General features: G+C 44.3%; 42 protein-coding genes, 1 tRNA gene, 1 other RNA gene and 2 riboswitches. Of the genes, 13 read left to right on the forward strand and 31 right to left on the reverse strand.

Going from position 1 to position 43,749, the window contains the following annotated elements:
- Positions 1-209: 209 nt before the first annotated feature.
- The 14 genes from CA598_RS21105 to rpoE form a co-directional block, all read right to left on the reverse strand.
- The gene (locus CA598_RS21105) at positions 210-467 is read right to left on the reverse strand and encodes a pro-sigmaK processing inhibitor BofA family protein (RefSeq protein WP_371915754.1); all 258 of its coding nucleotides are present in this window, start codon (positions 465-467) and stop codon (positions 210-212) included.
- A 43-nt stretch (positions 468-510) separates the two neighbouring features.
- On the reverse strand, positions 511-762 hold the full coding sequence (locus tag CA598_RS21110; protein WP_094873241.1) for a DUF2508 family protein: 252 nt from the start codon (positions 760-762) through the stop codon (positions 511-513).
- A 136-nt stretch (positions 763-898) separates the two neighbouring features.
- On the reverse strand, positions 899-1,498 hold the full coding sequence (recR, locus tag CA598_RS21115) for a recombination mediator RecR (protein ID WP_042123249.1): 600 nt from the start codon (positions 1,496-1,498) through the stop codon (positions 899-901).
- Between the two features lie 39 nt (positions 1,499-1,537).
- Entirely contained in the window at positions 1,538-1,849 is a 312-nt protein-coding gene (locus CA598_RS21120; RefSeq protein WP_094873243.1) for a YbaB/EbfC family nucleoid-associated protein, read from the reverse strand.
- Between the two features lie 47 nt (positions 1,850-1,896).
- Positions 1,897-3,672, reverse strand: coding sequence for a DNA polymerase III subunit gamma/tau (gene dnaX / locus CA598_RS21125; RefSeq protein WP_094877823.1), 1,776 nt, complete (start codon positions 3,670-3,672; stop codon positions 1,897-1,899).
- Between the two features lie 137 nt (positions 3,673-3,809).
- Positions 3,810-4,078, reverse strand: an RNA gene (gene ffs / locus CA598_RS21130) — signal recognition particle sRNA large type.
- Between the two features lie 116 nt (positions 4,079-4,194).
- Positions 4,195-4,392, reverse strand: a complete 198-nt coding sequence (rpmE, locus tag CA598_RS21135) for a 50S ribosomal protein L31 (RefSeq protein ID WP_042123239.1) — start codon at positions 4,390-4,392, stop codon at positions 4,195-4,197.
- Positions 4,393-4,523: 131 nt separating this feature from the next.
- Positions 4,524-5,801 (reverse strand): radical SAM family protein, encoded by a 1,278-nt coding sequence (locus CA598_RS21140; protein WP_094873246.1) that lies wholly within the window; start codon positions 5,799-5,801, stop codon positions 4,524-4,526.
- Between the two features lie 25 nt (positions 5,802-5,826).
- The gene (gene rho / locus CA598_RS21145) at positions 5,827-7,179 is read right to left on the reverse strand and encodes a transcription termination factor Rho (RefSeq protein ID WP_042123234.1); all 1,353 of its coding nucleotides are present in this window, start codon (positions 7,177-7,179) and stop codon (positions 5,827-5,829) included.
- 163 nt (positions 7,180-7,342) lie between these two features.
- Entirely contained in the window at positions 7,343-8,596 is a 1,254-nt protein-coding gene (locus tag CA598_RS21150) for a UDP-N-acetylglucosamine 1-carboxyvinyltransferase (protein ID WP_094877824.1), read from the reverse strand.
- Between the two features lie 187 nt (positions 8,597-8,783).
- Positions 8,784-9,638, reverse strand: coding sequence for a class II fructose-1,6-bisphosphate aldolase (gene fba, locus CA598_RS21155; protein ID WP_036679934.1), 855 nt, complete (start codon positions 9,636-9,638; stop codon positions 8,784-8,786).
- Between the two features lie 208 nt (positions 9,639-9,846).
- Positions 9,847-10,233 carry a response regulator gene (locus tag CA598_RS21160; protein ID WP_042123230.1) on the reverse strand — a complete coding sequence of 129 codons (387 nt, stop codon included), beginning with the start codon at positions 10,231-10,233 and terminating at the stop codon, positions 9,847-9,849.
- Positions 10,234-10,593: 360 nt separating this feature from the next.
- A complete protein-coding gene (locus CA598_RS21165) occupies positions 10,594-12,201 on the reverse strand; it encodes a CTP synthase (protein ID WP_094877825.1) in 1,608 nt (535 codons plus the stop codon).
- A 326-nt stretch (positions 12,202-12,527) separates the two neighbouring features.
- Positions 12,528-13,076, reverse strand: a complete 549-nt coding sequence (gene rpoE, locus CA598_RS21170) for a DNA-directed RNA polymerase subunit delta (RefSeq protein ID WP_094873249.1) — start codon at positions 13,074-13,076, stop codon at positions 12,528-12,530.
- 458 nt (positions 13,077-13,534) lie between these two features.
- Here rpoE and CA598_RS21175 point away from each other — a divergent pair, with 458 nt between their 5' ends.
- Positions 13,535-14,704 (forward strand): S8 family peptidase, encoded by a 1,170-nt coding sequence (locus tag CA598_RS21175; RefSeq protein WP_094877826.1) that lies wholly within the window; start codon positions 13,535-13,537, stop codon positions 14,702-14,704.
- A 128-nt stretch (positions 14,705-14,832) separates the two neighbouring features.
- On the opposite strand, the gene argS is transcribed toward CA598_RS21175, so the two are convergent.
- From argS to CA598_RS21190, 3 genes are all read right to left on the reverse strand, one after another.
- Positions 14,833-16,518 (reverse strand): arginine--tRNA ligase, encoded by a 1,686-nt coding sequence (gene argS, locus CA598_RS21180; RefSeq protein WP_094877827.1) that lies wholly within the window; start codon positions 16,516-16,518, stop codon positions 14,833-14,835.
- Positions 16,515-16,958 (reverse strand): YwiB family protein, encoded by a 444-nt coding sequence (locus CA598_RS21185; RefSeq protein ID WP_094877828.1) that lies wholly within the window; start codon positions 16,956-16,958, stop codon positions 16,515-16,517. Before CA598_RS21185 ends, argS begins: the two co-directional genes overlap by 4 nt.
- Positions 16,959-17,283: 325 nt before the next feature.
- On the reverse strand, positions 17,284-18,468 hold the full coding sequence (locus CA598_RS21190) for a beta propeller repeat protein (protein ID WP_094877829.1): 1,185 nt from the start codon (positions 18,466-18,468) through the stop codon (positions 17,284-17,286).
- A gap of 224 nt (positions 18,469-18,692) precedes the next feature.
- On the opposite strand from CA598_RS21190, the gene CA598_RS21195 reads away from it, so the two are divergent.
- Positions 18,693-20,753, forward strand: coding sequence for a transglycosylase domain-containing protein (locus tag CA598_RS21195; RefSeq protein ID WP_094877830.1), 2,061 nt, complete (start codon positions 18,693-18,695; stop codon positions 20,751-20,753).
- 202 nt (positions 20,754-20,955) lie between these two features.
- Positions 20,956-21,429, forward strand: coding sequence for an AbrB/MazE/SpoVT family DNA-binding domain-containing protein (locus tag CA598_RS21200; RefSeq protein ID WP_094873257.1), 474 nt, complete (start codon positions 20,956-20,958; stop codon positions 21,427-21,429).
- A gap of 101 nt (positions 21,430-21,530) precedes the next feature.
- On the opposite strand, the gene CA598_RS21205 is transcribed toward CA598_RS21200, so the two are convergent.
- Positions 21,531-22,037, reverse strand: coding sequence for a YwhD family protein (locus tag CA598_RS21205; RefSeq protein ID WP_094873258.1), 507 nt, complete (start codon positions 22,035-22,037; stop codon positions 21,531-21,533).
- A 103-nt stretch (positions 22,038-22,140) separates the two neighbouring features.
- Between CA598_RS21205 and CA598_RS21210 the strand changes: the two genes are divergently transcribed.
- The 6 genes from CA598_RS21210 (at position 22,141) to CA598_RS21235 (ending at position 27,992) form a co-directional block, all read left to right on the forward strand.
- Positions 22,141-24,147, forward strand: a complete 2,007-nt coding sequence (locus CA598_RS21210; RefSeq protein ID WP_094873260.1) for a M1 family metallopeptidase — start codon at positions 22,141-22,143, stop codon at positions 24,145-24,147.
- An 11-nt stretch (positions 24,148-24,158) separates the two neighbouring features.
- Positions 24,159-24,989, forward strand: coding sequence for a hypothetical protein (locus CA598_RS21215; RefSeq protein ID WP_143812435.1), 831 nt, complete (start codon positions 24,159-24,161; stop codon positions 24,987-24,989).
- Between the two features lie 213 nt (positions 24,990-25,202).
- A riboswitch (cyclic di-AMP (ydaO/yuaA leader) is annotated at positions 25,203-25,340 on the forward strand.
- A gap of 53 nt (positions 25,341-25,393) precedes the next feature.
- Positions 25,394-25,822 carry a C40 family peptidase gene (locus tag CA598_RS21220; RefSeq protein WP_042131746.1) on the forward strand — a complete coding sequence of 143 codons (429 nt, stop codon included), beginning with the start codon at positions 25,394-25,396 and terminating at the stop codon, positions 25,820-25,822.
- A 359-nt stretch (positions 25,823-26,181) separates the two neighbouring features.
- A riboswitch (cyclic di-AMP (ydaO/yuaA leader) is annotated at positions 26,182-26,323 on the forward strand.
- A 5-nt stretch (positions 26,324-26,328) separates the two neighbouring features.
- The gene (locus CA598_RS21225; RefSeq protein ID WP_094873263.1) at positions 26,329-26,820 is read left to right on the forward strand and encodes a C40 family peptidase; all 492 of its coding nucleotides are present in this window, start codon (positions 26,329-26,331) and stop codon (positions 26,818-26,820) included.
- Positions 26,821-27,022: 202 nt separating this feature from the next.
- Positions 27,023-27,508 (forward strand): GNAT family N-acetyltransferase, encoded by a 486-nt coding sequence (locus CA598_RS21230; RefSeq protein WP_094873265.1) that lies wholly within the window; start codon positions 27,023-27,025, stop codon positions 27,506-27,508.
- A gap of 127 nt (positions 27,509-27,635) precedes the next feature.
- Entirely contained in the window at positions 27,636-27,992 is a 357-nt protein-coding gene (locus CA598_RS21235) for a c-type cytochrome (RefSeq protein WP_094873267.1), read from the forward strand.
- 82 nt (positions 27,993-28,074) lie between these two features.
- Here CA598_RS21235 and CA598_RS21240 read toward each other — a convergent pair whose 3' ends face one another.
- Both CA598_RS21240 and CA598_RS21245 read right to left on the reverse strand, forming a co-directional pair.
- A complete protein-coding gene (locus CA598_RS21240; protein ID WP_042123209.1) occupies positions 28,075-28,362 on the reverse strand; it encodes a 4a-hydroxytetrahydrobiopterin dehydratase in 288 nt (95 codons plus the stop codon).
- Between the two features lie 228 nt (positions 28,363-28,590).
- Positions 28,591-28,884: a hypothetical protein gene (locus CA598_RS21245; RefSeq protein ID WP_042131745.1), complete on the reverse strand. Its 294-nt coding sequence runs from the start codon at positions 28,882-28,884 to the stop codon at positions 28,591-28,593.
- A 206-nt stretch (positions 28,885-29,090) separates the two neighbouring features.
- Here CA598_RS21245 and motA point away from each other — a divergent pair, with 206 nt between their 5' ends.
- Together motA and motB are read left to right on the forward strand one after the other, a co-directional pair.
- On the forward strand, positions 29,091-29,894 hold the full coding sequence (gene motA, locus CA598_RS21250; RefSeq protein ID WP_094873268.1) for a flagellar motor stator protein MotA: 804 nt from the start codon (positions 29,091-29,093) through the stop codon (positions 29,892-29,894).
- Entirely contained in the window at positions 29,878-30,696 is an 819-nt protein-coding gene (motB, locus tag CA598_RS21255) for a flagellar motor protein MotB (protein ID WP_094873270.1), read from the forward strand. The genes motA and motB overlap by 17 nt, the downstream gene beginning before the upstream one ends.
- Before the next feature lie 101 nt (positions 30,697-30,797).
- Here the strand turns inward: motB and rluF are convergent, their stop codons facing one another.
- Positions 30,798-31,499: a 23S rRNA pseudouridine(2604) synthase RluF gene (rluF, locus tag CA598_RS21260; protein WP_094873285.1), complete on the reverse strand. Its 702-nt coding sequence runs from the start codon at positions 31,497-31,499 to the stop codon at positions 30,798-30,800.
- The gene (locus CA598_RS21265) at positions 31,486-33,816 is read right to left on the reverse strand and encodes a sensor histidine kinase (RefSeq protein ID WP_094877832.1); all 2,331 of its coding nucleotides are present in this window, start codon (positions 33,814-33,816) and stop codon (positions 31,486-31,488) included. The genes rluF and CA598_RS21265 overlap by 14 nt, the downstream gene beginning before the upstream one ends.
- A 348-nt stretch (positions 33,817-34,164) precedes the next feature.
- Between CA598_RS21265 and tadA the strand changes: the two genes are divergently transcribed.
- Both tadA and CA598_RS21275 read left to right on the forward strand, forming a co-directional pair.
- Complete coding sequence (gene tadA, locus CA598_RS21270) at positions 34,165-34,689, forward strand: tRNA adenosine(34) deaminase TadA (protein ID WP_094873273.1); 525 nt, start codon at positions 34,165-34,167, stop codon at positions 34,687-34,689.
- Between the two features lies 1 nt (position 34,690).
- The gene (locus CA598_RS21275; protein ID WP_094873274.1) at positions 34,691-35,260 is read left to right on the forward strand and encodes a GNAT family N-acetyltransferase; all 570 of its coding nucleotides are present in this window, start codon (positions 34,691-34,693) and stop codon (positions 35,258-35,260) included.
- A 110-nt stretch (positions 35,261-35,370) separates the two neighbouring features.
- On the opposite strand, the gene CA598_RS21280 is transcribed toward CA598_RS21275, so the two are convergent.
- The 9 genes from CA598_RS21280 to guaB all read right to left on the reverse strand — a co-directional run bounded on the left by CA598_RS21280 (position 35,371) and on the right by guaB (position 43,335).
- The gene (locus CA598_RS21280) at positions 35,371-36,462 is read right to left on the reverse strand and encodes a hypothetical protein (protein ID WP_094877833.1); all 1,092 of its coding nucleotides are present in this window, start codon (positions 36,460-36,462) and stop codon (positions 35,371-35,373) included.
- 102 nt (positions 36,463-36,564) lie between these two features.
- Positions 36,565-36,717 (reverse strand): small acid-soluble spore protein P, encoded by a 153-nt coding sequence (locus CA598_RS21285; protein WP_060623882.1) that lies wholly within the window; start codon positions 36,715-36,717, stop codon positions 36,565-36,567.
- A gap of 12 nt (positions 36,718-36,729) precedes the next feature.
- Positions 36,730-37,071 (reverse strand): hypothetical protein, encoded by a 342-nt coding sequence (locus CA598_RS21290; protein WP_094873278.1) that lies wholly within the window; start codon positions 37,069-37,071, stop codon positions 36,730-36,732.
- A gap of 174 nt (positions 37,072-37,245) precedes the next feature.
- Positions 37,246-37,334 (reverse strand) — tRNA-Ser (locus tag CA598_RS21295).
- A 67-nt stretch (positions 37,335-37,401) separates the two neighbouring features.
- Positions 37,402-38,688, reverse strand: coding sequence for a serine--tRNA ligase (gene serS / locus CA598_RS21300; protein ID WP_094877834.1), 1,287 nt, complete (start codon positions 38,686-38,688; stop codon positions 37,402-37,404).
- A gap of 73 nt (positions 38,689-38,761) precedes the next feature.
- Positions 38,762-39,358, reverse strand: coding sequence for a pyridoxal 5'-phosphate synthase glutaminase subunit PdxT (pdxT, locus tag CA598_RS21305; RefSeq protein WP_094877835.1), 597 nt, complete (start codon positions 39,356-39,358; stop codon positions 38,762-38,764).
- Between the two features lie 18 nt (positions 39,359-39,376).
- Positions 39,377-40,258 (reverse strand): pyridoxal 5'-phosphate synthase lyase subunit PdxS, encoded by an 882-nt coding sequence (pdxS, locus tag CA598_RS21310; RefSeq protein WP_042123186.1) that lies wholly within the window; start codon positions 40,256-40,258, stop codon positions 39,377-39,379.
- Positions 40,259-40,368: 110 nt separating this feature from the next.
- A complete protein-coding gene (locus CA598_RS21315; RefSeq protein WP_094873287.1) occupies positions 40,369-41,715 on the reverse strand; it encodes a D-alanyl-D-alanine carboxypeptidase family protein in 1,347 nt (448 codons plus the stop codon).
- A gap of 162 nt (positions 41,716-41,877) precedes the next feature.
- Positions 41,878-43,335, reverse strand: a complete 1,458-nt coding sequence (guaB, locus tag CA598_RS21320; RefSeq protein WP_094873282.1) for an IMP dehydrogenase — start codon at positions 43,333-43,335, stop codon at positions 41,878-41,880.
- Positions 43,336-43,749: the final 414 nt, after the last annotated feature.

Here is a 43,749-nt window from a genome sequence, read left to right on the forward strand (position 1 = left end):
CGTTGTTCAGTTTTCAAAGATCAATGTCTCATCTTTCGTCGTCGTTGCTTGTCAGCAGCGACCTTTATAATATATCACAGCACCTTTGTTTTCGTCAAGCGTTTTTTTAATTTCTTTTTTTCGCTTACCGTTTCAGCAAGTTGTTAATCAACATCTTGTCCAAAGGGGCGAGACTTAATGTATCATATTTTTCAAACTCACGTCAAGCATTAAAACAAAATAATTCTTAATCCTATTAACATTACAACGCCTGGAAGGCCAAGAACCGTTACTGCGCCTATGGTTGCAGGATTCAGGGGAATATGAACTTGTGTGATTAAACCCGAGAAATTCACTACATATATCGCGAGCGCAGCCAGTACCAAATGAGCTCCGAACAGACTAAGCCATCCAAAGCCAAGCTTTTTCCGGAATACAATTACACTTAACAACACAACTGATATGACCAGTACTCCTATAGCTAACATTCTTAGCATGTTGATCCCTCCTATATTTTCATTTGGCTAGCGGCTACATCTGACTGCTATTTAATCCAATGCTCTTTGCATGTTTGAGATGTATCTGATACTTGCGCTCTGCTGCCTCTAAAATATAAATAGCATAATCAATTTGATCTTGACCCAGCGCTTCATCAAACATTAGGTACGCTCTCTCCCACTCGGATTGTGCCTTACGAACTTCCAGCAACGTTTCCCAGCCCTCCGTATCTTTTCTACCCTGTTCTTCATCTGCTCCCCGCCACAATGAGCTCCACCATCCCATATCCCATTCCTCCTCAGAATAATTTCGATGCAAAATCACATCTCTTTATTCTCATTCATATCGGGATAGGGACAAACTTAGAACAAAAAAAGGAGGCCCAGGGGGCCTCCTTTTAAAAAACACGACTTTAGAGCTACTAGAATAGCTCACGACGACCTTCCAACGCTTTGGACAAGGTAACCTCGTCGGCATACTCAAGATCGCCACCAACAGGCAAGCCATGGGCTATTCTGGTGATTTTAATCTCAAAAGGACGAACTAGACGAGAAATATACATCGCCGTTGCCTCACCCTCAATGTTGGGGTTGGTCGCCATGATAAGCTCACTCACTCTTTCATCACTCAAACGAGTCAATAATTCCTTCAAGCGAATATCATCAGGGCCTATACCTTCCATAGGTGAAATCGCACCCTGAAGAACGTGATAATACCCATTAAACTCTTTGGTTCGTTCTATTGCCACCAAATCCTTGGAGTCTTGGATCACACAGATTACTGAAGGGTCTCTAGTTTTGTCCTGACATATCTTACACGGATCCGTATCCGTAATATTACAGCAGACGGAGCAATAATGAAGATTACGTTTGACACTTACTAGCGCTTTAGCAAAATCAATGACATCGTCCTCTTTCATGTTAAGCACATGAAAAGCTAACCGGGCGGCTGTCTTCGGCCCAATCCCGGGTAAGCGCGTAAAAGCATCGATCAGCTTGGCTAGCGGTTCGGGATAATACAAATTAATAATTCTCCTTTAGACGAAAGTGGAGTGAGTGAATTAGAACAAGCCTGGGATCTTCATTCCACCAGTAAATTTACCCATATCATTGTTCGCAAGCTCTTCAGCTTGAGTCAAAGCATCATTAACCGCAGTGATTACTAAATCCTGTAGCATTTCAACATCTTCCGGATCAACAGCTTCTGGCTTGATTTGAATAGAAAGCAATTTTTTGTGGCCATTAACTTGAACTGTAACTACACCGCCACCTGATGTGCCTTCAATAACCTTGCCACCCAATTCTTCTTGAGCTTTAAGCATTTGCTCCTGCATTTTCTTCACTTGCTTCATCATTTGGTTCATATTATTCATACATCATCTCTCCTTTGGAATGCGCTATTTGCGCTAGTATGCTTACATTACTCTTTTATGACAACAAGGTCTTCTCCAAAAAGCTGGATAGCCTCATCAATCCAAGGTTCAGATTTGGCATCTGCAGTATCATGTTCATGCTCTAACCGCAACTCTTCTTTGCTAGGCTGTCCCACCTGCTTCTGAGCGGCTTCGTTCCAATCACGCTGCATAATAGTTACCAGTCTATAAGGTTTACCAAGACGCGCTGCTAGCACATTCTCAATGACCTGTCTATTTGCCGGTTTCTCCGTTGTATCACGATGAATCGTGTTCTTGAATGCAACAAGCACAGCATCGTCCATTACGGATACAGGTTCTCCGTCTACAAACCACGCATGAACCGTTACCTTCTCCTCTTTTACCCCTTGCAAGACAAGACTCCACTGTTTGTAGATAGCTGCAAAATCAGGACTATCCTTACCAGCAATAAACTTATCAACATTTGGAGGCATTTTGGAGGCAGCAGAGATTCTAGGCGCAGAACTTGGAGTCGGATTCGATTTCGCAGACGAAGCACCCTCTCGCCCACCTCCGGAAATACCACCGGACTGCAATGCTTGTTCCAGCTTTTTCTCCAGCGCAGTAATCTGTCTCTTGAGCAGATCCAGTTCACCAGAGTGAACCGCAGGAGCATTCACCCCTGATCCAGCCTGTAATGCGCCTAACGGAGCAGCTGATGCGGTCTCACTTCCCTCTTGCTGCAAGCTACAAAGCTTCATCAGCGCGACTTCAAACAACGTCTGCGGATGAGTAGCATACTTCATTTCACCTAGGTACTTATTAAGTGTATCTACGATCTGAAACAGACGCTCCCGGGAAAATGCGGTGGCCATATCCTTAAATTCGGTAGGATTAAGCACTCGCTCCGTCAGTTGATCGGCCCCGGGTACCATCTTAATCATCAATAAATCACGAAAATAATACATAAGATTCTCTAGACATTTATCAGCACTTTTACCTTCATGCATAAGCTGTTCAACAAGCTCCAGCAGAAGACCCATATCACCTTCCAATATGGCAGTGGCAAGACGTGCAAATTGCTCAGAGGGTATCCCTCCGGTCATCCCTAGCACTTGTTCGTACGTAACTTTGCCATCTGTAAAAGATGAAATCTGATCCAGCAAGCTTACTGCATCGCGCATACCCCCATCAGAAAGGCGGGCAATATACTGCAATGCGTTAACATCGGCTGTAATCCCTTCCTTCTCACAGATAGCACTTAGATGTGCCGTCTGTTCTTCCAAAGCTACTCTACGGAAGTCAAACCGCTGACAACGAGAGATGATCGTCGCTGGCAATTTATGAGGTTCCGTAGTTGCAAGGATGAACATTGCATGTGACGGTGGTTCTTCCAATGTCTTTAATAGCGCATTAAATGCTTCTGTTGTCAGCATATGCACTTCATCAATAATATACACTTTACGGCGCACCTCGGTAGGTGCATATTTCACCTTGTCCCGGAGGTCGCGAATCTCTTCTACGCCCCGGTTGGATGCCGCGTCTATTTCCTGCACATCCATCACATTACCCGCAGTGATTCGCAAGCAGGAAGGACACTCGTTGCAAGGCTCCGGACCTGGCCCACGTTCACAATTGACCGCTTTCGCTAAGACTTTAGCAGCACTTGTCTTACCAGTTCCCCGCGGACCACTGAACAGATAGGCATGCGAAACCCGCTGTTCACGAATTGCGTTCTGCAGCGTTTGGATAATGTGCTGTTGTCCAACCATGTCTTGAAACGACTGCGGCCGCCAAGCACGGTACAGCGCGATATGTTCCACTATGCATTACCCTCTCTTAGGCTGCCTCTTTCCCGGCATTTGTCGCAAATTTATTATACTATATTCATCGGCTATTGACCAAAAACAAAAAGCATCTTTGCTTGTGGCAAAGATGCTGTTATAAACAGAATTATAAACCGTGCACCTGTTATTGATGACTACGATCCAAGCGGCAACCCTACATGACTGCTCGGGTTAGGCCACCCTCCGGCACAAGAGTAAACTTACTTATGGCTGCTTCCTTCCGGACCTGACCAGGTTCATAAGCACTCATTGCGGAGGACCCAACCGTCAACACAGCCCGTAGGAACCAAGGCCTCACATCGATAGCACCTCTAACAGGAATTCAACCTCGCTACAGCGGATTGCGAGTTACAGGGCACCGCTACCTCCCCGTCTAGCACGGCGAAGATAAGTATAGCTCACGCTCGGATAAAAATCAACTCCAAGACATAAAATGAGCCCCCAGCGAGAAAGCTGGGAGCTCGATCTAACCATTAAGCCGCTAAGCGGCTATTCCAATTAGATACCGTATTTCTTCTTAAATTTATCAACGCGACCGCCGGCATCCAGGAACTTCTGCTTGCCAGTGAAGAAAGGATGGCAGCTGGAGCAAATTTCAACACGAAGCTCTTGTTTAACAGAGCCAGCTTCGAAAGAGTTGCCACATGCGCAGGTTACCTTAGTTAAGTTATACTTTGGTTGAATTGCTGCTTGCATTTTGAATTTCACCTCTCATGCCCTAAGCCTCATGCGGACCCAGAGTTATATGATTACACTGTGGTATTTTAGCACGAAAAATTCAATTGATCAATATGTTTCATTGGTAATTCATTGGTATATTTGCTCTATTAAATGTTGAGTTGCCGTTGCTTTAGCCGAGCCATATTTGCTGGCGGTACATGGGTGTAAGAACCAATAACAACATCCGGCAATTCGTCACGGAAAATTTCCAGCATTGTCTTCATACCGAGAATTTCACCCTTAGCAGGAGGAATTAACTCCAGATAACTCTCTGGATCAATGTTCAGGTTACGCATCTGAATAAGCTTCAGATCCGTACGTCTTACAAACTCCACCATCGCCTCAATCTCTTCTTCACGGTCAGTTACTCCAGGGAAAATCAGATAGTTGATCGATGTGTAAACGCCCTGCGAGGCAGCATATTTCAAAGACTTCTCTACATTAGCCAATGTGTAGCCACGTGGTTTGTAATAAGCATTATAATGATCATCTAGAGCACTGATCGTGCTGACACGCATCAAATCCAGCCCAGCATCGACGATTCCACGAATATGATCGCTTAAGCCAGCATTGGTGTTGATATTAATATAGCCCATGTCAGTAATCGAGCGCACTTCACGGATTGCTTCTATAATAAGTTTTGCCTGCGTAGAAGGTTCACCTTCGCAACCTTGTCCAAAACTGATAATCGACTCAGGCGTCTTCAAGTGCTCCAACATAACTTGTGAAATTTCATTGACCGTTGGTCGGAAATTCATCCGAGTCTGCGGAGACACAAAACCACTATCATCAGGTTGCTCAGAAATACAGCCAAAACAACCAGCATTACATGAATAAGAGACAGGCACACCGCCCTCCCAGCGCCCTAAGAAGGTGTTGGAGGAAGTCAAGCATTCATAACCAAGCGCACAGTTAGAAAGATGTTCATAGAGGCGGTTATCAGGATATTTGGCAGTCAACTCGCCAACGCTTACCTCGAGATCCTGTTTATCACAGTTCAGCGGGTTCCATTTCTCCGGATTATCGGTTGGATCCGCCGCAACATAGAACCCGCCATCCTTCCACACTACAGCCGAATACCCAAACAGAGGAAGCTTGTAAGACTTATCTGTCTTTACATACCCAGGAAGACACAAGCGAGTATAGCCCTGAGGCAGCAGCGCGCCTACAGCCTGTGAGCCATCCGGCAACGCCATCATTTCACCTGTCTCTGGATCCATACCCACCGCCCGCGTACTAGGCAAGCCCACAAGAGTGGCGCCTTCAGGCAGCGGAATCAACTCTTCCTCCAACATTTCAACGATCATATCCCCACTACGGGCTAGCCCGTACAGTTCTGGATGATCATATACGTTTCCTTGCCCGTCGGCATATACCAAATACATGTTAGTCTCCTCTTATTATCAATTCTCAAGTTGTAGGTACTGAAGAAGTCTTTGCCCGTGTTGTGCGACGAGCAGCCGTACCACTGTTGGAAGTTCCTCCGCTACTTGCAGTTCCATTTGGCGATTGTTTAGCTCCCGCAACGTCAAATGATGCTAAGAATTCAGCATTAGTCTTTGTATCACGCAGCTTTTTGATGAATCCCTCCACAAAATCGTAGGATTCATTCATATTTTTGCGAATCGCCCAGATCGTATCAAGCTCTTCTTTGCTCAAGAGCACTTCTTCACGACGTGTACCTGAACGACGAATATCAATAGCAGGGAATATACGGCGTTCCGCCAATTTGCGATCCAAATGAAGCTCCATATTACCAGTACCCTTAAACTCTTCATAAATAATATCATCCATACGTGATCCGGTATCAATTAAAGCAGTTGCTAAAATAGTCAGTGAACCGCCCTCTTCTACATTCCGTGCAGAACCAAAAAACCGTTTCGGCCGATGAAAGGCTGCCGGGTCAATCCCCCCGCTAAGTGTGCGTCCAGATGGTGGAACCACAAGATTATACGCACGTGCAAGACGGGTAATGCTATCTAAAAGAATAACTACATCCTTCTTGTGCTCAACTAAACGAAGAGCTCTTTGCAACACAAGTTCGGCCACTTTAATATGATTCTCTGGGAGCTCATCAAATGTCGATGCAACCACTTCGCCTTTTACTGAACGCTGCATATCGGTTACTTCTTCGGGACGCTCATCTATTAGCAATACAAAGAGTTCAATCTCAGGATTATTAGTGGAAATACTATTGGCAATTTCTTTCAAGAGGAGCGTTTTTCCTGCTTTAGGAGGTGCTACAATCAAACCCCGCTGCCCCAAACCTACAGGAGCGAGCAAATCCATTATTCGGGTAGACAAATGAGTAGGGGATGTTTCAAGCGGTAGCTTGTCTTGCGGATAAAGTGGTGTTAATGCTGGAAAATGTAGTCGCTCCGCTGCGCTAGCAGGGTTCTCACCATTAACGGCATTGACTTGAAGCAGGCCAAAATATCGTTCATTTTCTTTCGGCGTCCGGCATTTCCCAGATACAAGATCTCCGCTTCTGAGATCAAACTTCCGAATTTGTGAGGCTGAGATATAAATATCTTCAGCACTAGGCAAATAGTTAATCGGCCTTAGAAATCCATAGCCCTCGGGTAGAATTTCCAGTACGCCTTCCATAAACATAAGACCGCTTTGCTCTGCCTGTGCCCGAAGGATCGCAAAGATCAGTTCCCGTTTCTTCAGCTGTCCGTAATAAGGGATCTGGTATTTCTTGGCCAGCTTATACAACTCGGTCAGCTTCATTTCTTCCAAATCGGAAATTTGAAGATCCATGTAATAACCACCTATTCAATTTTTAAATGAGTTCGCCCTAGTCTATCTACTAGGCAAAATGATGAGTCTATTAAAATGCCCATTAGGATATTAATACCCAATTTGGAAGGATATATGCGGTAAGTAAGCAAATAACCCTCCTTCCAAACGGGATATCCTAATTTTATTCGTTCTCACGCCAAACATGAGCACCAAGTTGTCGAAGGTTGCTCACTAAATTATCATAACCACGGTCAATATATTCTACGCCGGTCACCTCGGTGATCCCATCCCCTACCGTCAATCCAGCAATGACAAGAGCAGCGCCTGCCCGTAAATCAGTCGCTTTCACCTTTGCAGCGTTAAGCTTACCACCCTCAATAATTGCAGAACGGCCTTCAACGCGAATTTTCGCGCCCATACGTACCAATTCTGGCACATGTTTAAAACGGTTGCTGTAGACGAAATCGCTAAGCACACTAACGCCTTCCGCCTGTGTCAACATACTTGTCATAGGAGATTGTAAATCTGTAGGAAAGCCAGGATAGGTCAACGCTTTGACATCTGCGTGCTCATATTTAGCTCTACCTATAACGCGAATACTTTCATCAAGCTCTTCAATATCAACGCCCATCTCTAAAAGCTTGGCCGTTAAAGCTTCCAAATGCTTAGGAATTACGTTATCTATCATCACATTACCACGCGTAGCCGCAGCGGCAATCATATAAGTTCCAGCTTGAATCCGATCGGGAATAATGGAGTGACGGCAACCGTGCATCTCTGATACCCCTTCGATTCTGATGGTTTCTGTACCAGCGCCTTTAATAACAGCGCCCATAGAATTCAATAGGGTTGCTACATCTATAATCTCAGGCTCTTTAGCCGCATTTTCAATAATTGTGGAGCCTTTGGCACGTGAAGCCGCCAGCATGATGTTAATAGTGGCACCTACGCTTGATACGTCTAAATAAATTTTCGCACCGCGTAGTTCTTTAGCATATAAGTGGATAGAACCATGTTCGTTGGTAACTGTCGCTCCCAGTGCCTCGAATCCTTTGATATGCTGATCGATTGGACGAGGTTCGAAGTTACAACCACCAGGAAGACCTATTGTCGCTTCTTTGAATCTTCCAAGTAGAGCTCCCATCATATAGTACGAAGCTCGAAGTTTCTTAACCGGACCATTAGGCATAGGTATAGATACAATACGCGAAGGATCAATTTTCATCTGGTTGCCTGACCAAGATACACTTGCGCCAAGCTCTTGCAAGATTTCGGAGTAAACGGCTACATCACTAAGGGACGGTAAATTATCAAGAACAACTTCAGATTCGGCCAAAATCGCCGCAGGAATAAGTGCAATAGCACTATTCTTTGCTCCACTGATGGTTACAACGCCCTCTAGCGGACGTCCACCGCCAATCATTAATTTTTCCATAGATTTATCAATTTCCCCCTACGTGTATTGCAGCTGTGTGGGCAATACGTGCTGTGGACTTTTAGTGATGAAAATGGAAAGACACCGGCTAAGCGGTGTGCTTTCCTCATCAAACTATTCAACTGGGCAGAGCTACACCCTGCCCTTTACAAATTGCTTGTCCACCAGTGGCGGAAGCTAACAATGATTAGGCTTTGTTGTTGGATCCAAATTCGCGGATTTTACCAATAACGGTTTCTTTGATCGCATCGCGACCTGGTGCGATAAATGTACGTGGATCGTAAGCATCAGGTTTAGCAGCTAGAACTTCGCGAACAACTTTTGCGAACACGATTTGGTTCTCAGTGTTTACGTTGATTTTGGAAGTACCCAAGGAGATAGCTTTCTTGATGTCATGTTCAGGAATACCTGTACCACCATGAAGAACCATTGGGATGTTAGTAGCATCGCGGATTTCTTCCATTTCTTTAAATCCGAGGTTAGGCTCGCCATGGTAAGGTCCATGAACGGAACCTAGTGCAGGAGCCAAAGTGTCGATACCTGTTTCTTTAACAATACGTACGCACTCATCAAGCTTAGCATACATGATGCCGCCGATAACGTCGTCTTCTTGTCCACCAACAGTACCTACTTCTGCTTCTACAGAAACACCTTTAGCGTGAGCATATTCAACGACTTTTTTAGTCATATCAATGTTCTCATCGATTGGGTGGTGGGAACCGTCGATCATTACGGATGTAAATCCAGCATCAATTGCTGCTTTACATTTATCAAAGCTAGATCCATGGTCAAGGTGGATCGCTACAGGAACTGTGATATTCATATCGATAATTAGACCTTCTACCATCTTAACAACAGTAGTGAAGCCGCCCATGTGACGTGCTGCGCCTTCGGATACACCAAGGATTACTGGTGATTTCTCTTGTTCAGCGGCACCAAGAATAGCTTGTGTCCACTCCAAGTTGTTAATGTTGTACTGACCTACTGCGTATTTTCCTTCAAGTGCTTTGTTCAACATGTCTGTCATAGATACTAATGGCATGGTTTCATCCTCCTAAGAATGTTGGTTGGCTATGTTTTTAAACCGACATCACATACAGGCTTATTATAACACAACCTGAGTCAAATACTAAATAGGATAAACAAAAAAATGTCCCGGTGGGACGATTTTTATCCAGCCTGTATAGCAATTACACTCAACCTGTTTATAATCACCATACCCAAATAGAATCGATACAGAAAATATCATTTTAACTGCATTGATCTACAGACTTATTATGAAGATGCATATTGACCGCTACCCGCATTTCATCGATGTCAAATGGCTTTGTGAAATGCATCAATGCGCCTAGCTTGGTTGCTTCCTTAATCATATCCAGCTCCCCATAAGCGGTCATCATTATGACCTTAATGGACGGATTTAGTTCCTTCAGATGCTTCAAAATCTCAAGTCCATCCATTCCTGGTATTTTCATATCGAGCAAAACCAAGTCAGGAGACTCACTGCGAACAATGTCTAAGGCTAATTTTCCGTTAGCTGCTTGAAATGTCGTATATCCTTCGCTATTGAACACTTCCATAAGAAGAATCCGAATCCCGTTCTGATCATCGACAATTAACACTTTCTTTTTTTCCATATAATACCCTCCCAGAGATTAAGCCAGATTGACTATACCGCGCTCTCCACAGCTAACGGCCCCTTCAGAAACTAACCCATACGAAACCTATTATTCGTGCTTCACTGCTCAAATCCTGCTAATTGGATAAAATGGGTAAATAAAGAGTCTGAATTACAGTGATGTCATTTACGGAGCTCTTCAAAATGGACAAACAGGTATAAACACCTTCGACGTCCTTATAGCGTTTAAGCGAGAAATTTGGGACATGAAGGACAGGTGAACAACTTATACTTTCGAATAGTTACAAAAAAAGAGCCTCCAATAGGAGGCTCTTCAAGTTTGATATAGAACCCGTAGGTTCCGATTATATTCACAAAATTACTGCTGTTCGGAATGAGTCAAAGAAGCTTTGACGAAATCACGGAACAACGGTTGTGGACGGTTCGGACGTGAAGTGAATTCCGGATGAAATTGAACCGATAAGAACCAAGGATGTCCCGGAAGCTCTACGATCTCAACTAAACGGCCATCTGGGGAAGTTCCGGAAATGACCAGACCTGCTTTTTCAATCTCATCACGGTACGTATTATTGAACTCATAACGGTGACGGTGACGCTCATAAACCAGTTCATCATCGTAGCAAGACATTGCCAGGGAACCCTCAGCAATCTTACAAGGATACAAGCCAAGACGCATAGTACCGCCCATATCTTCAATATCCTTCTGCTCAGGAAGCAGATCAATCAGTGGATATGGTGTGTTTGGATCGATTTCGGAGCTATTTGCACCTTGTAAACCTAGAATAGAACGGCCATATTCGATTACGGAAACTTGCATACCTAAGCAAATTCCGAAGAAAGGTATCAATTTTTCACGGGCATAACGAATTGCGGAGATTTTACCTTCAATTCCCCGATCACCGAAACCACCTGGAACTAGAATACCACCAACACCGCGCAGCATTTCGTCCACGTTCTCATCTGTGATTTCCTCTGCATTTACCCAGCGTACTTTAACTTCTGCATTGGAGGCAAAACCTGCGTGTGATAAAGATTCCACAACACTCAAATAAGCATCATGCAGAGCTACATACTTCCCTACAATCGCAATTTCCACTGTTTTCTCTAGCTTCTGAATCCGCTCAAGCATACTTTCCCATTCACGCATATCTGGCGCAGGAGTTGTAAGCTTCAAATGATTAACAACAATCTCGTCCAATCCTTCATCACGAAGATTCAATGGAACTTCATACAACGTTGAAGCATCACGGCATTCCACAACAGCATTAGCATCAATATCGCAAAAGAGTGCGATCTTCGCTTTCATGTCTTCAGAAAGCTCATATTCCGTACGGCATACGATGACATTCGGTTGAATACCGATGCTGCGCAGCTCTTTAACACTGTGTTGTGTCGGTTTTGTCTTCACTTCTCCAGCAGCCTTGATATAAGGAATCAAGGTTACATGGATATACATTACATTTTCCCGACCAATATCACTCTTGATTTGGCGAATAGCTTCCAGGAACGGAAGACTCTCAATATCACCTACGGTTCCACCAATCTCTGTGATTACAACATCCGAGTTGGTCTCGCGGCCTGCGCGGAACACGCGTTCTTTGATCTCATTCGTAATATGTGGGATAACTTGTACAGTTCCGCCCAAGTACTCTCCACGACGTTCCTTGCTAATTACGGATGAATAGATCTTACCTGTCGTCACATTGTTGTTCTTTGACAGATTAATATCAATAAACCGTTCATAGTGTCCAAGGTCAAGGTCAGTCTCCGCACCGTCATCGGTTACGAATACTTCACCGTGCTGATAAGGACTCATCGTTCCAGGATCTACGTTAAGATACGGATCAAATTTCTGAATCGTTACCTTTAGACCTCTGTTTTTGAGCAGCCTGCCCAGCGAAGCGGCGGTAATGCCCTTGCCCAGGGAAGACACAACGCCACCCGTTACAAAAATATACTTTGTCACTGTAAAACCCTCCTAAATAAAGTCCAGACATAAAAGCGGCGCATGGTGTTTATCGTAACCCGTTTTACTATCATCAAAACAGGGGAAATCAAAAGTTTGATTCACCGGGGAAAACATAAAGCGTCGTCCCGCAAATTACATAAAACTACAGCTACTTTGCATCTAAAAAAACAAAAAAGTGACACCCGTAGAACCGGGGCACTTTTTATTTTAAAAAACGCGTTTATTAACTTACATGATAAGCCCATGCAATAGTTTACTCTGACGTTCCCCCACTGTCAAGGGAGGAATTATACCATCAGCAAGACGCTTTGAAATTATTTATCTTACTTGTCAGCTTCGGCATCTTCATCTGAGTCATCTTCTGCATCGTCTTCATCTGAGTCATCTTCGTCTATGTCATCTTCATCGATCACGACATCTTCGTCGACTTCTTCTTCGCTGTCGTCGTCGGAATAGAGGTCGTCACGATCTTCATCGATAGCGTCGAAATCCTCTTCTTCAGCAGCGTAGTTTTCTTCTTCTTCAGCAAAGTCGTCATCTTCCAAATCATCGTCTTCATCGTTGATGATACGCACGCGTTTGGTGTTACCAACCGGATCATCAGAGCGCTCTAGAGGATACCAGCGTTTCAATCCCCAAAGGTTGGTTCCGACACAGGCAAAACGCCCATCAATGTTAATCTCGGTATATAACTGGGCAATAGTATCTTGGCTTTGTTGATCGGTCATACCGCGCAACTTGGCTACCTCGACCATCAGATCACGGTAATAATACGGTGTATTGGCTGCCTTAAGCACTAGAAAGGCCAAATCCACCATCGGCATTTCTTTAACTTTCTCAGGGTCTAGCTTTAAATTGAGTGGCGTACTCACTAAAGGACACTTCCTCTCACGCATTGTTCACATTACGGTTTATTTCAATAATATCCATTAACAAAACTAAGTAAAACCTATTTGACAACAAATTGCAAGTCAAAAGCGGTAACAGCGAACAGAAAGAGCCCTCAGGCTGTTATCCTTAGCAGAAACCTGTCTCCATCTTGAAGAAGATTAAACCCAAAACATATGTACCCGTGTGAAACTTATAATTCCTTTTAATTAAAAAAAGGCGGAGGGAACCCTCCGCTCATGACTGTATCCACGCCAAGGATCGGCTCCTTACGTGATGTTACAAAGAGAGTGTTAATCTCTTCTGTCTATTTTATGTAAAGCGCCGTCTTTTGACACGATGGGCAGCCCATTTCGTTAAAAAAGGGCAAGTTCCCATTCGGACCCCCTCTTCCACTCATACAATATGGCAGCAGGGCACCGAGGAGGGGACAGCGAAACCTATGGACTATTACAAATTTTGGAACATGCTTCTTGAAGAAATATCGGTTGCCCCCAACAATGGTGAGCGGCGTATTCTTACCTTCAATGATCCCCGCCAGTATGCCGGAGCATTTACACAATGGAAGGCGCTGAAGGCGAAGCAGCCTGAACTGCGGCAAGTGCAGGTATCTCCGTTGATTCGGGCCTTTTTTGTGCCTGCTGCCGGAGCCAGAAAACTAATGAACCGCTTTGCAGATCTCCTAAATGTCGAAGAGGATCTACAAATACAAATCCATTCTATAGCTAACGAAAAGAGCGGTACCGCAACACTCCCTTGGGGGGTGAAAGCCATTCATGCTCCTCAGGCATGGTCCAAGTCAACCGGAGTCCACGTCAAAATCGGCGTAATCGACACAGGCGCTGATTACCGCCATCCTGATCTGAAGCATTCCTTAGCCGCTGGGGTAAATCTACTACACCGCGGAATGTTACCGCTGGATGATAATGGACACGGGACTCACATCGCCGGCACCCTAGCTGCGGCAGGAGGAACACGAGGTATGATGGGAGTGGCTCCGCGAGCGCTGCTATATCCAGTAAAGGCCTTTGATCATAGCGGATCCGCCTATGTGTCGGACATTGTACTGGGTATCGATTGGTGCGTACAGAACAAAATTGATATCATCAATATGAGTTTCGGAATGAAAACTCGAAGCAAAGCGCTTCACAATGTGGTGATTAAAGCGTACCGAGCCGGAATCGCTATCATTGCCTCCTCCGGGAATGACGGCAAACGTGGCGGGGACTATCCGGCACGTTATCCTGAGACGATTGCCGTGGGCGCCATCGATAAAAGACATCGTGTTGCCAGCTTCAGCAACCGCGGTTCTTATATCGATGTATACGGCCCCGGCGAAGGTGTGTCCTCCTGCTGGCTGAAGGAGGGCTATAAAGAGATGAGCGGCACCTCCATGGCGACCTCGCATGTCACGGGAGCCGCTGCACTGCTGCTCGCGGTGCGACCGGGGCTCTCCCCAAGGGAGCTGAAGCTGCTCTTGCGCCGCACCGCGTCCCCGGTGCGGCTGCGCAAGGGGCAGCGACGCGCATCTCTTGGCGGCGGCGCTGCCGATGCCCTACGCCTGCTGAAAGCAGGAGTGAGGGCCAAGCGGTCGGTCTCCGCGAACGTATAGAACCTGCCCGGGCACCGGGTGGGTCACTCTGACGTGAGCGCAGCTTGTGCCGGTGCGAAGAACGGTACAAAGTAAAATCCGCCCCCCGGGGAACCGGAAGGCGGATTTTTTGTCGTTTGATGCCTCAATTACATGCGGTCCGGTGCAGAAACACCGACAAGACGCAGGACATTAGCAATCGTGGTACGCGCAGCACCAAGCAGTGCGAGACGTGCCACGGTTTGAGCGGCATCCTCAGTGATTACACGTTCAGCTTTGTAATAACTGTGGAACATCGCAGCCAGCTCATATACATAACGGATGAGGCGATGTGGAGCATAACCTTCAGCGGCAACAGCAATTTCTGCTGGTAGCTCACCAATTTTGCGCAGCAGATCATATTCATGCACTGCTGTCAGCTTGGAGAAGTCAATCTCAGCGTAATCAGGAATGGAGATCCCTTGCTCCTCTGCCTGACGGAAGATGCTGCAGATACGCGCATGCGCATATTGAACGTAGAATACAGGGTTCTCATTAGAAGTAGAGATCGCCAAGTCCATATCGAAATCGAGATGGGAATCCATGCTACGCATGGTGAAGAAATAACGAATCGCATCGATTCCTACTTCCTCCATCAAATCTTCCATCGTGACCGCTTTGCCGGTACGTTTTGACATTTTAACCTTTTCACCATTCTGGAACAGGCTGACCATCTGAGCAATCAGAACCACCAGCTTCTCAGGATCATTGCCAAGTGCTGACATCGCCGCTTTCATCCGCGGAATATAGCCATGATGATCCGCACCCCAAATGTTAATCATTTTATCGTAACCGCGGCCATACTTATCGCTGTGATAAGCAATGTCCGGTGTAAGGTAGGTGTATGTGCCATCGTTCTTAATCAGAACGCGGTCTTTATCATCGCCATACTTAGTCGTTTGCAGCCAGGTTGCCCCATCCTGCTCATAAACTTCTCCACGATCACGAAGCTCGTCCAGTGAGCGCAACACTTCTCCGTTCTCGTACAGCGAAGTCTCACTGAACCAGATATCGAAGTTTACGCGGAATAGTCCCAGATCACGTTTAATTTTATCGAGCTCTTTATTCAGTCCATAAGTCCGGAAAAAAGCTGCGCGGTCACTTGGGCTCATTTCGAGTAGTGTATCACCCTTTTCAGCCACAAGCTCTTTAGCAAATCCCTTAATGTCCTCGCCATGGTAACCGTCTTCAGGCATTTCTGCTTCTTGACCCAGCTCCTGCAGGTAACGAGTTTCAATGGATTTGCACAGGTTGACCACTTGGTTACCGGCATCATTAATATAATATTCCCGTGTCACCTGATAGCCTGCATAATCGAGTACGTTGCAAAGCGCATCGCCGACAGCAGCACCACGTGCATGTCCTAAATGAAGGCTGCCCGTTGGATTGGCGCTGACGAATTCCATTTCAACCTTCTGACCTTGACCGATGTTAATACGGCCATAATCATCGCCCTGCTCGGCAACAAGGCTGATAATTGGGTACAAATAATTCTTGGACAACGTAAAGTTAATAAAGCCTGGTCCGGCAATCTCAGCTTTTTCAATAGAAGCGCTGCTAGTTTCCAAATGTTCTATAATTGCCTCAGCAATCTGGCGCGGGTTACGTTTTGCGATTTTGGTCAGCTGCATAGCAGCGTTCGTAGCCAAATCACCGTGTGCCTTATCTCTTGGTACTTCCAGTACGATATCCGGAACCTCTTCCGGTGCAACAATTCCTGCATTCACAATTGCATCGGCAATGGCTTCTTTTACCCGTTCATTCACTAGCTCCAACGGATTCTTTCTCTGTGTCATAATTTCGGTTCCTCCTGTATATGCAAACTAATAGCAAACTTTCCTGACAATTCCTCGTATACGTACAAATCATATTCCCATGAAACCGTTAGGGAGCGCCCTTCGCGCACCACGTCCAGCTTGTTCGTTTCTGTTGAAAGATTAAACTGTGTATATGGCGAACGATAGAATCCCGGCAAACGCCGTCCGGATTGAAAGCTCTGTTCCGACTGTATCCCACCGTGGCGGATTAGTTTTAGCTGATTGCCTGCAATCTTTATGGTTGTACGAACAGAAATTTCCTCTCCTCGAGGGCCTTGCTCTAACTCTTCATATTGAATATATAGATGCGATCCTTTGGATACTACCTCTCCATTCGCTTTCATAACATTCCGCTGACCATCTTGAAGGCTCACGAGCGTAATAGAGACATCATATTTGTTAGATTGTAGTTCGGGCATCACACGTTCCTCCATTCTGCAAGCCTCTGCATTCTGCATAAGAAAAACGCCTGTCGTAAAACTTAAACATTTTTATATTCATTCAAAGGCCTATTCGCTTTCCCATTGTACACTATATCCAGTCCAAAGAAGCATTTCAATCTCAGAATCCATTAGATCTAGCTTAGCTCATAAAATTTTACCATATCAATGGATAAAAGCACACTTGGAACATGTAGTAAAACTGTACACAAGTGCAACCAACTTCATAATCACAAAAAAACGGTTCCCTTAGGAACCGTTTAGAAAACTAAAAGCTATGCTCACTACTTTTACTAAACACGGATTACAAGGACAAAATTTTCAACGAAAATCTAAGTTGCCAAGAAGCGCCGCCATCTTTAGTTACATATAACGATGAATAATCGCGTTCGCGAACGGCTAGCCAGCCTTCTTTATTACTAGTGAACGAGATTACCCCTTCATACCCAGCAATCGCCGGAAGATTGGCCCACTGCTTGCCACCGTTATATGTGCGTCCTACCGCTACTTTCTCTGCTGCGTCGGAATAACCCACCAAGAAGGTTGTATTGTTCCCTATCAGCTCCATATTTCCCGGTCTGCCAGACGCAGGCCCTTTATTCACTACAGCTTTTCCACTACCCGGAGCAGGCCCCCCGCCAGCAGTTTCCTGTGCGATCACTCTATTCCAGCTTTTCCCCTTATTCGTACTTGTATATAGGGAGTATGAGGTTTGACTCATCCCTGAGCCGCCAAATAGAACCACATCAACTTGATCTCCCTTTGCAGTGATTTGCCCATACTCTGGATCGGGAAAGGCTACCTTTAAAGATTGACTCCAAGTTTTCCCGCCATCTGTGGTCTTCATTACCCGGTAGCCGGTTGCCGGCATAGTTACAACGGCCCAGCCCGTATTACGATCAATGAAATAAGCACCGCGTGTATTGGATGGGGTTGAAATCTTACTCCAGCTAAGTCCCCCGTCCTTGGTGTAATACGTTGATGCCCTGTTATACCCGAAACCAATCCTACTGTCGATAAAATCGATTCTTTCAAAGCTAACTGGTTTATTCGAAAGTCTTTTCCATTCTGAGCCGCCATTAGAGGTGCTGATTAAATATCGGGCTTGACCGTCTTCTACAGAAGCAAGGGCAAAACCATGCACGTTATCGGGAAAATCAATCTGTTTAAAGCTCCATTGGCCTTCATAAATTTCTTGAAAATTGCAGCCTCCATTAGAAGTGCCAATCATAAATCCATTGCCTGCTGCCCGTCCGATATCTCCATTCAAAAACTGAACATCAGAAAAGGTAAGCGGTGTGGACACGTCTCCTGAGTGCTTGTTTTGCAGAGACTGTAGTAGCCCATGATCTCCAGTGCCGCAGGCCGCAGGCGTGACCGATGCCGCAGCATGTACAGAAGAAGCTGATGCACCCCACCCTGAAACCATTATTAGCGTCGCCGAAAGGGCGGTTATTGTCGTTCTGTGAATCTTTCTCGTCCAGTTCATAGTGACACCTCCTAATGTATATATACCCTTGCTTTCAATCTCTACTCTTTTATACCTCCTGAAGCACGCATGATCCACCATTGAATAGTCACAAAATGGAAACAGTTTGTCATCTCCCATTTAAATCTCCTCCGGCGATAGTCCCTTTAACAGATCACCTAGTTATACAATGAATATCCTTCCAGTTCCTTTCCCATAATACAAAGAGAAGGGAGTCTGGTACCATGTCACGTGAATCAACGAGTCCACCCAAACGAAAAAGCCGCTTCCGCCGTTTATTCCGGCTGCTGGTAGCCATGATTATATTGTTTCTACTGACTACGGGAGCTCTGCTCGGTTACCTATATCAAAAAGATCTCCCCCCCATTGGTGACGATGTGCGCTCCAAGCTACTCGACTCCAGGGGCAATATTCTTGCCACCTTTACCTCAGACGGACGTAGCCGTGAACCGGTCAAATTAAGTCAAATTTCTCCCCTGCTCATTGAAGCCACATTAGCTGTCGAGGACCGTAAGTTTTACGAGCATTCCGGATTTGATATGAAGGGAATGGCTCGGGCCGTGCTCGTCAATCTGGAAGAGGGAAACCGAACGCAAGGGGCTAGCACGCTAACTCAGCAGCTCGCGAGAAATCTTTATCTATCCCACGAAAAGACATGGACGCGCAAAGCTAAAGAAGCCTTGTATACGATGCAGCTCGAGATGAAATACAGCAAAGATGAAATCTTGAACATGTATTTAAATAACATCTACTATGGTCATGGTGCCTATGGCATTGAAGCAGCCTCTCAAATGTATTTTGGTAAATCTGCAGTGGATTTAGACTTGGCTGAGAGTACCATGCTAGCTGGAATCCCAAAAGGACCAACCAATTATTCGCCTTACAATCATTTAGACAACGCTAAAAAACGCCAAAAAATTATTTTGACTGTCATGACCAATTTAGGAGAAATCACACAAGAAGAAGCAGGAAAGGCTGTTCAGGAGAACTTGAACTTAAAACCACAAGGCCAGAAGGATACCACTGTGGTTGCACCTTATTTCAGAGATTATATCCGCAATCTGGCCACAGAATCTCTTCACATCAGCAGTGATGAGCTGGAACAAGGGGGGCTAAATGTGTACACTACCCTTGACCCTGACATGCAGCATGCCGCAGAACAAGCAGTCGACAAAGAGATGGATCAAAAGAGTGATCTGGAGACTGCTCTTGTTTCCATTGATCCTCGCACTGGTTACATTAAAGCTATGGTCGGCGGGAAAAATTATCGTACCAACCAATACAATCATGCTCTAGCCACCACACGTCAGCCTGGCTCATCCTTTAAGCCGATCATGTATTTAGCAGCACTCTCTTCTAAAGAGATGACTGGTCTTTCCGTTTTCAAAAGCCAGCCAACGATGTTCCATTATGATAACAATCGCAAAACCTACCAGCCTCGGAACTTCGGGGATAAGTATCTGGGCGAAATCAATATGCGACAAGCCATTGCAGCATCCGACAATATCTATGCTGTGAATACGATCATGAAGATCGGCGCGGATAAGGTGAGCGAGATGGCAGCCAAGATGGGCATTGACAGTCCGCTTCAAAGCGTGCCGTCACTGGCACTCGGTACCTCACCGATCAGTCCGCTAGAAATGGCTGCGGCATTCGCTGTTATTGGAAACAGTGGTCAAAAAATGCCAACCACAGCCATTCTAAAAATAACGGATTCTAATGGAATGGTGCTGTATGAAGCACCACAGCCAAAGGGTGAAGCCATTGTAGAGCCTTCTGCCGCCTATGTATTGACCCGTTTAATGGAGGGGGTATTTGAGACAGGGGGGACAGGAAATCGCGTAGCTTCTATAATCAAACGTCCGGTAGCCGGCAAGACTGGAACTACGGATACAGACGGCTGGATGGTAGGCTTCACCCCCGAGCTATCCACTGCAGTTTGGGTTGGATATGATAAGGGGCGCGATATCACAACTACCGACGGTCGACGGGCAGCTCCAATTTTCGCGGAGTTTACTGAAAAAGCGTTGGAAAATATCCCGCCTAAGATTTTTCCCATTCCAGATGGCGTAATCAGTGTATACATCAATCCGCAGTCCGGTAAGCTCGCTACAGCAGCCTGTCCCGAAAAAGAACTGGAGACTTTCATTAGCGGAACTGAGCCCACCGAATACTGTGATCAACACGGCAAAGGGCCCGCTGAAGATGATGTACAAAGCAAAGTAGATCCTGCTGAAGAAAGTCGTTCCCTATGGAACAATATTAAACGCTGGTGGTTGAATTAACCTCTTCATTCATTGAAGAGGTTTTTCTTTTTTATTACTTATTTATTGTAGAATCCATAGGATGGCCAAACTCGATTTTCACTTCTCCCGCAAAGGATGTAACCGCTTCATTAATTATATTCACCCCATTCTCTTAACTCACAATTACTGCTATAATAGTTAGTAGCAACCAAAATATAAAGATGTAAATGAGGGACATGGGATGAAGGATACAGGCATGATCCGGAGTTTAGACAGTCTTGGGAGAATTGTGGTTCCCGCAGAAATCCGTATGACTCGTAATATCGACATTGGTGATCCTATCGAATTTTTTATACTAAACGATAACACCATCATACTCAGGAAGTACACCTCGACAGAATGTACGTTTTGCAGAAGCCACGACCATGTCACCTACTATAAAGAGCAATTTATTTGCAGTAGCTGTCTAAAAGAAATTGCCGACCCTGAACGCATGTCTCAAGTGCCTGAGACACGCCAAGATTTTGCAAGCGAAGTGTCAGAGCACAGCAGCACGATCCGGAAGACGAAGACAGAGGATATGTGCCAACGCCTGGAGCGGGCCATAGAAGAACATCCATATGCCAATCAGAAAGAGCTTGCTGAAATTCTTGGGATCAGTCAAGCCAGAGTAAGTCAACTCAAACGCAAACTTAGTACGGCAGGCAAATCGTAAACTAATTCATTGTGTTCAATTCAAAAAAGCTTCGACTCTCCTATTTCAGGATGTCGAAGCCTTTTTTCTGTATCAGGTAACCTTGACCGGGTAATTCGTTCCTACTCAGTCAGTGCAGCCTTAAGCTCATCAGAGGACGCAGTCCACCATGTCTCATTATGAGAGATCAAGAGGGATTTTAGGGCGTTTTTTTCAACTGCGCCAAGTCCTCCCACATCGATTTTGCGTTTTAGAGCAGCATCCAACTTATTGACATGCTCGGCGAGAATTTTCCAACCGCGACGCGCTTCCGTATCGATCCACATTTCGCAGGCCGTTATTCCACCATAAAATTGACTATCCTGTGTACGATCCACGGCTACCCATACCACCCAAACCTGTCTACCATTAGGTACATCTTCACGGTTCATGGAGAATTTAATTCCCTTTTCAACCTTACTCTTGGCATGCATGGCACCAATATCAATGACTGCTTCACCGCCATCAATAATGACAGGTGATACGTTATTGAGCTCTATAGAGCCTGCTCCAAAGCCTTTATGTTTACTTTTGGCATTCACAATATTTAAGGCAATCTGTTTCTTGCCCTCCGGTTGTATGTTGTCCACGAGTGCACACCCTTCCTCTTACGAATAATTTAATTTTAGCTAATAATGCGGCGATTGCAAACATATACATCCCGTAGATGCTTGTCACGGGAGGAATCACACTATGAAGTCACTGTCATTAAGGTACATCATCATCTTTGCGACCCTGGCCACCCTCGTGCTTTTAGGAGGCATATGGGTCAATTCGGGGGATAACTCTACATCTTCTGTTACTAGCTTTGTTTCAAAAGAGGCCAAGTCCTCAAGCGGCACAGCTCCTGCAGCTGCACCACAGCAGACACTGCCTGATAGCGCCCCCGTTCCAGCAGAAGAGGCATTAAGTCAACGAGTTGTCGAGTATCACATCGATGTTCAGCTTGTTCCTGATACAGAAACCTTAATTGCTTCTGAGACGGTAACCTGGACACACCCCGGTGTAAAACCGGTAAGTGATCTATATTTTCATATGTATCCTAATGCTTTTTCTTCACCAGATACTACCTTTATGAAGGAGTCCGGAGGAACGCTCCGAAGTGACACCATGCCAGAGAACGGCTTCGGAAATATGACTTTAACCGATTTGCGCACAACAGAAGGAACTTCTCTAATGCAAAGAGTGCAATTTGTACAGCCCGATGATGGTAACGTCAACGATAAGACACTCCTAAAGGTACATCTCCCACAGCCGGTTAATGGTGGAGAAAGTGTCACGCTTAAACTCCGGTACGAGGTCCAGCTCCCCAAAATATTTGCCCGTATGGGCGCATCAGGCAATTTCGTGATGGCTGGGCAATGGTTCCCTAAACTTAGTGTATACGAGCCTATGGGCACACGTGGGGTTAAGGAGGAAGGCTGGGATTTGCATCAGTATCACGGCACCTCTGAGTTTTACAGCGATTTTGGCATCTTTAATGTAACGATTGCGGTTCCTTCCGACTACACGGTAGCTGCGACCGGATTTCCTGTGAAGAGTGCCAAGCTAAAGCAAGATCAAAAAATATATCAGTTCTACGCTGACGATGTCCATGACTTTGCTTGGGCGGCATCTCCTGATTTTACAGTAGCCGAAGAAGCCTTCTCTACGCCAGAAGTGCCTGGTGTACGGATTAAGGTGTATCTCGATCCATTACACAAAGACTTAAAGGAACGATACCTTCAGGCCGCTAAGGCTGCTCTGACCTACTTCAGCAAATGGTATGGTCCTTATCCCTACTCGACGCTATCTATTGTCGTTCCGCCTAAGGAGGGCAATGGAGCTGGAGGAATGGAGTATCCAACACTCGTTACAGCGTTTGGAGCGACAGACTCTTCTCCTGACACCTCACTTGAAAGAACCGTCGTTCATGAGATTGGCCATCAATACTTCTACGGTATGGTGGCCAGCAATGAATTCGAGGAGGCTTGGTTAGACGAAAGCTTTACTTCTTATGCTGAAGACAGACTCATGGAGCAAGAATATGGCATCAAAACGAATCTCCCTCTTCAGTCCAGCCTGGTGACCAAATCAGAGCCGCTAAATTTAGAGACATGGAAATACGCCGGGGCAGAATCCTATAGCCGGAATGTGTATATTCGCGGAAAGCTAGTACTCAAGGATATTGAACGCCAAGTAGGCACTAAAGCAATGAACAGCATCATGTCCACTTACGCACGTAAATTCCGTTTCCAGCACCCCACTACATCTGATTTTCAAAAAGTCGTTGAGAAGATAACCAAAAAATCATGGCAGCCTTATTTCGAAGATTATATTTATGGTGGTGGTGCTCCTGATTTCTCAGTAGATACGATTACGATTAAAAAGAATGGCAACAGCGATGCTCAGAGCTATGAATCCATAGTAAAGATTACAAACAAAGGGAGCCATTATGTTGACGTTCCCATTAAATTCACATTCGACGATGGCTCTGCGACAGAGCGGGTCTGGAGCGGTGAAGGGGCAGAGACTACATTCCAATTGTTAAGCGATAAGCTTCTCCTCTCTGCTGAGGTTGATCCTGAGCATACCGTTCTTTTAGAAAGCAAACATCTGAACAACTTCAGACTGGCGGAAATAGAGCCCAAAACACTCTCCCGCTGGACATTAAGTGTAACTAAACTAGTTGAAACCGTGCTCGGAACTCTTGTCTGGTGAGGTGAATGATTGTGAGAACATCGATAACCCGCGGCTGGCAAAGCATGAAGGAGCAATTTTATATTCTGATTCTGCTCTTCATCTACCGACTGCTCTGGGGCTACTTTATGTACGGCTTCATCCGGTCTGCTATCGTTCCTATTCTGCTGCGCTATCCAGATAAAGACGCTGGAGGCAGCGGAATGGGCAGACTACTCTATTATGTCGAAGGACAGTTCAGCTTGAACACAGATCCTGCGATACGTACTTGGTTATGGATGTTCCTAGGACTTGTTGTCTTTCGACTTCTGCTCTCCCCCTTCATAAGGTCAGGATTACTGCATGAACTCCATCAGGAGCGAAAAGGAGAGCGTGGCCTGTTCTTTTTTCCCGGTATGAAGCTTTATGGATTTCCTGTGTTTATCTTCAGTCTAATCGAGTGGGTGCTCGCACTACTTCCGTTATACTGGCTCGCTCCAAAAATGTACGGGCTATTCTTGTCCTCCTTTTTGAACTACTCTTTGTTACTTCATCTAATTCCATACGTATTGGCATGGCTTATATACATCTTTATCGTACGCCTGTTCCTTCTATATATGCAGTTTGGTTATACCAGCGGCACGGGGATGTTCTCCTCCCTATTCATTTGCTTGAAGTCGCTGATTCCAGCAATAGGCATTTCAATCCTACTTGGTGCAGCAGGTCTGGTTCTTTTGCTAATATGCGGACTAACGGGTCTCTTCTGCCCTGGCCTACCGGCGCTGATTATCCGTCAAATCTCACCCCTGCCTTCTACACTCTTCAAAATGTGGGGAATCTCAGCACAATATCATCTATGGCACAGTAAAGCATTCCCACAATAATTCAAGGTCTTACAGCACATAATATAAGAGTCCCGGTTCCTCAATCAGGAGCCGGGACTCTTTCGCGTTATAGAAAATTATGTCGATTTGCAAAATCATAAAGACTTTGTTACAATAAGTCCTGTTCCATTGGTAACAAGTTTGTAATCATTTGAAACGATTTCTACATAACTTCATGTATTTATCGTAGTTTTGTCGATAAGTCACTATCTGGTGCATAAAACGCCGAATTCCTGGCACCAGGAAGTGGGGGAACCATATTTTGGGTGAATTGATCTCGCTTTGCAGGGATCATAGGGAAACTTCTACCGAATCCTTAAGCTAACCTCACAGGCATTGGAAGGGGTACAATTTTTTTGAAGAATTTAAGAAAAGCATGCGTCGCTGCGGCGCTAGGACTTGTGATGGCGTTCTCTATTGGTGGAGGAAGTGCCTTTGCAGATTCTAAGATGGACAGTGTTATTTCAAAGACAATTGGAGTTGCCTATAAAACCGGAGGCACTAGCACTGCCGGGTTTGACTGTTCTGGATTTACTACGTATGTATTCAAGAAGGTGGGTCTTTCTTTGCCCCGTACTTCAAAAGCTCAATATAATGTTGGAACTCCTGTAGCCAAAAGCAAGTTGCGTTCAGGTGACCTAGTTTTCTTTAACACATTGGGCAACGGCGTATCCCATGTCGGCATTTATGTTGGAAACGGAAAATTCGCACAATCATCATCTTCATATGGCGTAACCATCACTTCACTTAGCCAGTCCTACTGGGCCAATCGCTACGTTGGTGCTAAAAGAGTAATGAGTACTTCCTCATATCAAGCTGTAGCCTACGATTAATACTTCGCCACAACTAAACCACACAATTACATTATATAGGACCTGGGTTTGATTATTGACTTAATCGAATCCAGGTTTTCTTTTGCCTCATTATATTCTTTACACCTCTAGAACAGACTTTAAACACTTTTATTTGATAAAAATTTCAATAAATATAAAAATTAGTTTAATATTATCGCTTACATATGCATTTTGTCTTTAAAAAAACGAATTTTTCTGCATGATTATGTTAAAAACGATTGCCAAGCGGCACTCTGTTTGTTACAATAACTGCAGTAAGATTTTAGTAACATTTTTGTAATCATTAAGTTGTTATTTACAAAGGTTTTGTCATGTATTGATTACAAGCTATTCCTAATCAACAGTATCAGCCGAGTTTCCTGACTATTAGGAAAACGGGGGAACCAACTTTGGGTGAATTGACCTCCATTTTTAGAGGGGTCATAGGGGACCTTCAACCGAACCCTTAAGCTAACCTCGTAGGCATCCGGAAGGGGTATAAACTTTTGAAGAAGAAGCTAGCAGCAGCAGTACTTAGCTTTTCCATTATTTTCACCATTGGAGCAGGAAGCGCTTTCGCGGATTCCAAAATGGATAAAGTGATCGACAAGACCATCGGAACTAAGTACGTATCCGGCGGCATCTCCACAAATGGATTTGATTGCTCCGGATTTACAATGTATGTATTTGATAAAATCGGTATTAACCTACCACACCAATCAGGTTCCCAGTTTCAAATGGGTACTGCTATCTCCCAAGATGATTTAAGATCTGGAGATCTTGTATTCTTCAATACAAGTGGCAAGGGTGTTTCCCATGTCGGTATTTATGTCGGTGAAGGCAAGTTTGCACACGCATCTTCCTCACGCGGTGTAACGATTAGCTCCCTGAGTGATAGCTACTACGTGAAACGCTACATCGGTGCTAAACGCATTATGAGCACGGATGCTTATCATTCTGTTGCTTCTGAGACAGAAGATAATGATGATGTTCAATAAGTAAATCGTACATAGGCTCTTTTCCGAGATGTTGATTCTTGGGGAAGAGCTTGTTTTTTGTCTTATTTAGTATTTACCCCTCTCAGAATTTGTAAAACAATAATCTCATAAATTTCTGAGTCGACCAAGCCTATTTTTGTATATAATTAGTATACTTTCTTATATTTTAAAGTAACCCCCGTGAAAGGAGGTCCTTAACCTTATGATAAATTCCTCTGTTACTTTTCATGTAGCGCCTATGGAGACCAGTCACGCGGAAGAGATTTGCAACTGGGATTACACAGCCCCTTATAATATTTACGGCTGGATGCCGTGGGAGCAAATGCAGGCTCTTGGAATCGAGTTCGGTGACCCTCAGCTACGTAATGAGCAATATGTCTCCATATTAAATGGGCAAGGGATTTTATGTGGATTCGCGCAGTTGTTTCCAATGGAAGGTGTTGTTCGCTTGGGGATTGGCATGCGCCCTGATCTATGCGGTCAAGGTCTAGGCAAAACATTCATGGATGCAATCGTGCAAGCAGCCTTAATTCGTTATCCTGAGCGTGAGATTGATCTAGAGGTATTGACCTGGAACCAGCGGGCGATCCGAACTTACCAAAAGTGTGGTTTTACGATTACCGATACGTATGAGCGCCTAACCCCGACAGGAAACAAACCTTTTTATTGCATGGTCTATGACAAATAATATTAAATTCCATATTTTTCAATGATTTGATGGCATTGTCGTTCATTTTTTTGTCACAAACCCTATGATAACGCTTCACCTTGAGCTATAATGTAGGGAGCAGCTTACATAGAAGGGACGAACTGGGATGCAGAAATGGATCATGAGCGGTTTGTTTTTTGCCGCCTGTGCCTTTGCGGTAGTACTTATGTTTACACTTCCAGGTAAAGAAGAGGTAGCTGAACAGAATAAGCCGACGATGCCGGAAGTCCAATTGGATGCAGCAAAGGCGGAAGCAACCGTGAAAGCCAGCTGTATTACCTGTCACGGCGATCAGCTTCAAGGTGGAGTTGGACCCAGTCTTCAAAATGAAGGCGGTCAACATGATGCTGAAGCAATCTACAGTATTGTAACTAAAGGACGCGGTCAAATGCCTTCCTTTAAAGAAAAGCTAGCCCCTGAGGAGATTGCAAACGTCGCCCTCTGGCTCGCAGAGAAAAAGTAACTACCAAAGCAACTAAAAACGCCCGTGCCTGAAGATAGTTCACTATCTGCGCACGGGCGTTTATTTATGAGTTTGGGTGACACTAACGATTTTTCTCAAAGGCTTCATTAAATTCATGTGCCTCTCGAATATCTAGAGCTGTAATACCGTCTTCCTCATTTGATTTCAGCCGTAAAGTCACTGTCTTATAATCAATTGTAATATGTGGATGGTGATCAAAGGCTTCTGAAATGGTGGCTACTTCATCAACGAAAGCAATACCCTTCATATATTGGCTGAACATATATTTTCGCACCATGGTATTCTCTTCCAGCTTCCAACCTTCCAGCTTGCTGATCTGCTCACGCAGTTCTTCTTCCGTAAATAACAATTCATTTCCTCCCTTACTAAAAATTGCAGTAAAATCCGCAGGTCCCATTACTCGTCTTATTCGTTAAACAAAACATCCCTTAGCTTCTGAGGTCCAAGGGATGTGCCAGGATAAAGGCAATATTTTCGATTAAATGTATTCAAGAATCCCAGCGATTATAACTCGGCTACACCAATTTTAACACGGGCTACTAACTACGGGCAAATTACGCCCCGTCGCCCCCTCTTCTTAAATCAAAACAACAGAGGCTAAATCCTCTTCTCCGACTAAAATATTAATGCGGTGCGTGTCCTTATCATAAATGATAACGCCGCTCCCCACCTCAATCATAGGTTCATTACCCAGCGCGAAGAAAAGATCCTCAGCCAGTGCCTCCCATACCTCCATCTTGGATTCCTGCGGCAATTCTTGCCACTCTTCCGGATCCATTTCAAAAAATAAGTACCCATCGGAAATTCTGCCAACAGCCTCAGTCAAATCCGTTAGGATTTCACCGTAATCTCTACCATGCTTTACACCCACATGTATCACTCCGTTTTCTCCACAGATGAATAATTACTTACCTTATCCATTATAGCCGAAAAAATGACTTCACAAAAAACGGAATGATGTCGATAAATAAGAATATACGTTATTCGGTTTCGCACAGAGTGCCTTGCCGCTGTTTCAAGGATGATATACGCGGCTTTGTCGGAACACATCTTATAATCTCATGGACGAGGTGCATAATGGAAATTTCAACAATACTTGGTTTAATTTTTGGTCTAGTTGCAGTTATTTGGGGTATGATCCTCAAGCACGCTCCTCTTCACGCTTTAGCCACACCTGCTGCTTACGTTATTATCTTAGTGGGTACGGCAGCTTCCATCTTTATGGCCTTTCCGTTCTCAGAGGTCAAGAAGATTCCAAGTCTGTTTAAAATGATTTTTGTCAAAAAGAAATTAATCAGTAAACCCGAATTAATTACTATGTTCATGGAGTGGGCTTCTATTACACGGCGTGAAGGTCTGCTGGCTCTTGAGTCGAAAGTCGATGAAATAGAAGATAACTTCCTCAGAAATGGCATGCGGATGATTATTGATGGAAATGATCAGGATTTTGTCCGCGATGTTCTTATGGAGGACATCCACGCCACAGAGGATAGACATAAAGCAGGCGCACTCATTTTCTCACAAGCAGGTATGTATGCTCCTACACTTGGCGTACTCGGGGCCGTTATCGGACTTATCGCCGCTCTGGCTGATATGAGTGATATGAACAAATTGGCTGCAGCAATCGGGGCTGCCTTCATCGCAACACTACTCGGTATCTTTACAGGTTACGTATTATGGCATCCTATTGCCAATAAGCTAAAACGACTTTCCAAACGTGAAATTGAAGTTCGAATGATGATGGTCGAAGGTCTTTTGTCCATACAATCCGGTGTATCCACTATTGCCATCAATCAGAAGCTTGCTGTCTTCCTAACACCTTCGGAACGAGCTAAGTTAAATGCTGAGAAGGAGAGTGGATCGGGTGAGCAAAAAGACTAGACGACACGAAGAGCATGAAGAACACGCCGATGAATCGTGGCTACTGCCTTATTCTGATCTTATGACCCTTCTGGTAGCCTTGTTCATCGTAATGTATTCTATGAGTGCAACGGATGCCAAAAAATTCGAAGAGATGAGTCAAGCCTTCAGTTCCGCTCTTAATGGCGGTACAGGTATTCTTGAAGAGCGGGCGGCAATGCCATCTAAGACTCAAGAGGATTTAGGAAAAAATGATCAAATGGATAAATCAGTAGCCAAGAAAACCGAACAAACAGAAATGGCTAAGCTGCGGCAAAAGGAACAAGAGGATTTAGAGAAGCTTAAAAAGCAGTTTGATCAATATATCAGCAAGAACGGTCTAACCGATCTTCTCAGTACTAAGCTCAATCAGTCTCAGCTTATGATTACGATAAGCGATAACGCGTTGTTCGCTTCCGGACAGGCTGTAGTTAAAGATGATTCTCGGCAATTAGCAAAGTCCATCTCAACTATGCTGCAGCAATTCCCGGATTATGATGTTGTCGTGCAAGGGCATACTGATAATATCCCTATCTCTAATAGCGACTATTCTTCCAACTGGGACCTGAGCGCCGATCGCGCCCTTCAGTTCATGAAGATCTTGCTAACAAATACGAACCTGAATCCACGGAAATTCAGTGCGATTGGATACGGAGAATACCACCCGATTTCTGAAAATACTACAGCTGTTGGAAGAAGTAAGAACCGCCGGGTTGAAGTATCCATTATTCGTAAATATCAAGAAACCAAAGAGTTCTCAGGTATAGCTCCTACTGATGAATAATGGTTGCCTTAACACAAAGCATAAAGAGCTGCCCCAAGGTCTTAGACCGATGGAGCAGCTCTTTTTTGACAAAATCTTATTCAAATCTAGGATCTTTTAAGCTATAGAAGTTGGTAGTTCAATGTAGCCCCAAGTTCTTGCTTCTCTTCAGCAGACAACTCACGCCATTCTCCTGTTTGTAATGCCCCTAGACGAATATTCATAATCCGAATGCGTTGCAGCTTTCTAACCTCGTAGCCAAAAGCGCTACACATACGGCGGATCTGCCGATTCTTACCCTCCGTCAAAATAATACGGAATACACGCTCTGTAATACGAGTAACCTCACAAGGTAGCGTCTTTTCACCCAATATCTTTACGCCACTGGACATACCGGTAATAAATGATGGCGTGATCGGTCTGTCTACAGTAACAACATACTCTTTTTCATGCCGACCTTCAGCCCGCAAAATCTTATTAACGATATCCCCATCGTTGGTAAGCAGAATTAAGCCTTCTGAATCCTTATCGAGCCGCCCAATCGGGAAGATTCGCTCATGATGACCTACAAAATCAACAATATTACCCTTAATATGCTGTTCTGTAGTTGAAGTGATACCCACTGGCTTGTTTAACGCAATGTAAACCGTCTGGCTTGATGTTTCAAGCGCAACACCATCTATTCTTACATCATCGCCTGGAACGGCCTGACTGCCAAGCACAGCAGGTTGTCCGTTGATCGTAACTCTACCACCTTCCACCAGCTTATCTGCTTCACGGCGTGAACAGTATCCTGTCTCACTGATGAATTTATTGATTCTCACGTTGTCCTTCACTCCGTTCATCCTTAATATTAAGCCAAGAGGTATCCGTACCAGCTGCAGGCAGCTTGATCATAACAGTTGTCCCTTGACCCACTTCACTTTGTATTTCCAAATGACCCTTATGAGCCTGAATAATACGTTGACTAATCATTAGCCCTAAGCCTGTTCCCGATTCCTTATTGGTGAAGAAGGGCTCACCCAGCTTAGGCAGCATATCCTTAGGAATTCCTTCGCCTTGATCTGAAATAAGAATGAAAACAGAATCCAGGGTATTTCTTAACTCCATTGAAATCACACCACCATCAGGCATGGCTTCAATAGCATTTTTGACGATGTTAATAAACACCTGCTTGAGCTGGTTCATTTCACAATGTACGGTAGATGGGTATTCAGAGAACGTAGTACTAAACTGAATCCCAAACAAATGAGCTTGACTGTCTAAAAGAGAAACCACATCCCCAAGGATATCCCGTACATCTTTTTCCTGAAAATGAACAGCTTGAGGTTTGGCCAAAATCAAAAATTCACTTACGATCAGATTAATCCGCTCGAGCTCAGATAACATTAGTTCAATATGGAGGGGGACCAAAATCTGCTTTTCTTGTTGAAGCTGCAGAAATCCTTTTAGCGTTGTAAGTGGATTTCTGATCTCATGTGCAACTCCAGCGGCTAATTGGCCTACTGTAGTCAGTTTCTCAGAGCGTCTAAGCAGTTCTTCCATACGGTTACGTTCGGTCATATCACGTGAGACGTGAATAAAGGAATGTGGATACCCGTCTTCATCACGAATCACTGAGGTACTAACACTAACTTCAACAATTGTTCCATCCCGTTTAAGTCTTACGGTTTCAATTGGTGGTAGAGCCGCACCACTCTTTAACGCATCAAGCCGCTCTTCCTCCTGCTTAAGCGCTGTCGCAGGCACAAGGTAAGGCTTATTCCCTAGCACCTCTTTGGCACTCCATCCATACAGTTCTTCGAAGGCTCTGTTCGTACTAGTAATTCGGCCGTCCATATCGATTGTATGTATCGCATCAGAGGTCCCATTAATGACGGATTCCAAATGTTCCTTAACTGCTCGGTTCTCTTCCAGTGTCTGTTTGAGCCGATTGGTGCGCTGCATGAGATGAGCTGTCATAGCGTTGATTCGTAGTGCCAATTGCCCTAACTCATCCCGGCTAGTTACCTTGAGTGGAGGCTCGAATTTCCCTTTGGCCACATCGTTCACTTTGGCAAGTATCGCCTGAATCGGACGAGTAACAAATCCAGACAGTATGTAACTGCATAACAAGAATAATGTAAGTAATAACAGAGATGTTGTCAGATTATTAATTAATTGTTCATGAACCACTGATGAAATTACGGAGTAATCCAATACGACTCCAATCACATAAGCCTTCAGTCCAGGAGATTCGATAGGGATATAGCTTTTGAGCACTCTTTCCCCATGTACCTTCATCTCAAGTGTAACCGGCTTCTGCTTCTCTTGAGCTAATAGAATCGCCGCTCTATCCCGCTCCAGATTACCATAAGTATAAGTACCATACTTAATGGGGCGGTTACCAAGATTCTTATTCAATGCGTCACTTCCGTCAGCCTTCATACTCGCCGAACCAAATGTCACTGGGTTAAATCCTGTGAGTTCTAAGATCCCTGGATTAGCTTCTTTGGTCAGCGCTGCAATTTGATCAGGATTGGTAATTTTGACATAGTCGCTGGCTGCATTATTGAGGATAACAGGGTTTATGATGTAGTTACTTGCTTCATCATGATAATATCCCCACTTCTCAATGAAATCGAGATTGTAGGTTGAATAATCAAATGGGCCTGACCAAAAATGGTCCAAGGCCTGCCCCTGACCCACGGATACCTCCTGATTATCGAACAACTCCAAAAAGGCCAGGTGCCAGTACCCCCAGTCCTTTGTGGACACCCCAATATCACCAGGCACCGAAGACCTTGCTATTACAATATCGTTATCAGTCTTTACCAGAATTGAAATATTAGACACGCCCACCTTGGAAGTTAGGACCTTAAGTTCTTCATTCGTGATATTCTTATAATCGGGATCCAGCTCCTCGGAGGCAAAGATAGCCGCCATCCTTAAATTATGCGCAATTTGATATTCTACATAGTTAGAGCTATAGTTACTTTGTTCTACAGAAACGGCCATTTGCATAGCGGTTAGTTGCATATTATTAATGCTTTCATTCCGTAGATTGTTTTGGGCGGCATAAAGGTTAAATGTCAGGTTCAGTGCTAAAATTAGCAACACCGCCCCAAAAATAATAGCAGATAGTTTTGTCTTTATGGACAAACTGTTTGTTCACCTCTTATCCACTGGTAAATCCTTGCGGGGCCTACAATAAACATCATACCTTTTGCCCTCACATTTGAAAAGACATTTCAATGAAGCGTTACAATTCAAGAAATATTGAAATTTAAAAGGTCTTTCTCTACAATATACAAATATAAATGCCTTCGGCGTCCTAATAAGAATGGGAAGCGTCTAAGAAACCATCCACAACTTATGCACATATAAACATTTTATTATAAAACGATGTGTACAAAAATGTGCATAAGTAGGCGGTTATCCACAGAGTTATGCACATTTTGTTAAGAACGAATATTTGTTCGTTGTACAATGGATATAAAGGAAGGGAAGATGATCTTGAATATTAAAGCAGGTGAATCGCTAGATGATATGCGAGCGGTTCATGAACATTGGATGAGGCAGGCGATAGCAGAAGCCCGCAAAGCTGAAGCATTAGGGGAGGTTCCCATTGGGGCAGTGATCGTACGGCATGGTGAAATTATCGGACGCGGATACAATTTAAGAGAAACTACAATGGATTCTACAGCTCATGCAGAAATGGTTGCCATTCGTGAGGCCAGCAATGTCATGAACTCGTGGCGTCTATTGGATTGCCAGCTGTATGTTACTTTAGAGCCTTGTCCGATGTGTGCAGGAGCGATTGTACAATCAAGAGTACCACTCACTGTGTATGGCACGCCTGATCCTAAGGCTGGATGTGCTGGGACCCTCATGAATCTGTTAGAAGAACCGCGTTTTAACCATCGCACCGAAGTGATTCAGGGGATTTTACAAGAAGATTGTGCAGACCTACTAACCTCATTCTTTCGCCGTTTACGTCAAAAACCATCGAAGGAAGACAAAGGAGAGACCTGAAATGACCCTTACTTTATATCATACCTCACATGGCATCTATATTTCTCCACTAGAGCTAAAGGATACAGAGGACTTACTGGAGCTGCGTTTGAATAATCGGGTAACACATGAACCATTTGAACCACAACGCGATGAGCAATTCTACACTTTGGAGAGTCAACAACGGATCATTAATCAGCGTCTGGAGGATGCTCTGGAGGACAGAGCCTATATGTTCGGTGTCTATCTGCTTGATGGACAATTAATAGGTCAAATCACGCTGTCTAATGTCTCAAGAGGTGTAGCACAGTATGCTGATTTAGGCTATCTAATGGATCATCGGATGCAGGCAAAAGGTTACATGACCGCTGCAGTCGGATTAGTTCTAGGCTACGCTTTTCGAGCCTTAGGTCTTCATAGGGTTCAGGCAGCCGTCTTATTGCATAATGAGGCTTCTCGGAGGGTGCTGGAGAAGAGCGGATTTAAACCTGAAGGTATCGCCCGCCAGTATCTCAAAATAAACGGCCATTGGCAGGATCATCAAACCTACGCAATATTAGCCGAAGATATGCTGCCGGATGAACACAAATAACTTTCTACTGACCCGTTCAAGATTAATAATCTTATTGTTCTAATAAAAAAAGACCCGCATGGGCGTAAATCATACGCTGGCATGCGGGTCTTTCTCTCGTAACTTCTTAATTAATAAGTCCCCAAGCTACCGAATTGTTCCTCTAGTTGATCCATTGTAATTACATCATCACCTTGAGGAATGCCAATCTTAAACACTGGCTTCTCGTTAATCTTGTCATATTGACCTGTTCCGTTTATAGAGAAGGCTACGTTCGTACCATCTTCCGGATCATTTACTTTAATGTCCATCAATAAATCCTGATACACAGCAAATCCGTCTTTATTGATCGCCGTATTGTAATGGAACTGATTGATCGTAAGATACTTATCAAGATCAGCCAAGCTCTTATCGAATTCAGTTCTAGTCTCACTCGATGTGATCTCTTCTTTAGCCTTAGCCAGATCCGCATCATTAATTTGCAGCATATCCTTGTACTCTTCCTTGCTCACAATATCAATGATTTTAGGCAGGGCATTATTCACGAAGATAGTGATTGCTTCTTTAACATTATCGTTCGTCACTTGGAACTGAACGACCTGTTTAGCTTCTACACCCTCTGGTAAATTTGCATCCTTTGGACTAAGCTCATTAAAATATTTTCCTTCATCATATTCCGCTAATACAGTGTCCATTACTTCATTAGAGAACTTTTGCATTTTCTGTGTATCAAGAGAGCTAGGATTAAACTCAGCACCCTCTTGCTCTGCCAACGCCTTTAGATCCACTTCTACAAATTTATTGACGATGGTCTCCGGAATCGGAAAGAACGGAATCGATGGAATCTTAACATACAGCTTCTCAGTGGTCATCACCATAGGGACATTGAAGCTCATGCTCATATCTCCCTTAAGATTCAGAACCATAGTTAGCTCTGTCTGCATTGGATCAGCCTGGTAAACACCGTCAATAGTTATATCAGCGTTCTTAAGCATGCTGAGTACCTGTGTGGTCATTGCAGCAGATTCAGCGTCAGCGGTCTCGATGGTTAGATCGTTGATCGAGAATTTACTCTTCATTTCATATGAAGACATCGCAGTCGCTTTTGTAGCGGCTGATTTTAAGGCCTCTTTTGGCGCCTCCTGTTTACTTCCACATCCCGGCAGAATTACCGCTGCTGTAAGCAACAGTGCCGCGGTGGATAAACCCCATTTTTTGTTCATTATTTTTCTCCTCTCCCATGTAAAAAAAATCTCCCCCCCTTATGATAAACTATTTGTAAAAATCAAGAAACACTTCTTTATAATTGTTATTGTTTTTATTTATTATCCTTGCGGATTATGATGGTCAACATGATTAGCCTGCTTCACCTTTTTAGAGCCAGAAAGTGGCTCTGGTGCAGAAGAATTATGCTCCTTTCTGCGCTCGCCATCGTTAGGCTGTGCCCCGGGAACTGGGATACTTTTCGGCTTTGACATTGTTCATTCCTCCTAAGGATTAGTTATACTCTGTAGCGCCTGAGCACACTCGTGAATTTGTCGTGAATACTGTTGTGCTAATAGCTGTACTGCATCATTGTGCTCATCAATATGAATTCCACTCTGCTCCACATCAAGCAGATCAACAGCGACCTCCCTGCTATCTACATATCTGCAGCGAAAATCAAGTGAGTACCCTTGACGTCCCGCAGCATTAAAATGAATAAGCAGACTATTCGGATCACCTTCATCCGCTAGTACATTGAAACTGTCCCCATCCTCCATTAACGCAGGCAGGCGTTCTTGCCAGGCCGAGACAAGATTATGCTGATCTACTTCCAATTGTCTGTCCATAATTATGATCATCCTCCTTCCCTAATACATTGCGGAGAAATCAATCTTTTTATTCTCAATGGAACTAGGTTCATCAAACAATGCCTGAAACTGCACCATTTCAAGCACAACAAAAAAACCGCCTCCAAAGGAGACGGCTTCTATCTGCTTATTTCTTATAGTTTCATAAAGGAATGGCGGAGAGGGTGGGATTCGAACCCACGTGAGCTTGCACTCTAACGGTTTTCAAGACCGCCCCGTTATGACCGCTTCGGTACCTCTCCAAATGCATATAAATTTCACATGCATTAGTAATTGTAACCTAGAGTGCGATTAAAAGCAACTGTTTTCTTAAATATTTTTAGGTTGGATCGATTTCACATTGCGCATATACGGTTGTAGACATTCTGGAATCAGAACACTGCCATCCTCTTGCTGATAATTCTCAAGAATCGCTGCAACAGTACGTCCAACAGCCAAAGCAGATCCGTTCAGTGTATGAACAAATTCAGGTTTAGATTTCGGATCTTTACGGAAACGAATATTTGCCCGACGCGCTTGGAAGTCCTCTGTATTCGAGCAAGAAGAGATTTCACGGTACATTCCACTCTCAGGCAGCCATACTTCCAAATCATACGTCTTAGCCGATGTAAAGCCCATATCAGCTGTACATAGCCCAAGTACGCGATAAGGCAATCCAAGAAGCTGCAGGACGCGCTCAGCATCTGCTGTCATTTTCTCTAACTCCTCATAAGAGGATTCAGGTGTAGTAAGCTTTACCAGCTCTACTTTGTTGAATTGATGCTGACGGATCAGACCGCGAGTATCACGGCCAGCCGAACCCGCCTCAGAACGGAAACAAGAGCTGTATGCTACATGATACTTAGGTAGATCTGCTGCAGTCAAAATCTCTTCGCGATAGTAGTTGGTTACAGGTACTTCCGCTGTCGGAATCAAATAGTATTCAGTGTCACGTAACTTAAACAGATCTTCCTCAAACTTAGGAAGTTGTCCCGTTCCGTACAAGCTGTCTTTATTCACAATGTAAGGCGGCAGCATTTCTTCATAGTTATGCTCCCCGCTGTGCAGATCCATCATAAAGTTAATAAGCGCCCGCTCTAAACGTGCTCCCAGTCCTTTATAAAAAACAAACCGTGATCCCGTAACCTTCGCTGCAGCTTCAAAATCAATAATATCGAGCTGCTGCGCAAGCTCCCAATGTGATTTCGGAGTAAATCCGAATTCTTTTGGCTCCGACCAGCGACGCAATTCTACGTTATCATCCTCAGATTTACCAACTGGAACTGAATCATGCGGAATATTCGGAATACTCATAGTAAGTTCAGCAATCTGAACTTCCAATTCACGCACTTCGTCATCAAGCTCTTTAATGCGGTCAGATACCGTACGCATTTCTGCAATTAGGTCATCTGCAGGCTCACCATTCTTTTTCTTCTTAGCTACTTCACCAGACACCGTATTACGACGGTTCTTAAGACCTTCTGTTTCTTGCAGTAATTCACGTCTGCGTAGATCAAGTTGTGGAAAATCAGCAATTAAATCCAGTGATTTACCCCGTTTCTCTAAAGCTTGTTCAACTCGAGCGTAATCACTGCGTAATACTTTTACGTCTAACACAAAGTTTCCCTCCTGAAAACAGCCTAAACTCTTTCAAATTGCTGCTTACAGCTTTGAAAGAGTCAGGATGTTCTTATATGCGATTCTGTTGTTGCATTTGCCTAGTAGCCTCTACCATATCAGCAAAATATTGATGCAGTCTGAAATCATCGGTCAATTCTGGATGAAAAGAAGACACCAGCAGGTGACCCTCCCGTGCAGTTACAATCTCATCTTTATAGACTGTAAGCACATCTACACCCGGGCCTACCTCGTTGATAAGCGGTGCACGTATAAACACAGCACGAACCGGCTCATCAATTCCTTTAACCTCCAGATCACATTCAAAGCTTTCCCGTTGACGACCGAATGCATTCCGAGCCACCGTAATGTCCATTAGCTCTAAATGCCCTGGTTCGCCTCCGGCAATTTGTTTGGCCAGAACAATCATACCCGCGCATGTTCCAAAAATCGGCTTGCCCTGATTGGAGAAATTACGTATGGCTTCGATGAAGCCATATTTTCGCATCAGTTTACCGATTGTTGTACTCTCACCACCAGGAATAATTAGGCCATCAACCTCCTCAAGCTGCTCTACCCGCTTGATAGGTACGCCCACTGCTCCGGTCTTCTCTATACTAACAATATGCTCCGTAACTGCGCCTTGAAGCGCCAGCACTCCTATTTTCATCCGGCAACCTTCTCTCTATTAACGGCCACGCTCCGACATACGTTCAGCCGGGGTTAGAGTTGCAATATCAATCCCCTTCATGGGTGCGCCAAGGTTCTTAGATACTTCTGCAATCAGTTTGTAATCCGTATAGTGTGTAGTGGCTTCAACGATCGCACGGGCAAATTTCTCAGGGTTGTCCGATTTAAAAATACCTGAGCCTACAAACACACCATCCGCACCTAGATGCATCATCAGGGCAGCATCGGCAGGAGTTGCTACACCCCCAGCAGCAAAGTTAACAACCGGCAGCTTACCAAGCTCATGCACTTCAAGCAGTAGCTCGTAAGGAACTCCCAGGTTCTTAGCTTCATTATATAGCTCATCCTTGGACAAATTAGTTACTTTGCGGATTTGACTATTGATAAAGCGCATATGACGCACTGCTTCAACAATGTTGCCTGTTCCTGGTTCACCTTTCGTACGGATCATGGATGCACCTTCGTTAATACGTCTCAAGGCTTCACCCAAGTCTTTAGCTCCACATACGAACGGAACAGTGAACTCACGTTTATTAATATGGAAGACTTCATCAGCAGGAGTAAGAACTTCACTCTCATCCAAATAGTCAACACCCAAGGATTCCAGAACCTTTGCTTCTACGTAATGGCCAATACGAGCCTTAGCCATAACAGGGATACTTACCACTTTGATAACTTCTTCTACAATTGTAGGATCGGCCATCCGTGCTACACCGCCAGCTGCGCGAATATCAGAAGGCACGCGTTCCAATGCCATAACAGCTACTGCACCCGCAGCCTCAGCAATTTTTGCTTGTTCTGCATTCATGACGTCCATAATGACGCCGCCTTTTTGCATTTCTGCCATGCCTCTTTTAACGCGCGATGTTCCAGTTTCCATGTCCTAGCCCCCCGAATGATCTATCTTAATCTAACTTGTAATTTTACCCCAATGAAGGGAAATATACAATCCACTTACTCGGATTAACGCAATTTTCAATGCTATATTCATTAGAACAAGTTCTTGATCCCTGTAAATAAATCGCCGAAGAAATCTCCAATGGCTCTAAGGAATAAACTGAACCAACCGGCTTTTTCCGCTTCTTCGGCAGTAATCAGATTAACTGTCTTCTGCTGAACATCAGACATGCCTTCAACTTGGTAGGAATAAGTAACCTTACCCACTTTAGCAGATTGTTCTATAGGAGCAACTAAGGTTGCTGGATCATTGATTTCAACGGTTGTTTTAATTTGAGGGGAGGTTGTTCCCTTAGGGACGATAAACGAAACAGCTTCATCCGTAACTACAGACACCTTTTTATTTTTCCCTTTAAGAACTGGCACGGTTTCGTTGCCGGCTAACACTGCTTTAGGCGCTACAACCTGTTTAATTTCAAAATTATTAAATCCGAAATCAAGTACTTTCTTCGTCTCTGTAAAACGGTGTGGCTCTGTATTAGCCCCCATTACTACACTGATCAGACGCATACCATCACGTTCAGCTGTACCTGCAAAACAATATTTAGCTCTAGCGGTATGGCCAGTTTTCAAACCATCCAGTCCCTCATAAGCATAAGCCTTAAAATTCTGTATATTCTTATTCGATTCCAACATCCAGTTAAAGTTAATCATTGGAGCAGTATCGCGTTCACGGAACTTATAAGACTGAACCGTTGTAAATCTATTAAAATCAGGATGATCAGTAACAATATATTTGGCTAGAATAGCAGCATCCATCGCTGACATTACGTTTTCTTTCTTATCAGTTGAGCGGTACTTCTTAGGCATGTCAGCTTTGTCTAGTCCAGTAGAATTAACAAAATAGGCAGTTTTCATACCCATCTTCTGGGCAGTCTGATTCATTAGCTCTACGAATTCCAATTCTGACCCGGATACTAGTTCTGCCAAAGCGACTGTAGCATCATTTGCAGATCCGACAGCCATTGCTATGTAGAGCTCTTCAACCGTATGCTCGTCTTTTTCCGCTAGAAAAATACGTGAGCCAACCTGTTTAGACGCATTTTCCCCTACTATGACTTTTTGATCCCATGAAATCTGTCCAGTCTTCACCGCTTCTGCTACAAGATACTCTGTCATCATCTTAGTCATACTTGCTGGAGGCAAAGCCTCATCTGCATTCATAGATAGAAGAATTTCACCTGTTGTTGGTTCGATTAGAACCGCTGATTTCAAATTTAGCCCCAGTGATTCCACAGAAGGGATCTTTACTGCTTTCTGAGTCGTCTGAGTTGCAGTTCCGGCTTGTATGGTCGTAGTCGTACCTTCCTCTGCGAATGCCGGAAGTGGAGTGGAAACTAACATATTTAAAAGCAGACCTACTGTCGCTGTCTTAATCATAAATTGCTTACCGTTAAATTTCTGCTTGTGCTTCAATGATTACTACTCTCCTTTTAAACCTCATATCAATAGCTTGTTCTATTCTAACACAGGGGTACACGCAAAAAAAGACAGACAGGACGAAATAGTCCTGTCTGTCCAAAAAATAGTACGGTTAGTCCATTATACGGAATAGTTTGGCGCTTCTTTCGTAATTTGCACATCATGTGGGTGGCTTTCACGAAGTCCAGCACTTGTGATGCGAATGAAAGAAGTATCATTGCGAAGTTCTTCCAAAGACTTCGTACCACAATAACCCATACCCGAGCGCAATCCCCCGATCAATTGATGAACTGTATCCGAAAGAGGTCCTTTAAATGCAATACGTCCCTCAATTCCTTCAGGAACAAGCTTTTTATCGTCATCTTGAAAATAACGGTCTTTACTGCCTTGTTTCATGGCGCTCATACTGCCCATACCACGATATACTTTAAATTTACGGCCTTGATAAAGCTCAGATTCTCCTGGGCTCTCTTCTGTGCCCGCAAACATACTTCCCATCATTACTGCATGAGCACCAGCGGCAATAGCCTTAGTGATTTCACCGGAGTACTTGATTCCACCGTCAGCGATGACAGGAACTCCGTACTCACGAGCAACCGTTGCACAATCATAAATGGCTGTAACCTGCGGCACACCGATACCAGCGATAACTCGTGTTGTACAGATAGATCCAGGTCCAATACCTACTTTAACTACAGAAGCTCCAGCTTCAATAAGTTCACGGGTTGCTTCACCTGTAGCCACATTACCAGCAACAATCGTAAGATCAGGATACAACTCACGAATTTGGCGAACCGCTTCAATAATATTAATGTGGTGACCATGTGCAGAATCGACGACGATCAAATCGACACCTGATTTCACTAACGCTGCAGTACGCTCGAATGTATCTTTAGAGATACCAACAGCTGCTCCAACTAGTAAGCGACCCTGTGCATCTTTCGCTCCGTTAGGGAACTGAATCGCCTTCTCGATATCTTTAATTGTGATTAGGCCCTTAAGAACGTTATTCTCGTCCACCAGCGGCAATTTCTCAATTTTATGACGTTGTAAGATGCCTTCTGCTTCTTGAAGTGTCGTACCTACAGCAGCAGTCACGAGATTCTCATGTGTCATAACTTCTTTGATTGGAATATTAAAGTCATGAATAAAACGTAAATCTCTATTAGTTAGAATACCGACCAGTTTGTTGTCACTGTCTACAATCGGTACTCCGGAAATACGATATTTACCCATCAGCAGTTCAGCATCGGATACCAGATGTTCTGCTGAAAGAGAGAATGGGTTAGTAATAACTCCGCTCTCGGAACGTTTTACACGATCCACTTCTTCCGCTTGCTGCTCTACAGGCATATTCTTGTGAATAATCCCGATACCACCCTCACGAGCAATAGCAATGGCCATAGCCGCTTCTGTGACTGTGTCCATACCTGCACTCATAAGCGGGATGTTCAACTTCACATTCTTACTTAGAACTGTAGTCAAATCTACTTCCTTCGGCAGTACCTCAGATTTACGCGGAACCAACAGCACATCATCAAAAGTCAGACCTTCTTTACCAAACTTATCTTTCCACACCTGGGTCATTCCTCCTCGGTTGTTTTTAAATTATACCCGCCTACAAACTTTATAAAAGAAGAACCTTCGACTTTAAGTCCATTCACGACAGACAACTCTGTACATCTGGAAGTTGAACAAGTTCATATCTTCAATTTAGGTTTGAGATGCTTATCCAAAAATATATTATTGCCATCTTAGCAAAGGGCATTTGGACTGTCAAGAACATTACATCATCAGAGTAGGTATTCAAAAAACGACTCCCGCGTAAGCGAATTATTGGACTATTGTCCGCACAGAGTGGACATTTAGTGGTGAAATTATACAGTCCACCATACCCATCACCAATGCTTACACCTATCTCTAATGTAGTATCTCAAAATAAACCCTAATGAATTCTTCAATAATACAACAAAAAGACCACTGTCGATGACT

This window comes from Paenibacillus sp. VTT E-133291 (assembly GCF_002264395.1).
Classification (GTDB): Bacteria; Bacillota; Bacilli; order Paenibacillales; family Paenibacillaceae; genus Paenibacillus_AQ; species Paenibacillus_AQ nitricinens.

What these genes read in the sequence shown, in the direction of transcription:
- CA598_RS21105 (WP_371915754.1), bottom strand. Translation starts at nt 467, where the DNA reads ATGTTAGCTATAGGAGTACTGGTCATATCAGTTGTGTTGTTAAGTGTA.
- CA598_RS21110 (WP_094873241.1), bottom strand. Translation starts at nt 762, where the DNA reads ATGGGATGGTGGAGCTCATTGTGGCGGGGAGCAGATGAAGAACAGGGT.
- CA598_RS21120 (WP_094873243.1), bottom strand. Translation starts at nt 1,849, where the DNA reads ATGAATAATATGAACCAAATGATGAAGCAAGTGAAGAAAATGCAGGAG.
- rpmE (WP_042123239.1), bottom strand. Translation starts at nt 4,392, where the DNA reads ATGCAAGCAGCAATTCAACCAAAGTATAACTTAACTAAGGTAACCTGC.
- CA598_RS21140 (WP_094873246.1), bottom strand. Translation starts at nt 5,801, where the DNA reads ATGTATTTGGTATATGCCGACGGGCAAGGAAACGTATATGATCATCCA.
- rho (WP_042123234.1), bottom strand. Translation starts at nt 7,179, where the DNA reads ATGGATCTTCAAATTTCCGATTTGGAAGAAATGAAGCTGACCGAGTTG.
- CA598_RS21150 (WP_094877824.1), bottom strand. Translation starts at nt 8,596, where the DNA reads ATGGAAAAATTAATGATTGGCGGTGGACGTCCGCTAGAGGGCGTTGTA.
- fba (WP_036679934.1), bottom strand. Translation starts at nt 9,638, where the DNA reads ATGCCATTAGTATCTATGACAGACATGTTGAACAAAGCACTTGAAGGA.
- CA598_RS21160 (WP_042123230.1), bottom strand. Translation starts at nt 10,233, where the DNA reads ATGGAAAAAAAGAAAGTGTTAATTGTCGATGATCAGAACGGGATTCGG.
- CA598_RS21175 (WP_094877826.1), top strand. Translation starts at nt 13,535, where the DNA reads ATGGACTATTACAAATTTTGGAACATGCTTCTTGAAGAAATATCGGTT.
- argS (WP_094877827.1), bottom strand. Translation starts at nt 16,518, where the DNA reads ATGACACAGAGAAAGAATCCGTTGGAGCTAGTGAATGAACGGGTAAAA.
- CA598_RS21185 (WP_094877828.1), bottom strand. Translation starts at nt 16,958, where the DNA reads ATGCCCGAACTACAATCTAACAAATATGATGTCTCTATTACGCTCGTG.
- CA598_RS21190 (WP_094877829.1), bottom strand. Translation starts at nt 18,468, where the DNA reads ATGAACTGGACGAGAAAGATTCACAGAACGACAATAACCGCCCTTTCG.
- CA598_RS21195 (WP_094877830.1), top strand. Translation starts at nt 18,693, where the DNA reads ATGTCACGTGAATCAACGAGTCCACCCAAACGAAAAAGCCGCTTCCGC.
- CA598_RS21200 (WP_094873257.1), top strand. Translation starts at nt 20,956, where the DNA reads ATGAAGGATACAGGCATGATCCGGAGTTTAGACAGTCTTGGGAGAATT.
- CA598_RS21210 (WP_094873260.1), top strand. Translation starts at nt 22,141, where the DNA reads ATGAAGTCACTGTCATTAAGGTACATCATCATCTTTGCGACCCTGGCC.
- CA598_RS21220 (WP_042131746.1), top strand. Translation starts at nt 25,394, where the DNA reads ATGGCGTTCTCTATTGGTGGAGGAAGTGCCTTTGCAGATTCTAAGATG.
- CA598_RS21230 (WP_094873265.1), top strand. Translation starts at nt 27,023, where the DNA reads ATGATAAATTCCTCTGTTACTTTTCATGTAGCGCCTATGGAGACCAGT.
- CA598_RS21235 (WP_094873267.1), top strand. Translation starts at nt 27,636, where the DNA reads ATGCAGAAATGGATCATGAGCGGTTTGTTTTTTGCCGCCTGTGCCTTT.
- motA (WP_094873268.1), top strand. Translation starts at nt 29,091, where the DNA reads ATGGAAATTTCAACAATACTTGGTTTAATTTTTGGTCTAGTTGCAGTT.
- tadA (WP_094873273.1), top strand. Translation starts at nt 34,165, where the DNA reads ATGATCTTGAATATTAAAGCAGGTGAATCGCTAGATGATATGCGAGCG.
- CA598_RS21275 (WP_094873274.1), top strand. Translation starts at nt 34,691, where the DNA reads ATGACCCTTACTTTATATCATACCTCACATGGCATCTATATTTCTCCA.
- CA598_RS21280 (WP_094877833.1), bottom strand. Translation starts at nt 36,462, where the DNA reads ATGAACAAAAAATGGGGTTTATCCACCGCGGCACTGTTGCTTACAGCA.
- CA598_RS21285 (WP_060623882.1), bottom strand. Translation starts at nt 36,717, where the DNA reads ATGTCAAAGCCGAAAAGTATCCCAGTTCCCGGGGCACAGCCTAACGAT.
- CA598_RS21290 (WP_094873278.1), bottom strand. Translation starts at nt 37,071, where the DNA reads ATGGACAGACAATTGGAAGTAGATCAGCATAATCTTGTCTCGGCCTGG.
- pdxT (WP_094877835.1), bottom strand. Translation starts at nt 39,358, where the DNA reads ATGAAAATAGGAGTGCTGGCGCTTCAAGGCGCAGTTACGGAGCATATT.
- pdxS (WP_042123186.1), bottom strand. Translation starts at nt 40,258, where the DNA reads ATGGAAACTGGAACATCGCGCGTTAAAAGAGGCATGGCAGAAATGCAA.
- CA598_RS21315 (WP_094873287.1), bottom strand. Translation starts at nt 41,715, where the DNA reads ATGATTAAGACAGCGACAGTAGGTCTGCTTTTAAATATGTTAGTTTCC.